The organism is Mesorhizobium sp. M6A.T.Ce.TU.002.03.1.1 (assembly GCF_003997275.1).
Classification (GTDB): Bacteria; Pseudomonadota; Alphaproteobacteria; order Rhizobiales; family Rhizobiaceae; genus Mesorhizobium; species Mesorhizobium mediterraneum.
This window is the reverse complement of the sequence record NZ_RZTI01000025.1, coordinates 1-57,671: the sequence shown is the minus strand read 5'-3', so window position 1 is coordinate 57,671 and position 57,671 is coordinate 1. Positions and strand designations below refer to the sequence as shown.

Here is a 57,671-nt window from a genome sequence, read left to right as displayed (position 1 = left end):
CCGACGTGATGGAAGCGCTCGGCATCAAGCGCGGCGACTACGTCATCAGGGTCAACAACCGCAAGGTGCTGGACGGCGTGCTGGAGGCGATCGGCCTTGGTGGCGACGAGAACATCGGACGCCGGCTGACCGTGCTGCGGGCGATCGACAAGCTGGATAAATTGGGTGTCGAAGGCGTGCGCCTACTGCTTGGCACCGGACGCAAGGACGAGAGCGGTGATTTCACCAAGGGCGCCGGGCTGGACAACGTTCAAGCTGAGGCCGTTCTTTACGCTACGGCGAAGCCTGAGCTAGGTGATTTAGGGCACCCGGATTCCACGGTGAAAGCCAGCCAGTCCTTCAACGAAGGCGTTGCCGAACTATCAATCATTGAAGACTTGGTAAGGGCAGCTGGATATGGCGAAGACCGCATAATTATGGATCGTTCCGTCGTCCGCGGCCTAGAATACTACACCGGCCCGGTTTACGAGGCCGAGCTTCTGGCTGAAATCCCCAATGAGGATGGCCAGATCGTGCGCTTCGGCTCGGTCGGCGGCGGTGGGCGCTATGACGGCCTCGTCTCGCGCTTCCGTGGTGAGCCGGTGCCGGCAACCGGCTTTTCCATCGGCGTCTCCAGGCTGATGACCGCGCTGAAGAACCTCGGCAAGCTCGACACCTCTGATGTCATCGCTCCGGTCGTCGTGCTCACCATGGACAAGGACACCGAAAGCCTCGGCCGCTACCAGAAGATGGTCGCCGAACTGCGCGCCGCCGGTATCCGCTCCGAAATGTATCTCGGCGGCGCCGGCATGAAGGCGCAGCTCAAATATGCCGACCGCCGCGGCAGCCCGGTCGCCATCATCCAGGGCGGCGACGAGCGCGCCAAGCGCGAGGTGCAGATCAAGGACCTGATCGAGGGCGCACGGATGTCGGCGGAGATTGTGGACAACGCCGAATGGCGCGCGGCGCGCCCGGCGCAGGTGACGGTGGCGGAGAGCGAGCTGGTTGGCGAGGTGAGGAAGATACTCGCGGCGCAGGCCGAGGAGCGGGCGCGTGGCAAGTAGGGCGCCGCTCCCTTCTCCCCTTGTGGGAGAAGGTGGCCGAGCGAAGCTCGGTCGGATGAGGGGTGTTGGAAGAAACTCAACGCCACCACTCCGTCCAGCACCCCTCATCCGTCTTGGCGCTGCGCGCCAATCCACCTTCTCCCACAGGGGGAGAAGGGAAGGGCGCCTGCCATGACCTCCCGCTATCCCGCCATCGCATCAGACATCGCAAAACTCTTCGCCGCGCGCAGCACGCATGCGGTCGAGGTTGCCGTGCTGCAGCCGGCCGACCCGTTCCTCGACATGGCCGGAGAGGATTTGCGCCGCCGCATTTTTCTCACCGAAAGCGAAACCGGCCAGACGCTTTGCCTGCGGCCCGAATTCACCATTCCGGTCTGCCTCGACCACATTGCCAGCCAGGCCGGCACGCCGCGCCGCTACTCCTATCTCGGCGAGGTGTTTCGCCAGCGCCGCGAGGGCGGCAATGAGTTTTTCCAGGCCGGCATCGAGGATCTCGGCGATCGTGATATGCCGCAAGCCGATGCCCGCTCGCTGGCCGATGCACATGCGCTGCTTTCCCTGGTGCTGCCGGGTCAGGTTCTGGCGGTCACGCTCGGCGACCAGACCATATTCGAAGCGGTGCTGGCAGCCCTCGGCCTGCCGCGCGGCTGGCGCATGCGGCTGGCCCGCGCCTTCGGTTCGGCGGCGATGCTGGAGGCAGCGCTTGCCGACCTCGCCAATCCGCCGCGCAACGGCCAGCTCGCCGGCGCGGTCGCTGCCCTCGTGCTCGATGGCAATCTGGAAGGGCTTTCGTCGCACATCGCCGGCGGCATGGAGCAGGCGGGCCTGTCGGCGTCGGCCGGGCGCTCGCCATCCGACATTGCGCGGCGCTTGATCGAGAAGGCCGCGTTACGCAGCGTGCGGCTGTCGAACGAGGCGTTTTCGGCGCTGAAGACTTTTTTGGCGATCGACGTGCCGCTCGACGGCGCAGCAAAAGCGCTCGAAACCTTCGCGGCCGGTTCTGGTCTCTCGCTGGGAGCGGCGCTGGACAGTTTCGCGGCCCGCGCCAAGGCGATCGAAGCGCATGGCCTGCCAGTCAAAAAAATCCGCTACGATGCCGCCTTCGGCCGCCCGCTCGACTACTACACCGGTCTGGTGTTCGAGATCGCGGCGGAAGACGGCGACCGGCCGCTGGCCGGCGGCGGCCGCTATGACCGGCTGCTGACACTGCTCGGCGCGAAAACGCCGATCCCCGGCGTCGGCTTTTCCGTCTGGCTCGACCGCATCGAAGCGTTGCGGGAGCCGGCGCAATGATCACGCTGGCGATCCCGTCGAAAGGTCGGCTGAAGGAGCAGGCGCTGGAGATGCTGGCTCAGGCCGGGCTCGCCGTCAGCCTGCCCGGTGACGAGCGCAAATACCGCGCCCGTATCGAAGGCGAGGAAGCCGTCGAGGTGGCGTTCCTGTCGGCGTCCGAAATCGCAGGCGAGATCGGCCAGGGCTCGATCGATCTTGGCATCACCGGCGAGGATTTGTTGCGCGAAAGCCTCGCCGACTGGGAGGCGCGCGCCGAAATCGTCGCCCGCCTCGGCTTCGGCAACGCCGATGTCGTGGTGGCGGTGCCCGACATCTGGCTCGATGTCGACACGATGGCCGATCTCGACGACGTCGCCGCCGATTTCCGCCAGCGCCACGGCAGGCGGCTCAGGATCGCCACCAAATACTGGCGGCTGACCCAGCAATTCTTTTCGCAAAAGCACGGCATCCAGGTCTATCGCATCGTCGAAAGCCTGGGCGCCACCGAAGGCGCGCCGGCGGCGGGATTGGCCGATGTCGTCGTCGACATCACCACGTCAGGCTCGACGCTGCGCGCCAACCATCTGAAGGTGCTGGCCGACGGCGTCATCCTGCGCTCGCAGGCCTGCCTTGTTTCATCGAGGAAGACGCGTGCGGCTGCGGATGAAGCAGTGTTGCGCGACATCGCCGCGAAGATGGCTTCGGTGGCGTAAATCTCTTCCCCTTGTGGGGAGCTGCGGCAGAGGGGTGGGAAGGATCGTCCTGGGGCAGAGCATATTTGCTCTTGCTTTGTGCCGGCACTTATGCTACCAAACTCCGCATGGTGCTGATTTGCGCCGCCACCCGCCGTCGAGGCGGGTTTTTTGTTTCCGGAGCTATCCTCACCGGACTCCGAACCGACTTGGCGGCGCGACCTGACTTCGAAGCTCCGGCCATACCATCGACGGGATTTCCACCACCCCGGCAGGCTGATAGACTCGGTCGCCTGCGGAGGAGACGGCGATGCCGATCAATCTCGACGAGTTGAAGAATGCCACCAATCTGCGCAGCCGCCGCCCGCGCAATGGCGCCTCGTTTGTCGCGCCGGTAGACGGCAGGGCGCATGTGTCGGGCGAGCGCACCGTGCCGCTGCTGCAGCAGACGATCCCGGCGTTGCTTTCTGACACCGTCAGCAAATACGGCACGCTCGATGCCGCCGTCTTCGTCGAGCAGGACAAGCGCTTCACCTGGAGCGAGCTTTCAGACACGGTGGACGCGCTGGCCGCCGGCTTCCTGGCGCTCGGCCTGGCAAAAGGCGACAGGGTCGGCATCTGGTCACCCAACCGCTGGGAATGGCTGGTGACGCAGTTCGCCACCGCGCGCATCGGCCTTATCCTGGTCAACATCAACCCAGCCTATCGGCTGGTCGAGCTGGACTATGCGCTGAACAAGGTCGGCTGCAAGGCGCTGGTCACATCAGCCGAATTCAAGAGCTCCGACTATCTCGGTATGATCGAGACACTGGCGCCGGAGATCGCGACAGCGACGCCCGGCAAGCTCGACGCGAAGAAATTGCCGGCGCTGAAGATCGTCATCCGCATGGGCGAGGAGAATTCGCCCGGCATGTTCAATTTCGCCGATGTGCTGGCGATGGCCGGGCGCGACGAGCATGACAGCCTCGACCGGATCTCCGAGGGGCTGAAGCCCGGCGACGCCATCAACATCCAGTTCACCTCGGGCACGACAGGCGCGCCCAAGGGCGCGACGCTGACCCACAACAACATCGTCAACAACGGCAATTTCGTCACCTCGGCGATCAGGCTGACCGCCGACGACCGGCTGTGCATCCCGGTGCCGCTCTATCACTGCTTCGGCATGTCGATGGGCACGGTCGGCTGCGTCACCAAGGGCGCCGCCATGGTTTTCCCAGGCGAGGGGTTCGATGCCGGCGCCACACTGAAAGCGGTGGCGGGCGAACGCTGCACCGGTCTTTACGGCGTGCCGACCATGTTTGTCGGCCTGCTCGACCATCCGGATTTCGAGGCGTTCGATCTCACCAGCCTGCGCACTGGTATCATGGCCGGCTCGCCGTGCCCGATCGAGGTGATGAAGAAGGTGGTGTCGATGATGCACATGGCGGAGGTAACCATCGCCTATGGCATGACCGAGACCAGCCCGGTCTCGTTCCAGAGCAGCGTCGACGACCCTCTGGAAAGGCGCGTCTCGACGGTCGGGCGCGTCCACCCCCATGTCGAGGTCAAGGCCATCGATGCCGACGGCGCCACCGTTGCAGTCGGCGCGCCGGGCGAACTCTGCACGCGCGGCTATTCCGTGATGAAGGGCTATTGGGACGACGACGAAAAGACCCGCGAGGCGATCGACGCCGATGGCTGGATGCACACAGGCGACCTCGCCACCATCGATGCCGAGGGCTATTGCAACATCGTCGGCCGGGTCAAGGACATGGTCATCCGCGGCGGCGAGAACGTCTATCCGCGAGAGGTCGAGGAATTCCTCTATCGCCATCCCAAGGTCAGGGAAGTGCAGGTGTTCGGAATTCCCGACCCGAAATATGGCGAGGAGCTTTGCGCCTGGATCGTGCTCAAGCCCGGCCAGATCGCCACCGAGCAGGAGATCAAGGCCTTCTGTACGGACCAGATCGCCCACTACAAGATCCCGCGCCACATCCGCTTCCGCACCGAATTGCCGATGACGGTGACCGGCAAGCCGCAGAAATTTCTCATGCGCAAGGCGATGGTCGAGGAGCTGGGGCTGGTGGCGGCGAAGACGGCGTAAAGGAGCGGGGTGCCGCGTCGCGCCACAAGCGGCCGTTACGCGCCCACGATTCCAAGGCGGGGTTCGGTCACCGCGATCTGGCCAAATCAGCAATAGAATTGCCGTCAGGATGGAGTGTCCAAAATGAAGGTCTTGTTCATTTCGAGTATGGCCATCGTTGCGCCGGATCCAGCCGAGAGCCGCAAGCTCTTCATCGACGTGCTGGGCTTGCCGCTCAAGCGCCACGAGGGCGATGAGTACTACTTCAGCGAGAGCGTCGGCGGCAGCAAGCATTTTGGCGTATGGCCGCTCTCGCAGGCTGCCGAAGCGTGCTTTGGCACACGCGAGTGGCCGGCGGATCGGCCGTTACCGCAAGCCTGTATCGAGTTCGAAGTCGAGGACTTGGACGGCGTCGCTGCCGCCGCGCAGGAGCTTCAGGAAAAAGGGTATGACCTGCTCCATGGCGTACGCACCGAACCTTGGGGCCAGACCGTCGCCCGACTCCAAACAATTGAAGGAGCGATCGTCGGCATCTCCTATGCACCCTGGATGCATGAGGTTTAGCCGGGCCTGCAGGAGCCCTCAACAACCCAAATGTAATGGGGAGTTGAGCAATATGTTGCCCGTTCTCATACGAGCACCCTCGATGCGCAATGCGATGGTCGAAGAGCTCGGACTGGCGACGGCGACGACTGCTTGCTACCGGCTGCCGGAGCGCGCCCTCGCAACCTACTTCAGAATCGCAGCGAGTTCGATCAAGTCATTTGCCATGTATTCCCAACCATCGAGCGGCTCGATGGCGGCAGCCTTCGACGGGTCGTGCGCATTTGAGCGGACGACATACGCCGTCTTCAATCCGCATCGACGCGCGGCATCCAGGTCGTAGTCGTGGGCGGCAACCAGCATCGCCCTGTCCGGCTCCACGCCCAGCAGCTCACAGGCACGAAGATACACCTGTGGCATCGGCTTATAGGCCTCGGAGATATCAGCGCCGAGGATCGTATCCCATGGCAACCTGGCATGTTTTGCCATGTCCACCAGAAGTCGGGTGTTCCCATCGGACAGCGGTGCGACGATGAAGCGTTCCTTCAATCTGGAGAGGCCCTCCACCGAATCCGGCCACGGCTTGAGGCGGTGCCAGGCCAGATTGAGGTCTTCCAGTTCGGCGCTCGGAAAAGCCGATGGCGTCAGCCCGAACCCCTTCAGGCACGCTTCCAGGTTCTCCATATTGAGCAGATCGAGCGGGACAAAGGGCCGCTGACCACACCGGACGGCTTCAACCGATGGGTCATAGCGTCCAACCCAAGCATCGGCAAAAGCACCGGCATCGATATGCAGGGCGTCATGGCGCTTAAGAAACGAACTCGCCTCCGCCGCTATGCTGCCGCGCCAATCGACAACGGTTCCCAAGACGTCGAAGAACAATACCTCAACTTTCGTCACTTTTAGCTCTCCATGCTCGTCGGTCTGGTGGTCCGTCAGTCGCGGTAAGAGGGATCGATCTTGTTGCCGCTTGAGATAGTCGAAATGCGTGAAAGCCTGATCGTTGTAAAGCAGCCAGCCGTCCGCTGTTTTCAGCGCCAGATCGTCGGACATGACCCAGATCGTCGGACATGACCCAGATCGCCGGACATGACATTGAGCGGTTGCCCGTCGGTCGGCCTCCCAGTACTGACTCGATCTATCGGCCGCTGCGAATACCTTGAGTGCGTCGGAAACATCGGCGGCGACGGCGAGGCCCTCGCTACCCTTGCTTTCGATTTCCGCTGTCAACTGGCTGAGCGCGTTTGTGGCGGGCGAGCAGAGGCGCCGGTGACCACCGCTGTCATTCCGCTTTCAATCCGACGGCGCCAGGTCGGTGTTGGCAAAGTCTAAACCGCCGGTCCTTCGAGCCCGCTTCTCTCGTGCGATTTCCACAGGAACCAGCCGAGGACGGTGCCGAAGAAGAATGTGTGGGCAACGAACTGCAGGACCGGGCTTGCTTCCAGGAACCACGGGAATGCGATCGGCGCGATCACATAGAAATTGACGAGCCACAAGGCGAGGCCAAAGACGCTGCCGAGACCAATGAAGGCGGCGGATCCTCGCAGCATTGAGGCAATCTCCCCGAACACGATACCGTAGATGATGGCCAGGATCAGATGCACGATCACGCCGGCAATGCTGGCCGTCAGGAGCGAATAGCCGGGATCGAGAGCTTCCGGTCCAAGCGCGATGGCGCCGATCATGCGCAGGGGCATGAAAAACGCTTCCGCCCCCATCATGAACGCACTCGCCGTCATCTCGAACGCCGCAAAGACGAGGCCGGCGACAATGCCCGCAACGGCCCCCTGCTGGAGTCCCCATCGGATGTCGCGCGGCGTCACTGGTGTGTGGATGTAATCACGGTAAGCCATGATACTGCTCCCTTCTGGAACGCAGACTCCTCCGGAAAACCAATGCGGGATGCGCGTCGGCGGTTCCGGCCGTTCGGCGCAATTCACGGGGATTTGATTGAAGTTGGGGTTTTCTCAGGCCGAACGGGTGCAGCGATGGGCCAGCAGACTTTCCGCCAGATAATACAGTGCGTCTCGCCTCAGGCCGCCAGCACCGCCGCATCCAGCCCGCGAACAATCTTCGCCAGCTCCACACACTCGTCGTGGCGTACCTTGTTGCGCCGCCAGGCGAGGCAGATCGTGCGCTGCGGCATTGGCTCCTGGAAAGGCACGATCTTCAAATCGGGGATAGTGCTGGCCGGTCCTGCCGCCATTTCCGGGATGAGCGTGACGCCGAGCCCGTGCGCCACCATCTGCAGCAATGTCGTCAGGCTGGTCGCGCCATAGCTTGCCATTGCCACCGGCCGCACGCTGCCGCAGACGGCAAGCGCCTGTTCGCGCAGGCAATGGCCTTCCTCCAGCAGCATCAGCCTTTCCAGCGCCGGGCTTTCCGGCGGAACCGGCGGCGAGGCGAAGGCGGGATCGCCGGCCGGCACGGCAAGGAAGAACCGGTCGGAGAAAAGCGCCTCGGTGATCAGCCCGGGCTGATCGAGGGGAAGGGCCGCGATGAAGGCGTCGAGCTTTCCCAAAGCGGTGTCCTCGACCAGCGATGCGGTCACCGCTTCGCGCAATTCGAGCTGCAAGGCCGGAAAATGCCGTCTCAGCTCCGGCAGCACATGCGGCAGGAGATAGGGCGCCACCGTCGGGATTATGCCGAGCCGGAAGCGTCCTTCCATGGCGGGACGCCCGCGCCGGGCCGTGGTCTCGATCTCGCGGATATCGGCAAGAATACGCTCGATGCGCGGCAGCATGGCCTGCGCCTCGTCGGTCATCCGAACCGATTTGCCGCCGCGCTCGAACAGCCGGCAGTTGAGCCGCAGCTCCATCTCGGCGATCTGCGAAGACAGCGCCGGCTGGCTGACGCCGGCGAGCTTCGCGGCGCGGCCGAAATGCAGCGTCTGCGCCAGCGCCTCGAAATATTGCATCTGCCGGACAGTGAGACCAATCATAAGGAAAACCTATCGCGACAAACAGGAAAGGCAATTTGTTTTTATCGGCAATGCGGCCTAGTCTGGAACCATTCCAGAATGGCGTGGCTCAAGGCCCGTCCGGAAAATCAACAAATCCCGGAAATCAACAAATCGGAGAGAACGATGGACGCAAAGACCGATGACAAGAGCGCGGGAAAATGCCCGGTCGCGCATGGATCGGCCGGCAGGACCAACCGTGACTGGTGGCCAAACCAGCTTGACCTTGCCGTTCTCCACCAGCAGTCGAGCCTCTCGGATCCGATGGGCGAGAACTTCGACTACGCCGAGGAATTCAAGAGCCTCGATCTCGATGCGGTGATCAAGGACCTGCACCAGGTGATGACCGATTCGCAAGATTGGTGGCCGGCCGATTTCGGCCATTACGGCCCGCTCTTCATCCGCATGGCCTGGCACAGCGCCGGCACCTATCGCATAGGCGATGGCCGTGGCGGCGCCGGCGCCGGCCAGCAGCGTTTCGCGCCGCTCAACAGCTGGCCGGACAACGCCAATCTCGACAAGGCACGCCGGCTGCTGTGGCCGATCAAGCAGAAATACGGCAGGAAGATCTCCTGGGCCGATCTGTTGATCCTCACCGGCAACGTCGCGCTGGAATCGATGGGCTTCAAGACGTTCGGCTTCGCCGGCGGGCGCGCCGATGTCTGGGAGCCCGAGCAGGACGTGGACTGGGGGTCGGAAACCAAGTGGCTCGGCGACGAGCGTTATTCCGGCGACCGCGAACTTCGGGGCCATCTCGGCGCCGTGCAGATGGGGCTGATCTACGTCAACCCGGAAGGGCCGAATGGCACGCCCGATCCGTTGGCCTCGGCACGCGACATCCGTGAAACCTTCGCACGCATGGCTATGAACGACGAGGAAACCGTGGCGCTCATCGCCGGCGGTCACACCTTCGGCAAGACCCACGGCGCCGGCGATGCATCGCTGGTGGGGCCGGAGCCGGAAGGCGCCGGCATCGAGGCGCAGGGCCTCGGCTGGTCGAGCAAGCACGCCACCGGCATTGCCGGCGACGCCATCACCTCGGGCCTCGAAGTGACCTGGACCACGACGCCGACCAAATGGAGCAACAACTTCTTCGATAATCTGTTCAACTACGAATGGGAACTGACCAAGAGCCCGGCTGGCGCCCATCAATGGACGCCGAAGGGCGGCGCCGGTACAGGCTCGGTGCCGGACGCGCACGATCCGTCGAAGCGCCGCGCGCCGGCGATGCTGACCACCGACCTCGCGCTGCGGGTCGACCCGGCCTATGAGAAGATCTCGCGGCGTTTCCACGAGAATCCGGATCAGTTCGCCGATGCCTTCGCCCGCGCCTGGTTCAAGCTGACCCATCGCGACATGGGGCCGGTTGTCCGCTATCTCGGCCCGCTCGTGCCGAAGGAAGAGCTGATCTGGCAGGACCCTATCCCGGCCGTCGATCACGAACTGATCAGCGAGCAGGACATCGCCTCGCTGAAGGCGAAGATACTGACCTCTGGCCTGTCCGTTTCCGAACTGGTCTCGACCGCCTGGGCCTCGGCCTCGACGTTCCGCGGTTCCGACAAGCGCGGCGGCGCCAACGGCGCACGCATCCGTCTGGCGCCGCAGAAGGACTGGGAAGTCAATCAGCCGACCGAACTGTCGAAGGTGCTTGCGCAGCTCCAAGGCGTCCAGAGCGAGTTCAACGCCGGGCAGACGGGCGACAAGAAGGTCTCGCTTGCCGACATGATCGTTCTCGGCGGCGTCGCCGCGATCGAGAAGGCCGCCAAGGACGGCGGCCATGACGTGGAGGTGCCTTTCACGCCAGGCCGCATGGACGCCTCGCAAGAGCTGACGGACGTCCAGTCCTTTGCCGCGATCGAGCCAAAAGTCGATGGCTTCCGCAATTATGTCAGGGGCAAGCAGCCGATGTCGGTCGAAGCGATGCTGGTCGATCGGGCGCAGCTGCTGACCTTGACGGCGCCCGAGATGACGGTGCTCGTCGGCGGGTTGCGGGTGCTCGGCGCCAACACCGGCAAGTCGAAGCACGGGGTGTTCACCGACAGGCCGGGCACGTTGACCAACGATTTCTTCGTCAACCTGCTCAGCATGAACACGGTCTGGGATCCGGCCGCCGGCTCCGATGAAGTCTACGAAGCGCGCGACCGCAAGACCAAGGCGGTCAAGTGGACCGGCACCCGCGCAGATCTGATCTTCGGCTCGCACGCGCAGTTGCGTGCGCTTGCCGAGGTCTACGGGTCGGCGGACGCCGGGCAGAAGTTCGTTAGGGATTTCGTCGCGGCCTGGACCAAGGTGATGAACGCCGACCGCTTCGATCTTGCCCGGGGCTGAGGCGGCAAGTGATTCTCTAATTTAACAAAAAGGCGCGGGCCTTGACCCGCGCCTTTTTGTATTGAAGCCTTCGAAAATCAGTCTTTCTCGAAGATGCGGGTCTTGGCGACCACGCCGGCGATGGCGCCGCCGATCAGCGGTGCGACAATGAACAGCCAGAGCTGGCCAATCGCGACACTTCCTGAAAACAGCGCCGGGCCGATCGAGCGGGCCGGATTGAGCGACGTGCCGGTCACCGGGATGATGGCGAAGTGCAGCCCCGCCAGCGTCAGGCCGATGACAAGGCCGGCAAAGGCTGTCGTGTGGCTGCCGCTGGTGACGCCGAGGATCACCGTCACGAAGGTGAAGGTTCCGATCAGCTCCCACAGGAACGCCGAGCTGACGCCCCATTTCGTCGCATCCCAGCCATTGGCGCCGAAGCCGCCGGTGTGTCCGCCGACCTGTCCGGAGACGATGATCCACAGCGCCAGCGACGCGATGATGGCGCCGATGATCTGCGCGATCCAATAGGGGATGACGTCCTTGGCCTGCATTCGGCCGGCAAGGAACACGCCGAGCGTCACCGCCGGGTTGAGATGCGCGCCCGAGATCGGGCCGATCGCATAGGCAGCCGCAATCAAGCCGATGCCGAATGCAAGACCGATGCCTTCCTGGCCGAGCGGCAGCGCGCCGCCGAAGCCGCCCGTCACCACCGAAGCCGTGCCGATGAACACCAGTAGAAATGTTCCTAGAACTTCCGCCAGATAAGTCTTCATTGCCCTCTCCTCGTAATTTTCCCGCCGATCCGCTTGCAGTTCTTGGCGAATCACGCAGCGAAAGAGTATCGCAACTTCAAAAGTTTGGAAGCACAAGCATTGCGCCGACTACAGCGCCGCGCGTCCTTTGGGACGCGCAAAGGACGCTGTAGCACTTTGATTTTGCGCATGATCCCTTACCGAAAAATCGATTCCGATTTTCGGGGTCGTGCGCTAGAGCTGTGGGTGCCGACATATCTGCGCTCGATCTGGTGTCCGAGGCTCTCCCCGCTTGTGTGCGCCAGTCGCGCGCTTTAGAGCAGGGCGGAAGTAATTTGCTGAATAACGGAATAAGAAGATGCGACTGGGCGGACGGCTGGCGGCGGCCATCGAAGTGCTGGAGGATATCGGCCGGCGGCACCGACCGGTCGCCGATGCGCTGAAGGACTGGGGCCTGTCGCATCGCTTCGCCGGCGGCGGCGACCGCGCTGCGATCGGCAACATCGTCTATGACGCGCTGCGCCGGAAGCGCTCAGCCGGCTTTTTGCTGGGCGAGGACACGCCGCGCGCCATCGGCTTCGGCGCGCTGCTGCTCGAATGGAACCAGACCGCGCAGTCGCTGAACGAAGCGCTCGACGGCGACAAATTCGCGCCGCCGCTGCTCAGCGCCGACGAGCTGAAGGCGGTCGCCGATAGCAGGCTTGCCGATGCGCCGCCCGCGGTGCGCGCCGACATTCCGGACTGGTGCGAACCGCTTTTCGAACGGGCCTTCGGCGCCAGCTGGGTCGATGAAGGCGCAGCGCTTGCGACGCGTCCGCCGCTCGACCTCAGGGTCAACACGCTGCGGGCCGATCGCAGCAAGGTGCTCGCCGAGCTGGCCGAGACCGATGCCAAGGCTGCAAGGATCGCGCCGCACGGCATCCGCATCCCGCCGATCGCAGGTGACGGCAGGCACCCGAACGTGCAGGCGGAACCGGCCTTCCAGAAAGGCTGGTTCGAGGTTCAGGACGAAGGCTCGCAGATCGCCGCCACGCTGGCTGGCGCCGAGGCTGGGATGCAGGTCCTCGACTTTTGCGCCGGCGCCGGCGGCAAGACGCTGGCACTGTCGGCGGCGATGGACAATCGTGGCCAGGTGTTTGCCCATGATGCCGAAAAGGCGCGGCTGGCGCCGATCTTCGACCGCATCCGCCGCTCGGAAAACCGCAACGTGCAAATCGTCACCAAGCCGACGGAGCTCAGCACCCTCTCGGGCCACATGGATATCGTCCTGGTCGACGCACCGTGCACCGGCAGCGGCACCTGGCGGCGCCGGCCCGATGCCAAATGGCGGCTGACGCAGAGACAGCTCGATGCACGCAAAGGCGAGCAATCGGCGATCCTCGACGCGGCCAACGCCTTCGTCAAACCGGGCGGGCTGCTGGTCTATATCACCTGCTCGGTGTTCGACGAGGAGAATGGAGAACAGGTCGTAGCCTTCCAGGATCGTAACAGCGACTTTATTCTAGTCGATCACCGCCAGCTCTGGGACAGCCGCTTTCCGGGCCACGAGGCGGCCGCGCGTATCGGCGCCGCAGGCGGCATTTCGCTGTCGCCGGCGCTGAGCGGTACCGATGGGTTTTATGTCTGCGCGCTGCGCAAGGGCGGCTGAACCTTGCCAGCGGACTTGATTGTTGCAGTGCAGCAATAGCGATTGCCTGCCGCTCATGCCTCTGCAATAAGCTTTTCAGACAGGAGCGCGACAAGCCATGGCTGCAAAGATCGTACCCGCCCCCGACTATGAGGATCGCGTCAGGACGTCCTTCGCGCGGCAGAACGCCATGATGACCATCGGCGCCGAGCTGACGCTGGTGACGCCCGGCATCATCGAGATCGAGATGCCCTATTCGGCGGCGCTGACCCAGCAGCATGGCTTCCTCCATGCCGGCGTCATTTCGACGGCGCTGGACTCGGCCTGCGGCTATGCGGCATTCTCGCTGATGCCGGAGAACTCCGGCGTGCTGACCATCGAGTTCAAGGTCAACCTGCTGGCGCCGGGCCGGGGCGAGCGCTTCCTGTTCCGCGGCTCGGTGACAAAGCCCGGCCGCACCATCATCGTCGCCGACGGCCAGGCCTATGCCTTCGCTGTCGACGGCGAGGCCAAGCTGATCGCCACCATGACCGGAACGATGATGACGGTGGTCGGTCGCGATGGCATCGAAGGCTGATCCGATGCGCAAGGCGGTCAGGATTGCGGGTAGGGACGTCCTCTTCGTGATGGCGGCGCAGGCCGAATACGGTCCGCATCTGCAGCGGCTTTTCACGCCTGTCATGACAGGGGTGGGGCCGGTCGAGGCGGGTGTCAGGCTGGGCGCGGAACTGTCATGGCTGAAGTCTGAAAAGGCGCTGCCGGACCTCGTCGTGTCGCTCGGTTCGGCTGGGAGCCGGACGCTGGAGCAGACGGAAATCTACCAGGCCGTTTCGGTCGCCTACCGCGACATCGACGCCTCGCCACTGGGGTTCGAGAAGGGCGCGACGCCGTTTCTCGACCTGCCGGTGACCGTGCCGCTGCCGTTCAGGATTCCTGATATAAGAGAGGCGACGCTGTCGACCGGCGCGGCGATCATTTCCGGCAGCGCCTACGATGCGATTGCGCAGGACATGGTCGACATGGAGACCTTCGCCTGCCTGCGTGCCTGCCAACTGTTCGGCGTGCCGCTCGTCGGCCTGCGCGGCATTTCCGACGGGGCTGCCGATCTCAGGCATGTCGGCGACTGGAAGGAGTATCTCCACGTCATCGACGAGAAGCTGGCGGATGCGGTCATGCGGCTGGAACAGGCGATCGGGTCCGGCGCCCTGGAATTCGGACCATCGCATGAGGACGCGAAATCGGATTGAGAGCCGCCTCTCAGCCCATTGCGCCGACTCGTTTCTTTCTCTAAACGCTCGCCATGAAGATAGCCAATCACCCCGACACCGTCCTGATTGTCGATTTCGGCAGCCAGTTCACGCAGCTCATCGCCAGGCGCATCCGCGAGGCCGGCGTGTTTTCCGAGATCGTGCCGTTCCAGTCGGCCGAAGCGGCGTTCAAGCGCATCAAGCCGAAGGCGGTGATCCTGTCCGGCGGCCCGGCCTCGACCGGCGACATCGGCAGCCCGCGCGCCCCGCAGATCGTCTTCGATGCCGGTGTGCCGGTGCTCGGCATCTGCTATGGCCAGATGGCCATGTGCGTGCAGATGGGCGGCGTCGCCGAAAGCTCCGACCATCGCGAATTCGGCCGTGCCTTCGTCGAGATCCAGAAGGACAGCCCGCTGTTTGAGGGCCTGTGGGCGCCCGGCCAGCGGCACCAGGTGTGGATGAGCCACGGCGACCGCGTCATCTCCTTGCCCAAGGGATTCGAGGTGTTCGGAAAATCAGAGGGCTCGCCCTTCGCCATCTTCGGCAATGTCGAGCGCAAGATGTACGGCATCATGTTCCACCCCGAAGTGGTGCACACGCCAGACGGCGCCCGGCTGCTCCAAAACTTCGTCCACAAGATCGCCGGCATAGAAGGTGACTGGACCATGCGCGCCTACCGCGAGCACGCGGTCGAGACGATCCGCAAGCAGGTCGGCAAGGGCAAGGTCATCTGCGCGCTATCGGGCGGCGTCGATTCCTCGGTCGCAGCACTCCTGATCCACGAGGCGGTCGGCGATCAGCTTACCTGTATCCTCGTCGACCACGGGCTGATGCGCAAGGACGAGGCTGCTGGCGTGGTGGAGATGTTTCGCCAGCACTACAATCTGCCGCTCATGCTGGTCGACGCTTCGGACCGTTTTATCGGCGCGCTCGAAGGCGAGTCGGACCCGGAAAAGAAGCGCAAGACCATCGGCCGGCTGTTCATCGAGGTGTTCGAGGAAGAGGCCGAGAAACTCGGCGGCGCCGATTTCCTGGCGCAGGGCACGCTCTATCCCGATGTCATCGAAAGCGTCTCCTTCACCGGCGGCCCGTCGGTGACGATCAAGTCGCACCACAATGTCGGCGGCCTGCCTGAGCGCATGAACATGCAGCTCGTCGAGCCGCTGCGCGAACTGTTCAAGGACGAGGTGAGGGCGCTCGGCAAGGAACTCGGCCTGCCCGACAGCTTCATCGGCCGGCACCCGTTTCCCGGTCCTGGTCTCGCCATCCGCTGCCCGGGCGGCATCTCTCGCGAAAAGCTGGAGATACTGCGCGAGGCCGACGCCATCTATCTCGACGAGATCCGCAAGGCCGGCCTCTACGACGCCATCTGGCAGGCTTTCGTCGTGCTGCTGCCGGTGCAGACCGTCGGTGTGATGGGCGATGGCCGCACCTATGAATTCGTCTGCGCGCTGCGCGCCGTCACTTCGGTCGACGGCATGACCGCGGATTTCTACCACTACGACATGGCGTTCCTGGGCGCCGCCGCCACCCGCATCATCAACGAGGTGCGCGGCATCAACCGCGTCGTCTACGACGTGACCAGCAAGCCGCCCGGCACAATCGAGTGGGAGTGAGGGATAAAAACGGCGGCAATAGCGTAGTTTCGGCGGTGCTTTTCGCCTCCGCTTAATTGCCGCTCCCATCCGTCTTTCACTTCCATTGAATTCGCCTACTCCATTTCTTTCCTACAGGATCGATCTGCGCCCGCTTCGGGATGGTGTAAAGCCGCTTCCATTGGCGGGAGTGCTCTGGCGTAGAATAGCGTGCACAAAGGCGGGTCTGCTTCGAGCCCCGTTGTTGTCGTCGGTCAGGAGTGTGCACGGCGATCCCGAAACCGGCCGTTCCGCATGCGGCCTGAGAAGCGGTACACTCACGTTTTCAGCTTGGACTTTGCAGCCATTCCCGCTTGCACCGTTGTACGTCGGTTTGCGACAGAAGCCGACGTTCCCGCATTTACCCCCATTCTCCCCCTAAACGAGCAAGACCCGGCAAGCGTCGCCGCGATCTACTGCGCGTCAGTCGCGCGATATGGACAGCCCCGCTAAAAGTGGGGCGTAGGCGGCGAGTCTGCGGGATACGAACTCGGTGAAGAGCCGCACGCGCTTCGTCTTGCGTGTCTCCCCCTGAGTGAGAACCCAGATCGGTCCATACAGGTGTAGGTTGGTACCTGGCACCCTCTCCAATAAGGGATCGGCATCTCCGACGAAACACGGGAGCGTCGTGATGCCTATACCTTGCCGGACCGCCGCGATCTGCGCTTCGAAATCCATAGTCCGGAACGGAGTCCCAGTCGTGCGAAGTTCTCCCTGGCGGGTCCAGTCCGGTACTCCATGACCACTTATGGCGATCCACCTGGGATCCGGCCCGCCCGCCTGCCACTCGGCCAGTCGATCGCCGGACATGTAGAAGCCGCCGTACAGCTCCGGTCCCTTCAGACCGTGAAGATTGAGCGGCAAGGCTTCGCGGTCATAGACGACACGGATCGCCACGTCGGCCTCTCGGTTGGTCAGATTTGCCAGCTCGCCGGACGACAGGATTTCCATCTCGATGTCCGGATGCAGGCGTACGAAATCCGCGAAGTTCGGCATTAGCAGGTGTGCTGCGAGGGGCGCCGGCAGCGTCACCCGCAGAAGCCCGCGCACGCTTTGATCGCGCCCCAAGACGCGCGTTTCCAGCTGGTGCGACGACGCTTGCATCTGGTCCGCGAACTCGAGGACCTCCTCGCCCGCAGCTGTTAAGCGGTAGCCCGAAGGCAGCTTTTCGAACATCTGCGCCCCGAGGCGGTCCTCGAGCTGGGCGATGCGTCGCAGCACGGTCGCGTGGTTCACTCCGAGACGTTTGGCGGCGGCCCGCACTGAGCCTCCTTGCGCGGCGGCGAGAAAGTAGCGAACGTCATCCCAGTCGATCATGGTGCATTCCCGCGCCGCGCAGTGAGGCTTCCGAAGCTCACTCTAACATACAGAGTCGGATTTTGCGCGAACATCGCGGCGTCTGGTTATCGGTATGGATCGTTTTCGCACCACCGATGTGTGCGATTGCTCACTGCCTGGCTGACTTCGGCAGGGCCATGTTGAGCCTCTCGGAAAGACCTCCCGTACAGCCAAAGTCCCGAGATGGCGAAACGAAGGATACACGATATGACCAGATTGAAAGGAAAGACCGCCGTCATCACCGGTGGCGCCACCGGCATCGGCCTCGCCGCTGCAAAGCGCTTCATCGAGGAGGGCGCTTTCGTCTTCATCTTCGGCCGTCGGCAGGATGCGCTCGACGCCGCCCTCGTCGAGCTCGGGTCCAATGCCCGCGCGGTGCAGGGCTCGGTCTCCGATGAGGCCGATCTCGACAAGCTTTACGCGGCGGTGAAGACCGAGCGTGGAACCCTCGACATCGTCTTTGCGAACGCCGGGGTAGGAAGCCAGCTTAAGCTCGGCGAGATCACCGCCGAGCACATCGACGAAACCTTCGACGTCAATGTGAAGGGTACGATCTTCACCATCCAGAAGGCGCTGCCGCTGATGGGCGAAGGCGGCTCAATCATCCTGACCGGATCGAGCGCAGGCACCACGGGCGCCCCGGCATTCACTGCCTACAGCGCGAGCAAGGCGGCAGTGCGCAACCTCGCGCGGACCTGGGCGGAGGATCTGAAGGGCACCGGCATCCGCGTAAACGTGCTGTCGCCCGGGGCGATAGCGACCGAACTCGCGACCGAAGCGTTGGGCGAGGAGGGCCTGAAGGCCTACGGCTCGATGACTGCATTCCAGCGCATGGGCAATCCGACGGAGCTCGGGGCGGCTGCTGCCTTCCTCGCCTCATCGGACAGCAGCTTCATGACCGCCAGCGAGGTAGCCGTTGACGGCGGCCTAGCGCAACTCTGACGCGCTACACCTGGACGGGTTCCGTCGATACTCGGAGCCCGACCGGCGTGGGAAAATAAAGGAGAATAAATATGAGCTACGCAATTGTCGGCTTCGGCAATATCGGCAAGGCCCTAGCCAAGGCATTTGCCCGCAAGGGCATCGAAGTATCCGTCGCAACCACGCGCGACCCGGAAAGCTTTGCATCCGATGCGGCCGCGATCGGGCCTACGATCGTTCCCAAAAAGCTGGCGGAAGCGGTCAAGGCAGACATCATCTTTTTGGCCGTGCGTTTCGACTCGCACCCGGACGTCGCGAAGGCACTTCCCACCTGGCAGGGGAAGACCATCGTCGATGTGACCAATGCCTATGGCGTGCCCCCTGAGCAACTGGGCGGACAGCCTTCTTCCAAGTTCATTGCGCAGGCGTTCTCTGGTGGAAGACTGGTCAAGGGCTTCAACCATTTGGTCGCCGCGGTCCTTGACCAGGATCCGGCCGTAAAGGGTGGCAGGAGAGTCATATTCCTCGCGAGCGATGATGAAGGCGCTGCAGTGGAGATTGGTACACTCGCGGAAAATCTCGGCTTCGCGCCGATCAAACTAGGCGGGCTTTCGGAAGGCGGACTGCTCGTGCAGGCGCGCGGGAACAGCTGGGGCCGGCTGATCTTCAAGGACCTGGTCAAGTTCGACTGATGAACATGACGTCCCCACCGGCAGGGACACGATGCACGCATCGGATCGTGCTCGATCCGATGCGTGCGGCCGAGGTGACGCCTGGAAGCAAAGGATGAAGTGCTCCGCCTCTCGTCAGCAGTATGATGGATACTCAGTTTTGACGGTCGAGCGCAGCAGAAGCCGATCCGGTCGACGGGTTCGCCAGAATGGCGCCCGTAATGATGCGAAAGAGATGATCGGCCCGCGGCGCGAATGAGGGTTGGTCGACCGCCCAGCCGAGAGCCGTCATCAGGGCGAACAGGTCATCCCCATTCATGTCGGGCCGCGCCGCGCCTTCGGCCTGTGCACGGAGCAGCAGTCGCGCGCTCGCCGAGTGCACCGCAGCGCATGAAGCATAAAGAGCGGAGTCCGGGTTCGTGTGGGCGGCGGCCATCATGGCGACGACGCCCCTATAGCTTTGGGCGAACACCAACCATTCCTGGAACCAGGAGATGAGCGCTTCGTCAGGTGAGTTCGACGTTTCGAGTTCATCTGCCCTCTTAGTCAGTGCGTCCAGATTCGTACACAGCAACGCTTCGAACAAGGCTTCTCGCGTCGGGAAATGACGCAGCAGCGTGGCCAACCCGACGTCGGCCCGGCGGGCGATATCGCGCATGGACGCATTGATACCGTGCTCGGTGACGACGTCACGCGCGACCGCGAGGATATGGTTGTAATTTTTTTTTGCGTCGGCTCGCATGAGATGCCTTGATAACCGGATCGGTGATCCGTATATGTGGATCGGTGATCCGATTGTTAAGCGGATCGGTGAACCACTAAATAGAGTGCGTCTGCACAAATGGCAACAAAGGCGCTGCCCGCCCCGCGAGGAAAATGAACATGAGCACCATCAGCATCATCGGCTCAGGCGGTATGGCCGCAGCGATCGGCGGCCTTGCCGCCAAAGCCGGACACAGCGTCGAGGTGATGAGTCGCGACGCCGCCAAGGCGCGGGCGCTGGCCGAGCAGGTTGGAGCCGGCGCGACGACCGGAACGTTTGGCGCCGCTCCGGTCGGGGACATCGTCATCTTGGCGGTGCCTTTTTCGGCCGTTCTCGACGTGGTGAAGCAGTACGGCGAGAAGCTGGCAGGCAAGCTCCTCGTCGACATCACCAACCCCATCAAATCCGACTTCAGGGTTTTCTTGACTCCTGAAGACAGTTTCGGCGCGCAGGAGATCGCCAAGGTTGCTCCTGCCAATGCCACTATCGTCAAGGCGTTCAACACCCAGAACGCCCAGGTCCTGGCTGTCGGTCCAATCGGGGGCCATCCATTGGACGTGTTCATCGCCGGGGACGACTCTCAGGCGAAGGCGCGCGTCTCGGCGTTCATCGACAGCCTCGGACTACGTCCGATGGATACCGGGCGGCTGATTATGGCGCGGACGTTAGAGCACGCCTGCATGCTGTGGCTGGGCCTCATGACCCACTCCATCAAACACACCAACTTCTCAATCCGCGTCAGCCTCCTCGGCTGAGCCCACGGCACCACGTCTCGCATCACATTACCCAAGGAGCAGCAGTATGCGCGTTTTAGTTACTGGCGGGACCGGCCATATCGGTTCGTATATCATCCCCGAGCTCATCGCGGCCGGACATGAGGTCATTGGCCTGGCCCGATCGGACACATCCGCGACTGCGGTGTCGGCGCTCGGCGCCAAGGTACGTCGCGGGGATATCACCGACCTCGACGGGCTCAAGGCCGCGGCGGCGGAGTCCGACGGCGTCATCCACGTCGCGCACCGGCAAGACCTGCTGCCCTCTGGCGGGATCGACGCCGTGGCCGCCGCGGAACTCCAGATCATGCTCGCCTACGGCGAGGCGCTGGCGGGGACCGGAAAGCCGCTCGTCGTCTCGGGGAGCATCGGCTCGCCGGGGTGGGAAAACCTGGGCCGGCCAGCCACCGAGGAAGATCCGGCTCTTCCCGGCGGCGATGCATACAAGGGCACCCTGCGGGTTCGTAACGCCGTGGAACTCGCCGTGATCGGCTTAGCGGGACGGGGCGTGCGGTCTTCGGTCGTCCGAATTCCTCCCATCGCGCACAGCACGACCGATGCCGGCTTCCTCCAGCTGCTGATCGGTCTCGCGAAGGAGAAGGGCGTTATCGGTTACCCCGGAGACGGCGCGAACCTCTGGCCGGCTGTGCATGCCCGCGACTTGGCCTCCCTGTTCCGCCTGGCGCTGGAGAAGGGGCCGGCTGGCAAATATTGGCACGGGATTGAGCGCGACGGCATCCGGTTCCGCGAGATCGCTGAGGCCATTGGCAGCCGTATGGGCGTACCCGCTGTGCCCATCCCTGCGGACGTACTGATGTTGCCTGGCTTCTTCGGCTTTCTCGCGAATTTGGTCACGCTGAACCTTCCGGCGTCCAACGCCATCACCCGCCAGACTCTCGGCTGGGATCCAGTTCAGCCGGGCCTGATCGAGGACCTCGACAACGGCCATTACTTCCCGGCGGGCCGTATCGCGATCCCGTAATTCGTCAAACCAATAAACGGGATCCCCCGTCTAGAGACCACCAGCAATAACCCCATCTCAATAGGAGACTGCACATGAGCATTATCAGCATCATTGGCTCTGGAACTATGGCCACGGCGATTGCCGGCCGTGTCGCCAAGGCTGGACACACTGTCGAGGTGGTCGGCCGCGACCCCGCCAAGGCGCGGGCGCTCGCCGACCAACTTGGAGCCGGAGCGACCACTGGGACATACGGAGCCGCCCCCGCGGGCGACATCGTCATCCTCGCCGTGCCGTACAGCGGTGCAGCGGCGGCGGTGGCCGACTTTGGGAAAGCGCTCGATGGCAAGGTGATCGTCGACATCGCCAACCCGGTTGCCCCCGACCTCTCGGGCCTCGTCACGCCCCACGGCAGCTCTGGCGCGCAGGAGACCGCAAAGGGCCTCCCCGCCGGCGCGCATGTTGTGAAGGCGTTCAACACGATCTTTGGTCACGTGCTTGCGAAGGGTGGACGCCTCGACGCGTTCATCGCAGCCGACGATGCGGAGGCGAAAGCGCGCGTCTCGACGTTCCTCGAAAGTCTCGGGCTGCGTCCGCTCGACGTGGGCGGCTTGCACATGGCCCAGACGCTGGAGGCGCTCGGTTTGATGATGATTGGCCTCGCCAAAAACGGCGCTGGCACCTGGGACTTCGCCATGAACGTCGATATCGGCTGAATCACCGACATCAGCCCTCACCGGCAGATCCGCAACACCACTGGAAGCAAGTCATCCGATGGCTGTCGTCACCCGATGAGTCGGGCGTGCTGTCGGGTGCCATGTGGTTCGCATGGTCAATGCGGCTCGGAAACACATAGTCGGCAATAGCACCGCCCCGACGTTCGAGCCATGCTAATAGGCTGAAGCGCACATCGGAGGTCAATTCGAATTAGACCGGTCGGCCGGTCTTCTGCTGCACTACAGCCAAGGAATCGATCATGATCACTCCCTTCCAGATTCCCTATGATGCGGACCAGACCGCTGACCTTCGTAGCCGCCTCGCACGGACGCGTTGGGCCGACGCGGTAACTGACGACTGGACCATGGGAACCGAGCGCGGCGTCCTCAACCGGTTCATCGATTTCTGGCGTGACGGCTATGACTGGGCGCAGCGGCGAGACCGGCTTAACCAGCTTCCCCATTTCTGGACGACGGTCGACGGCCATGGCATACACTTTCTGCATTTTCGCAGCGGACAAAGTGGATCTATCCCGCTACTGCTGATGAACGGGTGGCCGTCCAGCTTCGTGGAGTTTCAGCGTATAGCGCCGCTGCTTACCCAGGGAACGCCGGCATTCGATGTCGTGATCCCCACCATGCCCGGCTTCGGCTACTCGGACAGGCCAACCCGGCCCTACGAGGCGGAGCCCAGTGACCTTTATCCGAAGCTAATGACGATGCTAGGCTATGGGCGGTTCGTCGTGGCCGGGACTGACATCGGCTCCGGCCTTGCCACCCGGATAGCCCTTCGGCATGCGGCGCGTTTGCTGGCTCTGCATGTCTCGGCGGTCGCGCTGAAGCCGATTCCAGAAGATGCGTCGCCCCTGTCGAAAGCCGAGATCGACTATGACGAGCGCCTCCAACTGTGGAGCCGGGAGGAAGGGGGCTATCAGGCGATCCAGAGCTCGAGGCCACAAACTCTCGCCTTTGGGCTTGCCGACAGTCCTGTTGGCCTCGCCTCGTGGATTGTCGAGAAATTCCGGGCCTGGACGGACTGCGATGGCGACATCCTCTCTGTCTGGCCACTCGAAGCCTTGACTGACACTCTGACGATCTACTGGATGACCAACACGATCGGGTCGTCTGTCCGCTACTATTACGACGCCGCCCGGCTGCGGCCGCCGCTGCGGGCAGATGACTTCGTGCATGTCCCCACCGCCGTCGCTATGTGGCCACATGATCTGACGCTCGCGCCGCGCGAGCGGGCGGAGCGGCTCTACAATGTGCGGAGCTACACCGTCTTTCCGCGTGGCGGGCATTTTCCGGCCTGGGAAACGCCGGAACTCTACGCCGACGATTTGCGAAAGATCGCGCTCGCCGCGATCTGAACGAACAAGCGTGTTCCGCTTCACTCACGAGCGGGCACGGCTCGTGGAGATTGCCCGCCAGCGGTGTGCCGAGCAGGCGCGGCTGGCCAAGCTCGAAGAACAGCGGGTAGAATATCTCGATCGCAAGCTCGCGCAGGCAGAGCCGCGTGATCGACTACGGACGTTTCTGACGACGCTTCCCGCTGACCCCGTCTCCGAGGAAGCGTCTGCCTTTCATGCTTTCATCGAATGGGCCCGACCGCGGCTGAAGAAGATGGACGCCCAACTGCAACTCGCGACGATAGCCGCTGAGGCGGCGGAAATGGAAGCCTTCGCACCAACTGACGATGCCAACGGTCTGCAACGATAAGCCATCGCATCCATGGGATGCGATGGCTTCAGTGTTAGTCCGATGACCTATCAGTCTGTTTGACCGGCCGGGCTTTGCGCTGATGGACATCCGGCCCGGGCGCGATCTTCGCTCGGCCCTCAAGACAGGTCTGGCGGCGCTGCTCCAGCCACGCTTCGACCTCCTCCAGGTCCCACACGATGCATCGCGGCGTGAGATTGAAGCGGCGAGGGAATTCCTCGCGTTTTTCCATTTCATAGATCGTGCTGTCGGCGAGCGGTACGATGAGCCGGAGCTCATTCCGTCGGATGTTTCGTGGTAGCCCGGTCAGCACGGTGGCGGGACCGGAATATCCCACCGGGTCTTTGTCGTCGTAATCCTGATACGGTATCGTCAGGATGCGAACGCGATCTGGCTTCTTGGTCATGTTTATCCTCCGTGGTTGAAGGATGTTTGATGCCGCTGCGGCTTTGCCTGGTCGCGTAGCTATCGTTGGTCGGGAACCTGACGGTACTTTTGGGTGTGCTCACGTTTCGAATGTCAGGCCTGGAAAGGCAGGCCGAGAGCCAATAGTAGTCGATAGATCGCTCGTGGGGGTTGGCCAAAATTCGCCAACTAAATCAGAACGGTAGGATCCTGACGGGTCCTAGGCCGGTAGTATTTGGACCGAAAAAATATTTTCTTGGGAAAATTCAATTAGTTAGCATAGGGCCGAACGATCGAGTGGGAGTGAAGTACCGTGGAGTAGATTGGAGTACTGTCGGATACATTCGGAAATTGTTGGTCCCCGATAGTGGGCGATAGTTCGCGGGCGATTCTGCAAGAACGAGCAGCAGTTTTGCAGATCGGCGATAGACCTTGCGATTGTGTGTCGAGATGTTCAAGGGGATCGATACACCGCGCCGTTCACGGCACATGCTTCGGATTGGGATTGGAGCGCCGATAAAAATCCTCGGACAATAGACCTCATGTTCCGGGGATTTGTATCAGGGTCTAAGCCCGGTCGAGACCAACGAGACGAGCACAAGGCCGCCGAGCACAGCGAAAAGGGCGCCATAGCTGAATACGCTCTCGTGCCCCCGTAGTTCCAGAGTGCTCCCGCAATGAGGCTGGCGACGAGCTGCATGACGCCGACCGTCGTGCTGTACCAGCCAATGCCGCTTGCCCGCAGATGCTGGCACAAAATCCGCGGCGAACGTTGAAGTCGGCAACCGCGGCATCAGGCCTTAAAGAAGGCCAGCAGGTCCGCCTTGATGATGTCTGCGTGGGGCGTGGGCTGCCGTGCGGCAGATCCTTGTAGACCTTCGGCGTGCCGTTCTTCAGCAGCTTGGCCGACGGCGGACCTAAGTCGGCGAGCGGAACAATTTTGGCGTCCTGCTACGCGACGAAACGGACCACGCCGCCATCCACCCGTAAAGCCGCGCCGGTTGTCGCCGAAGCCTGCTCCGAGCATGCGTAGATGATCATGTTGGCTACCTCGTCGGTGGTCGCGAAGCGTTGGATGAGGGTGGTCGGACGCATCGCCTTCAGGAAGCCCTGCTCGGCTTCCTGAAGCGTGATCCCGTTTGCGTCAGCCCGCTTCGCCATGAAGTCGCCCAGGATCTCAGAGCGGGTGGGTCCCGGCAGGACGGCGTTGACGGTGACGCCCGTGCCCGCGACCGCCTCGGCAAGCCCGCGCGAGACCGCGAGTTGAGCTGTCTTAGTCATGCCGTAGTCAAGCATTTCCTTGGGGATGTTGACTGCGGACTCGCTACTTACAAACACGACGCGGCCCCAGCCTTTCGCCACCATCCGCGGCAGATAATGACGGGTCACGCGCACGCCACTCATTACATTCAACTGGAAGAGACCAAGCCAGTCCTCGTCCGGGATCTTCGCGATGTCCTCGACGCCACTGTAGCCCCGGATGTGAGCCGTGCCCACGTTGTTCACAAGGATATCGGCGTCCGGCGCCTGCGCGATCAAGGCTTCGGCACCCTCCGTTGTCGCAAGATCGGCGGCGATACCCGAGATGTCGCTTCCGGGAAAGGCCTGTCGCATCTGCCGTACCGCCTCGTCAATCCGGACGTATCCACGGCCGTTGATGACGACCGATGCGCCGGCACGGGCTAGTCCCTCCGCGGTAGCACGGCCGATGCCTGCCGTTGACCCCGTAACGATCGCCTTGCGGCCCTTCAGTTCGATATTCATGTTATTTCATCTCCAAATTATAGGTGAACAAGGCGATCGATCCACTGATCCAGGCTGGAAGCGCAGATTGTCGCCCGTCGAGTACGGGCAACATCCGGACGAAGGCAGCGTTGGGAAGCGTGGATAGCGCCAGGACAGGGGCGTCAGCTCGCTTTCTTTGCTGCTTCAGCCTCCGCTGCGCGGGCGAGGCTTTCGACCCACTCCTGGTGATAGCGGTAGAGCGCGCCGGGATGCTTGTGCCCGAGAAGGTCCAGAAACCAGGCTCCCTGTTGCGTCTCCTCGGTCAGGACATGGCAACCATCGTTAGTCGGCGTGATAACCCAGCCGTGATATGCGCTCGAGCCGGTCTCATCGCCTTCGACTGTCGTCGCCCAAGCGAGCCGGCGCAAGGGCTCGAACTCGGTCACGACAAGGCTCATCGGGAATCCGACGGTGACTCGACTGTACGTGGTTCCGAGCGCCAGTTCCGCCTCACCTGTCAGGATCTTGACCTGGTCTTCGGCAGGAAAGTAGCTCAGCCAATTCTCGGCATCGACGAGCAGCTTCCAGACCACTTCAGGCGGCGCCTTAACGTCGATGTCGTTCAGCGCATAGATGGCCGACGTTCTGGGGTCATACCGCTCCGGCCAGATTACATGGTCGTACATGGTTCATTTGTCCTTTTTGAACAGGTCCTGGAAGATCAATGGCGCCCAGCTCTTGTCCCGCGCCTGCACTAGCTGACCGCCTTCCGCGATCTTGCCGAGGCTAACCGGCCCATACGCCGTCAGGCCCAGCCCAACCTTCGCGACTTTGTGGCGTTCAAATATTCGGTCGCGCGCTGCTCGAAGAAATTGGCGCGCGCGACCAGTTCTCGGCGCCGATCGCACGGTCGTAGATTGATTACTGCTCCTTCTTGAACAAATCCTGGAAGATGAGCTGGCCCCAAGTGCGGCCGCGTGCGTGCACCAGCGCGCCACCCTCGTTGAGCTTTCCCAGCTTGACGGGTGCGAACCCGAGTTGTTTGGCCAAGGTCGCCACGGGAGCGATCGCGTCCTCGTCGTCGCTCGTCAGAAAGACGACCCGGTGGCCGCCCTCGACGAGCGGATCGGCAGCCAGGGTGGCCGCAATCAGGTGATTGAAACCTTTCACGAGCTTGGCGCCGGTGAACGCTTTCGCGATGACGGCGGAGGACGGGAGGCCGTCCAGCTCTTCAGGGACTGGAAACATGTTCGTCGCGTCGATGACTGTCTTGCCTTCCCAGCTCGGCAGGGCCTTCGCAACCTCGCGATGCTCCCCGAACGGGACCGCCAAGATGATTGTGTCGGCCTCAAGCGCATCCCGCAGCGACTTGGCGACGACCGTGGGTCCGATCGCCCGAGCTTGCGGCGCCAACGCCTCGGGCGGACGGCGGCTCGCGACGGTCACCTTGATGTTTTTACGGGCAAAGGCGTGGGCGAGGGCCTGGCCTACCTTACCGAATCCTACAATTGCGTAGCTCATAATACTTCTCCGATCCGTGTTGGTATTGATTCCCCGGCCTTCAACGGCGCTGGGTTATCCGTTCTGCTGTGTGGCGACCTTTGCGTAGACGTCGCGTCGTGAACCATGGACACGCTAGTTCCCGCCGGTCAGCCGCCTCCCGCGATCCGGCGCGATTTCAGATAGCCGAGAAGCCGCCGTCGACAGACAACTCCACCCCATTCACGAAGCTCGAATCGTCTGAAGCAAGAAACAGCGCGACCGCCGCAATTTCCTCAGGACGACCCATCTTTCCCCGCGGGATCAGGGATTCGAACATCTGCTTCGCCTCCTCGGTGAGAACTTGGTCCTGCATCAGTGTGGCGATCGGCCCCGGGTGCAGCACGTTCACCCGAATATTCCTGCCCTTCAGCTCGTTGAGCCACCCGCGCGCGAATGCGTGCAGCGCCGCCTTGCTCGCCGCATACACGCTGTAACCAGGAAAACCTTTGATCGAAGCAACTGACCCGGTCATGAAGATCGATCCGCCATCGTTGAACAGCGGCAACGCCTTCTGAACCGTAAACAGCGTGCCACGCGTATTCAGGCCGAAGGTCGCATCGAAATGCTGCTCGGTAATCTCGCCCAGTGGGACGGCTTCGCCCGTGCCGGCGCTCGCGTACAGGACGTCGATCTTGCCCTTTTCCCGCTTGACTGTATCGAACAGGCGGTCGAGGTCGTCGAGATTGGACGCGTCGCCGCGCACGCCGGTCACGTTCCGGCCGATCAGCTTGACGGCCTCGTCCAGCGCCTCCTGCCTCCGGCCCGTGATGAAAACATAGGCGCCTTCTTCAACGAACCGCTTGGCGCTCGCCAGCGCCAAGCCGCTCGATCCACCCGTGATGACTGCAACCTTACCGCCAAGCTTTCCCATGACTTCTCCTGTCGTGGTGTCGGGACAGCATCTGCCTCCGAGACCCTCGAAATGGGTCCGCCGGCGTCAGTTGTTGAGTGCGGAAGCGCGCACATCGGTGGTGCAAAATCGATCCGGCTGGACGACCGACGCCAGCCGCGACGATCGGTGTCCGCTTTTCGCAATTGGGCCGCGCTCGTCGACATAGGCTATGATGACCGCCTGTATTGCTGTTCGATGTGTTAGATACAGACTTTGGAAGGCGCACCGCGCGGTGCCGGATTGCACCATGATCGACTGGGATGACATTCGCTACTTTCTTGCCGTCGCGCGCGGAGGCTCAGTGCGGGCTGCCGCCGAGCGCCTCGGGGTGTATCACTCGACCGTGCTGCGACGCATCGCTCAGCTCGAGGAACGCCTCGGGGCGCAGATGTTCGAAAAGCTGCCTTCGGGCTACCGCCTGACGGCTGCGGGCGAGGAGGTCCTCGAGCTCGCGAACCAGATGGAAGCGTCGTCGCACCAGTTGGAGACGCGCGTCTTCGGTCGCGACCAGAGCGTGCGCGGGCTTCTGCGGGTGACGTTGGCTCCGACCCTTGCGACACATCTGCTCATGCCGGATCTCGCCGATTTCGCGCGTCTGCATCCGGACATCGAGATGGAAATCCTGTCGTCCGGCGAGCTGGCAAATCTGACCAACCGAGAGGCCGACGTGGCGATCCGCGTCGTCTACGACCGCAAAACCCTGCCGCTCAATCTTCACGGACTGAAGGGACCGGAGGTGCTCGGCGGCGTCTACATGTCCCGGGATAGACTAGCCGCATGGCGTGCGGGCGCGCTTGATCCCATCCGGTGGATCGTCATAAGCATGCATGGAATTCCGGATTGGGCCAGCGAGGGTGAGGTTCGCACCACGGAGGTTCCGTTCAGGACTACGGGCGCCGACGCGCAGATCGTTGCTGTACGGCAGGGCCTCGGGATCACGACACTGCCGTGCTTCGTCGGAGATGCCGACCCCCTGCTGGTGAGGGTGCCGGGCACAGACCTGCACATGTACGGAACGCTCTGGCTTCTCACACAGGGGGAAACACGCAAGACGAAGCGCGTGCGGCTCTTCACGGAGTTCGTATCCCGCAGGCTCGCCGCGTACGCTCCGCTTCTCACGGGGCTGTCCATATCGCGCGACTGACGCCCGGCAGGTCGCCGGCGACGCTTGCCGTAATCCGGTCGGAAGCCGAGCTGCGATCGCTTGGAGCGGCGGCGTTCAATCCGCGAATGGTGCGCCGTATCGCAACCAGCGCGAGGGCCACACTACCGACGGACGACGGACTTCACCATCGCTGATGGTCTTTTTGGCAGGCTGGAGACGCCGCTTTTGCGGAGAACTCCGAGGAAAATAGACCAACCGATATCGATAGTCTTTGAAACCGAGCGGATCGCCGAAATTCTCCTTTGAATTCAAGAGCGAGAATTTCTGACGGATCCGGGATACGGTTCTTCATCGTCAGCGGAAAGATTTTCCTCGATGGATCAATGCGTTCTGATGCTTCAGAACAATCGAGTGGGAGTAGGGGGAATCGGCGGCGATAGTGTAGGTTCGGCGGACTTTAAGCTCCGTTCCGTCCGCATCTCGGCTGTTCTTAGCGTTCTTGTTTTTCGGAGCTGCTGAAAGCTGATGCCGATGGATCGAGCAAGCTGCGCTCCAGGGTCGGCACTGCCAAGCGGCAAATCAGGCCGGGAGCCGCCACATTCGCACACGACCTGTACCACGCAATTCCGTTTCCGCGAGTGGATCGCAGGCAAAATTTGGTCCAAGCAGTTTGTGAGTCGCATCCGAAATACGGATTTCATCGGGCTCCGCGGACGTTTGAATACGTGCGGCGAGATTAACGGTCTCGCCCCACAGGTCGTAGGCAAACCGCCTTTTGCCTATGACGCCCGCGACGATTGGTCCTGAGTGAATTCCAATTCTGAGTCTTAGCGGTTCTCCTGCGAAGCGCTCGAGCTTAACCGCCTTCCGCAGTTCAAGTGCATAGTGCGCAAGGGCTTCCGCATGATCGGATCGCGCGACGGGGAGGCCAGCGACCACCATCACACAATCGCCGATTGTCTTGATCTTTTCGCAGCCGTATCGTTCCGAGAGCAGATCCGCCGCCTTGAAGAAGTAATTTAAAATAGCGAGCGTCGTCTCGGCTCCGACGCTCCGCGCTCTTTCCGTAAAGCCGACGATGTCGGCAAAAAGCACACTCACCTCTGCGTGGTTGTCTGCAATTTGTTCGTCCGCTTTTAACCGCTCCGCGATCGACGCTGGAAGAATGTTGAGGAGTAGGCTTTCGGCGCGCTGGTATTCACGCGACAATCCCTCTTGGCTCTGCCTCAACGCCTCGTTCGTCAATTGTAATTTTTCGTTGAGTTGACGCTCCCTCTCTTGCAGGAGTGTCATTTCATAAGCCTTCTGTTGAAGCCGCTGCCTATTGTCGCGTTCGGCGGTGGCGTCAAGAAAGAGCAGCCACACGCAGGCATTGTCAGCAAAAAGATGAAGGTCCGCGACACGCCCGCTGGGCAGTTCGACCATGGCCATATGATATGGCAGCTCCGGGCAAGGCAGCAAGCCTTCCATGAATTCAAGTTGCTCGGCAACAGGCCTACCAATGCGAAGTGATGAGAGTCCGTAATGTTCAACACTACCGCCCTTCGCAGCGATGCAAAGCTGGGCGTCAATTTTCAGGTATGCGACAGAGTGCTCGTTGTAGAAGAAATCGTAAATCCAGCTTCTGACTTCTCTTGGCAATCCATGCATGGTCTATTTGGTGACCATCGAAGCAAGCTGACGAAATGCATCATCAACATGTTCACCCGAAAGCGCGCTTGTTAGATAGATTTGCCATCCAAGTTGCCTCAGTTCGTTAATCTCACTATCCGTTATTGCCCACCGATCGGCCAGATCGGATTTGTTGAACAGCAATACAAACGGCATAGCGCCGAATTCGGCCTCGGCCCGCTCGCGCAGCGTGAGCGCCACGGCAAGTGTAGCGGCGCGGGTTCCATCGACGACAAGCACGAGCCCGCTCGCACCTCGCACATAGCTGACGCGAAATGAGCCGATATCGTCTTCGCCGGCCAAATCCCACAGAATCAGATCCACGGTTTTGTCTGGGAATGCGACGCTCTTCTTGTCGATTTTCACTCCCACCGTGGTCAAGTAGGTTTCTGAAAAGATGCTTTGCACAAACCTGCGAACCAGACTCGTCTTTCCGACAGCGAACCCGCCCAACATGCAGATCTTCTTTTGCAATATCCTGGGCTCCGCCTAGTGGAAGTTTACCGTAACCGAAACTCTGCGATTGGCGGAGCTCCCGGTTCGGCTATTCTCAGTCTCCGCCGGCTCAAAGGTGCCCGCGCCGCGAACCAAAAGCGATTCCGGAGCGACGCCGCGCTTCTTGAGAAGCGCACGAACTGTCTCGGCGCGGGCGGCGCTGATTGACGCGTTGGTCGTCTCACGGCCCACGGCGTCCGAATGGCCAGTCAACATGAACTGTGCTGTTACGCCCGCCTTGCGGGCGTCCTTGGCCAATTCCTTCAACTGATTCGCCAATTTGTCGAGAACTGGCAGTTGCTCTGGTCCCGGTACAGCCTTGCCAGAATCGAAGAAAATGTCGACCGCTTGGATAGCCTCCCTCAAACGAGTGAGTTCCTGAGGGGTCAACTCGCGCAGCTCGGAAATTTCTAGAGAGAGTCCGTCCGCGGCCAGTTGTTGGGCGGCGACCCGCGCCCGATCTATCCAGGCGGCAGGAGCCTCACCCACGAGAACGATGCGATCCTTGATGATCGAAAATCGTACTGAATCCGGCGGGGCCAGCGATGCCATCAGCCGCTTCACCACGAACTTCGGATCAAGGCTCTGATAGAATTGCCACTGCGAATGAACGCGAGCCGGATCAACCCCTGTTCCGGACAGCAGAGCCTGCGGGTCGGCGGCCTGCGGGTCTCTCAGGCCGGCAATATAGAATTGGCCATCGCGCACCTTTTGTTCGGCAACGATGATGCCCGGCTGGGTACTCAGCCGCGACACATAGGCCTGCCAGTGCTCCGCCGCGCGTGCTTCGGGGCTCACATCACGAACCTTGGAGATGTCGAATTCCGGTCCGCCTGCCGAAAGCTGTCGGGCCGCTGCGCGTGCCCGATCTATCCAGGTGTCGGGAGCCTCACCCTCGGCAATGATGCGATCATTGACGATCGAAAGTCGTACTGAATCCAGCGGAGCCAGCGACGCCGTCAGCCGCTTCAGCACGAACTCCGGCTCAAGGCTCTGATAGAATTGCCAGTGTGAATGAACGCGGGCGGGATCGACCTGCGTTCCGGACAACAGTGACTGCGGGTCGGCGGCAAGCGGGTCTCTCAGGCCGGCAATATAGAATTGGCCATCGCGCATTTTTTGTTCGGCAACGATGATGCCCGGCTGGGTACTCAGCCGCGACACATAGGCCTGCCAGCGCTGCCCGGATTGCCAGGAAAGAAAGAACCAACCGCCTGCCGGAATCAAAACCAGCAGGACTGCAGCCACCACCAGCCACGGAAATCCCTGGTTTGAGTCCTCCTGCTTCAGTTCAACGCAGGTCTGCAACTGCATCTCTACGCCGGCCAGCTGCGAACTGTCGCCGTCAAACTGCTCTAAAGCCTGTGAGCATTCATCATGGATGCGAAGCAACACATCGCGAATTATTTCATGTAATTCCTCTGGCGGATTTCCCCGGATCACCGCAACCAACGTCGCAAACGGTCCAACTTCTGACCAGAGACGAAGCTCCCCAAAACGGATAGTGTCCAGGCCGCTCTGTTCTTTCTCGTTAAATGAATCTTTCACAAAATCTTGAATTGCACTAAGCATCGAAGAAATGAGTTGAGGATCTTCGCTAGTTGCATTATCGGCAGTTACATGCGCTATCAAAAGCCCGGAATTGCGGTTAATGAGAAAGACATGTTCTACACGGTAGACAAGTGAATGCTTAAGAACAACTTCTGAGAAGCTTGCTCCAGTTCTCCAAGCTTCAAATCTCCACTTGAGCCCATGCCAGGTAAATATATGTCTTAAAGTTTCATTCAGCGACTGAAAGGTCTGATCGATCTTTTCCCCGATCGACTTGCGAATTGCCGGCAGAAACACCGGGTATAATATATCCGTAAGCGTGCGCGGGCTCTTCTGGATGGACCGTTGCACGGCCCTCTCGACAGCTGGCGCAAGGGCCTCGCCGAGTTGCGCATAAGGCGCGCGTGCGGCTGCACTGGGGAGAACACCCCCAACTGCAGACGCAAGCTGCTCAGGTTCGTCGAGCAGGTGCGTAACTCGTGAAAGCTCCGAAATTTCACGGCCGACCAGCAACTGGCGCAGCGTTTCCATGCGAGGATCGGCGGTTGGAACTCCGTCGAAACGCGCACGATAGTCCGGATCAACGTTCCGGGCAATTTCGACCAACAGACTAGCCAGAGCCTCGCGATCAATCTCTGTATCGTTCGAAGCCGCTTGAGGAAGGCTGATTGGGTCGACGGTCGACGTCAAGTTCCGATCAACTCACTTTCCAGCTACGTTCCGAGTTGCTCTTGCTGCCGACGGGATCCTGATTTAGACATTTTGCAACCTCGACAAACAGGCCAGCCAAAAGATTTCGGTCGGTCTTGACGTTGCTGAGATCGGAAAACATTTTCTCCATTACCATCTGAATGGTTTCATTCTTTTGCTTGATTTCCTCACGCAGCGATTGATCGCTTCGATTTATCCGGTCCGCAACTTCGCGCTCAAGCTCGCTCAATTGATCCGACAACGCGCGCACCTGCTTTTCAAGCGCCTGATTTTGCTCGCGAAGATTCCGGTCAATCTCCTTGTCGGCCTCGGCTCGTGCATTTTTTTCGTTCCGCAATTGCCCCGCAAGCGATTCGACCTGCTTCTTTGCATTTGACTCGTACATTTCCAGATTGCGCTTTGCCTCGGATTCGACATCCTTGAAGCGCTGCAAGAACCGTTCTTCAAGCTTGGAAAAACGGCGGTCATAGTCCTGCATCTGGTTGCCGAACAGCAGATCACGTATCTTGTCGACACCTACAGCGTCGCCGGGGCCTCCGCTCTCGCGAGCCTGGGCCGCCATGAAGGCCAGCCCGTTTCCGTCTGCATTACCTATTAGATTTACGTCCGCTTTATTTGCTGGAGAAGCGCTATTCGAAGATTCCTTGGCCATCCTTGTGCCCCTTCTTTTGAACAACTGCCACAGTGCGAAACTCAGAAACGGACAAGAATGTCAGCAAAATACCCGGCTCGCAAGCCGGAATCTTCTTGACCTAAGCCAATTCGTGCGTCCCTTTTACATCTCTTGGACTAGCAGCAAATAAACGAGCTCCGAATGGTGTAGCTTTCTCATCTCTTGTTATAGATGCCATAATCAGCTAATCTAATCGACAATTGGATGAGATCTACTATCGAATTGAGCAATACAATATTAGGCTATATCTAATGGAGCGCAATTAAGTAGCGCTGACTCATTAGAAATATCTAAATTAGATGATATGGCGGTGCACATACTGCCTCGCATCCGGCTGTATACTGCGACGATCGGCTTCCGATGCGGGCCCAACCGTAGAAGGAAGGTGTTCTTTCGCACGGAGAATGGCTGTTCGAGAGTGCACCTCGGTGTCGAGGCATTTCGGTCGATAGGAGGGGAACAGTAGTCCCGACAACTGCAGTCATTCACACCAAGCTTCCGTGGGCTTGCTTGGTTGCGCCCCGATTGCAAAGGACGTCAGTTTGCCATAGCTATTTCACTCGTACGGCGCCAGGGACCGCAGCTTATGGTCATGGCGCCGATTCCGGGGATCGACATGAGTATGCGGCGTGCTTGCTTTGACGTGCATCTGCGACAGCTGGCGCCCAAGCTCGGCGGCACGGATGCGAATGCTGCGCCAGGCTTCCAGCATCGGTACCACGACAGGAGCAAGCTCCCTTTGCAGCCCAATAGTGGCGTCGCGGCGGCTCGGAAGAATTCGCAGAACACTGTTTGGACACAGCGTCCCTAAGGACCGTTTCCTTTGCCAGGAATTCGCGGGCTATGTTCCGGGAGCCTTGTTCTACCTTCGAACCAGGCGCGGGTAAGACGGCGTGGCGCATAATCCCTTGGTTTCAATCGTGGTTCCTGCGCACAACGCGGAGGCAACGCTGGCGCGCGCACTCGATTGCCTTCTCGATCAGGAAATAGTGGATTGGGAGGCGATCATCATCGACGACGCCTCCACTGACCGCACCTCCGCGATCATCGCCGGTTATGTGGAGCGCGATGCCCGATTTCGGACATTGAACTCTTGCGCGTATAGCGCCGCCGGCGCGCGCAATAGCGGGATTTCGACAGCGCGCGGCCATTGGCTGATGTTTCTGGATGCGGACGATTGGGTGGATGCCAGCTTCCTTGCGAAAATGCTGGCCGCGGTGAAAACAGCTCCCGATGCAGTGGCGGCCTATTGCGGTTCTCGGCGCGTGATGCCCGATGGCGAACTCACCCCGCCGAGCATCTCGACGGAGGTTGCGACCCAGCCCTTCGAAACAATCGCCCGCCGGTGTGCCATCCGCACTCACGCGCTGCTAGTCGACCGGGAGACAATTGTCGAGTTGGGCGGTTTCGATGTGTCGCTGCGCACCTGCGAGGACTGGGATCTGTGGCAGCGCCTCGCGCGTCTAGGCAAAAATTGGGTGATGGTCGACGAGCCGCTCGCTTTCTATCGAGCCAGCCCCAACTCGCTCAGCCGCAATTCGGCGCAGATGCTGGTAGATGCGGAAATCGTGATCACCCGCGGCTTTTCTCCTGATCCCAGGGTCAAACACCCAGCATCAGCACACGCCAATGGAGCGATCGAGGCGAGCGGCCACACCGCTTCCGAGGCACTCGCGTGGTTCGCGTTGTGGAACGCCGCGTCGGATTGCGGCTGCGGCTCACGCTCGATCAACCCGCAGTCGCTGCGCGCGCTCCCGGCAGGACGTAAGTGGGCGCGTGAGATCGCCAAGGTGGCCTTTGATGGCCTTATGGTAGGAAGCTTATCGGTGCCAGCGCAATTGGCTGCCAGGTGGGACAGGTTCGGCGGCTCCTTCACCGAGTTGATCATCGAACTCGGCAAGCTCTGGGACAACCCCGTCGCGGGTCGCCGCGTCCAGTATCACCTTGAGCAAATGCTTCTCGACGTCGACGATCTTGCCGCGCCGCGCAGGCTGGCGCGGACACTTGGAATTCGCGTCGACGGTCGAAATCCGGCCTCGACCGAAATTCCGCAAGGAATCGATCAAATCTATGCCTATCTGATGATGGATGGCCAGATCGAGGCTGTCGTGCAATTCGGCGTGCTCGGGACAGTGACAAGGCGTCATTGGATTGAATTGCTCCTGAATGTCGGGCCCCCTGAGCGGCTTGAACGCCGGTCCGATCCGGACAGTCACTTCGGCAGACTCGCCCAATTGGCCGAGGAAGCGCGGGAGCTGGTTAGGTCGAGCGCCGAACCTGCGGAGCCTCCCGCGGCGCCGCGCCGCGCACGGGTCAGGCACGACAAGGATCGCACGTCGTTCTGGAATGGCTATTTCGCGACCGAGGATCCCTGGAACTACGGTTCGCCCTATGAGCAGGAAAAATATCAGCGGCAACTCGAAATTCTGCCTGCCGGTCCCATCGAACGGGCGCTTGAGCTGGCCTGCGCGGAGGGCCATTTCACGCGGCAGCTGGCGCCGCGAGTGGGCCATTTGACCGCAACCGACATCTCCGCCATAGCCATCGAACGGGCCCGCGCGCGATGCGGCGATCAGCCGAATATTGAATTCGGCGTACTGGATTTCTCTGCCGACACGCTGCCGGGTGAGATGGATCTGATCTTCTGTTCGGAAGTGCTTTACTATCTGGATGATCTGGCCGAGTTGCGGCGCATCGCCAAAAAATTCGCAGAGGCGTTGGCGCCTGGCGGCAGTTTCATCAGCGCACACGCATTCGTGCTGCGTGACAATGTTGAAAGGACGGGCTTCGACTGGAACACATTCGGTGCACAAGCGATCTCGGAGACGCTGGCAGCGACTGAAGGCCTCGTCTTGGAGCAATCGATCCAGACCGAGCTCTATCGCATAGACCGCTTCCGCCGCCTGTCACCCGACGACGTGGCTACGGAACCGATGATAGATCATGTGCCAATCCGCGCGCGCATCGAAATCGGGGTCGCGCGAAATATCGTCTGGGGCGGCGCGCGGGCCTTGCGCCGCGACGTTGCGCGTAGCGAGCGGCGGCAGCGTATTCCTGTCCTCATGTATCACAGCGTCTCCGATGATGGTCCGGCCGCTCTCGCCCGTTTTCGGCTCACGCCCGCCGCATTCGCCAGCCAGATGGCATGGCTGCGCTCCAATGGCTTTCACGCGATTGGGTCTGAGCAGTTGGAAGAGTTCATCGCCAACCGTCGCCCTTTCGTTGGTCGCCCAGTGCTCGTCACCTTCGATGACGGCTTCCAGAACTTTGCCGACCACGCCTGGCCGACCTTGCGCGCGAACGACCTGACCGCGGAAGTGTTCCTGGTGACGGACTTGGTGGGTGAAAGTGCACAGTGGGACGCCTATACCGGTCCGCCGACGCAGCTTATGGACGCCGGGACGGTGCGGCGCCTCTCCGCCGAAGGTGCGTTCTTCGGAAGCCATCTGGCGACGCATCGCGCAATCGATGGTCTGTCGAGTTCTGACTTGGCCGCTGAGCTCCTGCGCTCTCGTATGTTTATCGAACGGTGGACCGGTCGGCCAACCACGGCGTTCGCGGCACCCTTCTCTGTCGCCGACCGACGGCTTGGCAGGCTGGCCAAGGAGTGCGGCTATCGAATCGGCTTCGGCGGCAGACACGGGTCGGCGGGCCTCGACTGCGATCCCATCGACCTTCCGCGCATCGAGATTCGCGGAGACCGCTCACTCGATGACTTTGTTGCCATTGTCGAGGCTGTGCTCGAAGAGCGGTGAACTTGTCAGTGTCATTTCAGTGTCCCGCTCGTTTACCTCGTTCGCAAATCTATTGGGCGACTTGGGACACGGCTGACATCAGCTCCTGCGGGTTTGGCGCCCCAAACATGTATCGCCCACCCTCTGGAACCTCCGTGAAGCTCCAGCGGACGATCCCCTGCCGGTCCAGCAGGAACTGACCGACCAGTTGTCCGTGTCCCGTTGCCATCATCTGCTCGTCGGCTTCGGTCATTTCGTAATTGTCCTTCTTGTCGAGGATTTCGCCGGCCGCAAGAGGATCCATAGGACCGGGCAACTCGCTTGGTATGTCGACCCGCATATCCATTACCGCTGCCATCGAGACCTTGTACGGCCATTTCGTCTCGTTTTGGGTGAATTCGAGATTGGGCAGTCCAAAAGCACGATGTGAAGCGCGTTCAGGGTCGGAGGCCGCGAGCAGATTCGGTATCGGGTGGTAGCGGAAATAGAGACGCGCCCGTTCGATCGGCGTGTTGACCACCGTCAGGCTCTCCACGCCCTTTTCGCGCAGTTCCGGATCAAGCCGCGCCTGGGCGGCGATATGGCGCCGGCAAAACGCACAATGCAGACCTCGAAACAGGCCGACCAGCACCGGTTTTTGTCCGCGAAAGTCGTCAAGCGCAATCTTGCCTTCCTGGGTAATGGCGTCGAGAACCAAGTTCGGCGCACGGTCGCCCGGTTGAAGCGGTACCAAGTCAGCACGCGCGGACATTTCCAACCTCCAACCCGGCTAGTCGAGAAAAGGCAGCACCACAAGCGCTTCCGGGTCGAGCCCGTGCTGGGCGCATATTCCCTGCGCCAGGGAAAAGTAGCGTTCGGCCTCGGCCAGATTGTCGAGGTCGAGGTTAAGCGTTGCGAGCCCATCATAGCACGGAAACAGCAGTTGGGGCTCGCCCGTTTCGCGGGCTACGTCGAGTGCTTCGTGGAACAAGCCAATCGCCAGTTCCGGACGGCCGTTGCACTGGTGGATCTGCCCAAGCACGATCAACGGCACCGGCAGGTGCTCGCGCTGGTCGAGCGCCCGGTCGATCTCGATGGCCTTCTCGGCAGCAGGCACGCCCTCCCTTGGACAGCGATCCGTGAAAGTACAACAAGCGACCGCCAGATTGGCGAGGAGGCGCGCCTGGAAACCCAAATCACCAATATGGCGCGCCACTTCAAGACCGCGCCTACAGACCTCCATCGCCTGTGCCGGATCGATGGTCGTGTAAAGCACGCCGAGATTGGTGTAGCCGCGGCACGCCGCGCCCAGTAGACCGGCGGCTTCGGCCAATTCAATGCTACGCTCAACCTGACGCACGGCTTCACGGTTTTGCCCAAGGCGAGCCAGCGCAACAGCCTTGGTATTAAGTGCCTCGGCGGTCACGAGAGTGGCATCACACCCTACCTCGGAGACATGCTCCGTTGTCAGAGAGCGTACGCAATCCAGCGCCGCGTCTGCCCATTTTGCCGCGCGAGCGTGATCTCCGCTACGGAACGCCTGTCGGCCACGTTCTTGCCAGAGATGCGCCTGCTCGATCGGGGCATCCGCTCCATCGAGGAGCGCTGCCGCTTCAGCATAGCGGGATTCTGCGTTGTCCCGCTTGCCGACGTCCCAGAGCAGCCGACCGATCTTGCGTAAAACGCGCGCCGAAGCGACACGATCGGCTGACTCGCGGTATGCCTGCAACACCGTCTCGTAGTGGTGGTGCGCGATCTCGCGGCGGCCTACCGGGCCGCTCAAATCGGCAATGCGCTCTGCAATTGCCAGTTTGAGCGGTGTTTGCCCGATCGCGCCCAACGCAGCCAGTGCTCGCTCGTAGAAACGAAGGGCGTCGTCGTTGGCGTATATCATGCGAGCGCGATCGCCCGCCGCCTGCAGGTAATGCGCGCCCCTCTCCCGCTCGGCGCTCTGTGCGAAATGATGACCGAGCACAGTCAAATCCTCGAGCCGTTCCGGCTTGTCGCCGCACAGTTGCTCCAAGGCAGCACCGACCCGCCCATGGATGTCGGTCCGGCGTTGCAGGAGCAGATTCTGGTAGATCACGTCCTGCAGCAATGTTTGCGTAAAGCGGTAGCTTTGCGACGAGACCGAGCCTGATCCGGCAACTTCCTCGATGATTTCCGCATCGCAAAGCAGTTCGCAGCCGGCTTCTAGCCGACCGGGGTCGGCTGTCACGGCTTTCAGAAGTGTGGCATCGAAGCGCGGGCCGATTACCGCGGCTTCCTGGGCCAACCGGCGCACTTCTTGGGGCAGCCGGTCGACGCGAGCAAGCAACATTGCCTGGATAGTGGCGGGAATGCCGGTTGCGACTTCGCCTGCCACAGTCCGCCATCGCTGGCCCTCGCGCATCAGTACACCGCGATCGATAAGGCCGCGAACGATCTCCTCTACAAAAAGGGGGTTGCCGCCCGCGCGCTCGAGGATCTGGTCGAGAAGCCCTCCTGCGGAGTTTACCCAGCTCTCGCCGAAAAGCGCCGCCAGCAGGCTGCGTCCGTCATCATTGTTGAGCGGCGAAAGCCTGAGCGCTGTGTGACTGACCCGACTAGAGTCGAGCTGGCCGTTGTCCGGCGCCGGACGATGCGTGACCAGCAACATCAACCGCGTGCGTTCCAACCTGTCCATCACGAAACGTAGTGCCTCGAGCGACACGGCGTCGGCCCAGTGCAGGTCTTCGACGACAATTAACAGCGGCGACAACGCAAGCCGCCGTTCGATGATTGTGCGGACTGCGTAGAGAATTTGCCGCCGCAACTGCTCTGGCTCGACATGCTGCAAGGTGGCGTCCGGGTCGCCAAGGCCGAGCACATGGTAGAGCAAAGGCATCAGCCGCTTCGCCTCCTCGCCCTGTAGGCCGAGATCGGTAAGCAAGCCTGCGAGCTTCCCCCGCACTTCGTCCCCACTGTCATTTTGCATCATCCCGGCAGCGCTGCGCACCACTGCGCCCAAGGCGCCAAATGATTGTTCGCCCAGCGGTGAACAGGTGGCCAGCCGCACGGCGACGTTGCGAAAACGATCGTCGTCGCCGACACGGGCGACGAACTCCTTCACCAGCCGCGATTTCCCGATACCGGCTTCTCCGACGAGGCGGACAAGTTGGGCCGAGCCGCTGCACGCCTGGTCAAGGCTCGCCAGCATTCTATTGAGCTCCGCACCTCGACCTATTATTGGCGCACTGAGGCCGAGCGCCTCGAGCCCACGTGCTGCACGCGGCGCCGCAAGCGGTGCATCCAGTCGATGGACGAGCACACTGCCAGCCTTGCCGCGAAACACGACATCACCCAGCGGCTCGTAAGAGAAGGCATGCCGGGTTAGCCTATAAGTGAGCTCGCCTACCAGCACCTCACCCGGTGCGGCCAGCGATTGCAGGCGTTGCGCCGTATTCACTGTGTCGCCGGTCACCGAATAGGATTTGGCGGTGCCGATGCCCAATCCACCAGTAACGACGGGACCAGTGTTTATGCCGATGTGGAGTAACAGAGGCGAGCCGGAGTGGGGGGTGCTTTCGCCGAGCCGCGCCGTCCGGGCGATCATGTCGAGAGCGGCGCGAAGCGCACGTTCCGGATCGTCCTCATGCGCAACCGGCGCACCGAACAAGGCGAGCAGTGCATCGCCGATGAATTTGTCGACGAAACCACCAAAGTTTCGCACGGCCGCCGTCCATTCCTTGAACAGTTCGTTCTGCAGCGCTTGCATGACCTCGGGGTCGAGCTGCTCGCTGAGTGTCGTGAAGCCGCAAAGGTCGGCGAACAGGACTGTTACCGTCCGGCGATCGGCGTCAGAGACGGGATGCAGCCCATCTTCGCTTTCGATGTTCGGAAGCAGCGACGGAGTTCGAGAAGGCGGCACAACGGTCCGGCTTGGTGTGGGAGCAGGCCGTTCGACGGTTTTTGCGGGCGCACCGACGCTTGCCCCGCATTTCGGACAGAACTCGAAATCAGGTGCGCAGGGGTAGCCGCAACTGGCGCATGGCACGGGCTGGCGCCTGCCACACCTCGGACAGAAAGCGTAACCGCCCTCAACCTCGAAACCGCAGCCCGAGCAGTCCATAGGACGAGACCTCACTAGGGGCCGTGCCGGCGTGATCTCACTACGCACTTCACGGCCAGGGTATTTCACAAGGATGAACCGATAACCGTCGACCAGCAAGCGGCAGCGCAAATGGGCATCGAACGGTCAGTGTGGGTCCGGTGGCAGAGCGCTGCCGATCAAGGCGGAAGCCGTCGTCGAAATCCCGAAAGGCATCAGCGTCAAGGAAGCGGCCGGATCAGACACCAGAGGCTCACCCATAGATCGCCGTCGCTTGGGGTTGCGGACCAGAAAATCAACCTGAAGCGAGGCTCAGCTCGCCTTGATCTCTGCCTGGCCGATCTTGCGCCATCGGGCGTTTTCGCGAACCAGTTTCAGGTCGTCGGTCGTCTCGGCAAGTGTCCGCAAACGGTATTGCCGGAGCAGGTCCGGGAAGAGCGCCCCTTCCGGTAGGCCGGCAAGCTGCTCGCGGACCGAGATCTTTTCATCGATGACCCGCAGGCCCCAGGCATTTTCCCGAACCTGCAGCTCCGCAGCCAGATCGCGCTCTTCCGGCGAGTTTTCATCTAGCGCAGCCAGCAGGATAGAGTGGAAAAGCGCTACATAACCAATCTGTCTCAGGCCGCCCACAACCCGCACGCGCGGCAATATGGCAAGGACGAGGAACATCAGGAACAAGTTCGGCAGCAGCACGCCGTCCAGCAGCGCCTGCCTGAGATGCGGCCGCTCGAACGGGATGGAAAGACCATTCGGCCTGTCAGGCTCGATCAGGTGCCCGTTCTCGAGGACGAGCTTGCGCACGCGCTCCTCGCGGATGCCCCAGAAATAGGCCGTGGCATTGGGCAGGAATCTGCCAAATGGGCTCGATGCGGCCGCTTGCAAGGCACATTCCAGACGCTGGCGCCTTGCGGGCTCAATGAGCAGCCCGGAAAGAAGGCTGCCATCATGTTCTAGATGCCGCGCCACGGCAGCCGCGGCGAGCCGATCATCGATGAAAACCGGTAGGGCCATGCCGGAACGATCCCAATCGGCGACCAGATCCTCGTTGAGGGCTGTCAGCGCATCGGCGGCGGTTCCAAACACCTTGTCCTGGCTGGCAAGCAGTGTGCCCAGCCAGCGGCTGGCATCCGTTTCGTCGCCCACCGCTTCGAGCGCGCGCTTGTTGAGGGTGACGGGACCGGCCACGCAGGCGCTTTTGCGGCACAGTTTGTGGCGCCCCATGCCAAACAGGTTGACCTTGTCGTCACCGACATCGAGCCATCCCGGCCCCTCCCGGCCAATTGTCTCCATGGTCATCGTCGTTCCCATGAAGCTGAAGAAGGCCGAGAGCCCGTTTTCGACCGCGCCGAGCCAGGCAAGCAGGAGGGCATCGAAGGTGATCCGGTCCATCAGAAGCAGGCAGTGCAGGCCGGACTGAATCACCGGTCTGTGCTCGAACTCTTCGAGGGCCTTGCCGATCTCTTCAGGCTGCATGATCACCCCAAGGCGCTGACGCAGGACTTCGCGCAGGATCGAGCGGGCAGCGATCGCCGGGCCCGAAGCAGGCCTTGCCACCGGCCGCCACAGATGGCGGGCATAATCGGAAACCGGTGCATTCCAGTTCTGCTCTATGTCACGCACAACTTCCGGGCAGAGCAGCGACAGCACTGCCAGAATTTCCACCGGAGGCGTAGGGGTTGGGTCAAAGACAGCGGTCATTGGTCCCGTCTAGCCACTTGCGGCGCAAACGCCAAGGGAGACCAGACGTGCTGGATGCAGCCGGCCCACACGTAGACTGTCAACTCGATCAAAATGGTGTGAGACGAAATTGACCGTATCCTACGGAGCTCTCCATGAGCAATCACCTGTTCGCCGGCACGAATTGTTAGATTGGCCAAACAGTTAAGGCCAAGCAGCGGATCTCAGAACCGCAGCCGGGCCATGCTCAGCAGGTCGTGGTACTGCCCGTCGGTAAAACCGGCCTTCACATGCCGGCCTTCGACCTCGAAGCCGTGGCTTGTGTAGAGACGGACGGCCGGTTCGTTGTCGGCATAGACCGTCAATTCGACCCGCTTCAGGGCGCGCCAGTTGTCGGCCACGTCAAGCAGCGCGCCAAGTATGGCAGAGCCGATGCCCTTGCCGACAAAGGCATCGTCAAGGCCGATATTGATTTCGCCGATATGCGAACGGCGCGGCGAACCCTGCACGACTAGGCTGCCATGGCCGACGACCTTGCCGTCCAACTCCGCAACGATCCAGGTGGTTTCCTGGCCGGACTTGGCGATGCGCCGCTCCACCTGCTCCACCATCTCGAAGGGCATCCTGAGCGTGCCCCAGCGGAAGCCCGGCATGTTGAAGATAGCGCAAAGCGCCTCCGCATCGCTTAGCCGGACGGACCGGAGCTGCGGCTGGATTTTCTCGGAAGATGGCGAGGTCGTGCTGGTCATGGCGCTCCCGGCAAAGCAATCGGCCCGGCACGATGCACCGGACGTCACCTAAAAATCCAGCCGTCTCCGCAACCTATGCCGATTGCGAGCTAAAAACCGGGAGGCGGCGTAGAGTTTGAAGACGCCGCTGATGCCGATCCAGCCGAAAAGGGCGAGCCAGCGCAATGTCCCGGTCGCCGTCCAGTCGATCCGGTGCACCGCAGCGTCGGTGATGACGAGGCCAAGGATGGCAAGCAGGCCAACCAGAAACTGCGCCAAGCCGAGCACCAGCAGTTCCTCGCGCGGCGCGCTTCTCCAGACGAGATACACACCGCCCGCACCGGCGAGGAAGATAGCGCTGTAGACCTGAGCGTGGAAGGCATCGATCGGCCATGGCCAGAAGCCGCTGAATGTCAGGGGAAACAGCAACAGGCCGACTCCATAGAGCCCAAGGATCGCCGATTCCACCGGCATGTAGCCGCGCCATGCGGGGTTTAAGATCACGCCTTTTGCAGAAGGACGGGCCCTGGTCCGCCACAGGAACAGCCCGGATACCGCGACCGAAGCAAGATAGACCAAAAACCAGAGCCAGGGCGCTTTGCGCTCGAAGTTGAAATAGCCGAGATTGATGAACGAAGCCACCGACACGATGACGGTGAAGATGAAGGCCATGACGAGCACGAGCCTGCCGGGCGACCAACGGTTCCAGACCAGCAACGCCACCATCATGACCATTTCGGCGGTGTAGAAGCCGCCGAGGAAGCGGGCATTGAACGGCGTGACGGCCCAAGGCCAGCGCGGCTTGACCAGCACAGGCGCAAAAAACAGGCCGGCGCCTACGATCAGGACGATGATGACCACCACCGAGAAAAGGCGCAGAGCCGCGGGAAATGGCGGGTTGTCGGATGTCGGCATGGGAGAAAGTCCCAAAGATGAATGCCTCATGGACCCATCATAGTGCCGCTTGCGGCCGGTGAAAATCCGCCCGAATGGAAATTGAGCTGTCACCGGCTTATCCATTCGAATGGCCGTACGGTCCGTTTCGAAGTAAGATGGAGCGCTCGGACCGAAAACCGGTCCGGCCAACACGCCTCTAGGGTGCATTTCCCGGAGCCTGCACGATGAACGAAGCTCAGGATCTGTTCTCGCTTCTGCGGCAATCGACCGATGTCGATCTACTGGCAATCGACGCGATCAAGCGAACCATCGAGGAGGGCAACGACCGCGAGCTTTGTCGCATCAATGTGCCAGCCTTCGCCAGCAAGCATGGCCTCGACGAGGAGCGCGCCATAAGCGCCTTTCTCCATGCGGCACGGGTGGGCATCTTCGACATTTCCTGGAATGTTCTATGCCCCGGCTGTGGCGGCGTGCTCGACACCAACGCCACGCTGAAAACCTTGCAGAAGGACGAATACACCTGCGCGCTATGCTCCGAGGGCTATTCGCCGACCCTCGACGAGATGGTCGAGGTGACATTCACCGTCAGCCCCCGCGTGCGCAGGATTGCCGCTCACAATCCACACGAATTGCCGTTGATGGAATATTTTCGCCAGATCTACTGGGCGTCCGGCGTCGATCTGCCGGAAGAGGATTTCGCGAAGAAGATGGAAGCATTCTCGCTGGAGGATATCGAGCTTGCCCCTGGTGAAAAGGCGGTTCTGCCCATACAGCTTCCGTCTGAATTCGTCATCGTCTTCGAGCCGGTCACCCATTCAGTGCAGTTCATCGACGGGAAGGGCGAACCAACAAAAGAGCGCCGAAGCCTCTCTTTGGTGTTCGACCGCGACCATGTCCAGAACCAGACGCTGGAGATGCAACCCGGCCCGTTGCGAATTTCGCTGGAGAACAGGACCGATGCCCGCGTGCTGCCGACGGTCTTCATCGCCGGCCAGGAATTGCATGATTTCCTGGGCAAACGCCGGCCCTTCCTGACCGCCAAGCGCCTGCTCACCAACCAGACTTTTCGCGATCTCTATCGCACGGATACGCTCGACATCAACCAGCGCCTGAAAATCACCAGCCTGACCTTCCTGTTCACCGACCTGCGCGGATCGACCGAGCTTTACGAGCGGGTGGGCGATCTTTCAGCCTTCGATCTCGTGCGCGAGCATTTCCAGGTTCTGCATGAGATCGTCGCGGCGGAGGCAGGCGCGGTGGTGAAGACGATCGGTGATGCGGTGATGGCGACCTTCGCGACGCCTGATCGTGCGATTGCCGCGGCCCTCAGGATGCGCGATGCCATGCGTGAGCTCAACGACAAGAGCGGGCGCGAGGATCTGCTGCTCAAGATCGGAGTCCATGCCGGCCCCTGCATCGCCGTGTCCATGAACGAGCGACAGGACTATTTCGGCCAGACGGTCAACATTGCTTCACGGGTTCAGAACCTTGCCAACGCACAGGCGATCTTCGCCACTCGTGCGGTGGTCGACGACAATCTCACCGCCGATCTGTTGCACAGGAACGCGCTGACGCCCGTGCCCCACGAGGTCTCGCTGCGCGGCATTGAGCGGGAGATAGCAGTCTATACGATCCCCTGAAGACTTGGCCCCTGAAGACTTGGCCCCTGAAGATTTGGCCCCTGAAGATTTGGGTCGTCTCGGCCCCTCAGACGCGCCTGCAGAGGAAATAACGATCGGCGGGCTCCGAAGTCGGCGGCGGGAGGCGTTGCAGCAGCGGGTGATCGAGCGGCGTGCCACTGACCGCGAAGCCGCCGACGCGAAGCAGGCGCGCAATCAGATCGGGAAGCCAGGTAGCGGTCACTGCATCGCGATCGTCATAGCCGGTGCCGATGTCGGCATGAACAAGAGCGGCGTCGATGCCAATGAACTTGCGGGCCGTCTCGCGTATTTCGCCGAGCACGAGGTTTTCAGCTTCGGGAATTGAGCTGGCGTGTGCGCCAACTTCGCGGTCGAACACCACGATCCGGCGCCCGGGCAGGCGCTCGCGCAGATGGTGGAACGTCCGGCCATTGCCGAGGCCGAGCTCGAGCACAAGCCCCTCCATCTTCGCCACCTCGGGGCAGATTTGATTGAGAATGTCGCGCTGTGCGGTCATCCTGCTGATGAAATTATCAAGGCGACTCATATGCGATTTATGTCCTGAACCAGCAGCCCCGATCGAGGCTTGCCGCATATAGAGGCGAACGACAAACCCTGCAATAAGCCAACCGGCCGCCGACAAGCGTCATACCGGGTGGAGTCGGCGGCAGGGCCGCGCGGCGGAACAGCGATCTCACTTGTAGGGGTCTGCGGCGTCCCGCAAGCCGTCGCCGAGGAAGTTGAACGCCATGATGACGAGAATGACGGGGAGCATCGGCAAAAGCAGCCATGGATAGAAAGCGATGACGCTGACGCTGCGCGCCTCGGTGAGCAGGATGCCCCAGCTGGTTATCGGGGCCCTCAGGCCGAGCCCGAGGAAGCTCAGCGCCGTCTCGCCCAGGATCATGCCGGGGATGGAGATCGTCGCCGTCGCGATCAGATGCGACATGAAGCCGGGAATGAGATGCCGCCCGATGATGCGGCTGCTTCTGGCGCCCATCAATTGCGCGGCCAGAACATAATCCTCCTCGCGCAAGGCTAGAAGCTTTGAACGCACGGCCCGCGCCAGTCCGGTCCAGTCGAGCAGCCCGAGGATGACGGTGATGCCGAAATAGATCAGGATCGGACTCCAGGTTATCGGCATGATCGCCGCCAGAGCCAGCCACAGCGGAATGCTGGGGATCGATTGCAGAACTTCGATTATCCGTTGAACGATCAGGTCGAAGATACCGCCGTGATAGCCGGCCAGTCCGCCGATGACAATGCCGAGCAGGAAGCTGAAACTGATGCCGACGAGGCCGATTGTCAGTGAAATGCGTGCGCCATAGATCATGCGCGAGAGCACATCGCGCCCCAGCCTGTCAGTGCCGGCTAGAAAGAGCTGGCCGTTTTCGGCAGGGCAGACAAAATGCCTGTCACCTTCGATCAAGCCCCAGAACTGATAACTGTCGCCCTTGCAGAAGAAACGGATCCGCTGAACATCATCCTTTTTCTCGATGTAGTTCCGCTTGAGCGTGTCCATATCCAGCGTCATCTGGCGGCCATAGACGAACGGACCGACGAACTGGCCGTCGTGGAACAGGTGCACCCGCTGCGGCGGCGAATAGATGTAGTCCATGTTGCGCGTGTGCAGATTGTAGGGCGCCAGGAACTCGCAGATCAGTATCCCGAAATAAAGCGCCGCCAGGAATATGCCTGATATGACGGCAAGCCGGTGCTTCCGGAATTTCCACCACATCAGCCGCAACTGCGACGCCTGAAAGACTTTCGACTGCTCCGGAGTCATCGCCTCGACCGACTGCAGGTCAAAGGGCGCGGTGGAAACATAGTGCTGCAGTGGAGCACCCGGAGCGGGCAGGGGCGAATGCGTGTTCATTTGGTGCTGCCGCCCTGCAAACGAATTCGTGGATCAAGCAGCGCCAGCGCTAGGTCGGAAATCAGGACACCGATGACCGTCAGGAAGGCGAGGAACATGAGGAACGACCCTGCCAGATACATGTCCTGGCTTTGCAGCGCCTTGATCAGCATCGGCCCGGTCGTTTCCAAAGACAGCACTATCGCGGTGATTTCGGCGCCGGAGATGATGGCCGGCAGGATAGAGCCGATGTCGGAAATGAAGAAATTGAGCGCCATGCGCAGCGGATATTTGACCAGCGCCTTGAACGGATGAAGTCCTTTGGCGCGCGCGGTCACGACATATTGCTTGTGTAGCTCGTCGAGAAGATTGGCGCGCAGCCGCCGGATCATGCTTGCCGTGCCTCCGGTGCCGATGATCAACACCGGAATCCAGAGATGGGCGAGGATCGACTTCGCCTTGGCCCAGCTCATCGGCTCGCCGAGATATTGCTGGTCCATGAGATGGCCGATGGATGTGCCGAACCAGATGTTGGCGAAATACATCAGGATCAGCGCCAGCATGAAGTTCGGAATCGCAAGGCCGAGAAGGCCGAAGAAAGTCAGGCCGTAGTCGCCCCAGCTGTATTGATGCGTGGCGGAGTACATGCCGATCGGAAAGGCGATGAGCCAGGTGAAGATGATCGTGACGAAGGAAACCAGCACCGTGAGCCACATTCGGTCCCCGACGACATCGCGAACCGGCAGCTCATATTCGAAGGAATAGCCGAAATCGCCGTGTAGCATCCCGCCGACCCAGTAGAAGTAGCGAATGAGCGGTGGCTGGTCGAAACCATATTCCTCGCGCATCATCTCGATGCGGTCGGAATCCACCGCTTCGCCCTGAGCCCGAAGCTCGGCAACATAGCTGTCGAAATAGTCGCCTGGTGGAAGTTCGATGATCGTGAACACCAGTGCCGATATGACCAGCAGCGTTGGAACCATCACGGCAATGCGCCAGACAAGATATCGAAGCACGCTCAGGAGTCTCCAAGCCAGAATGTATCCGGCATGTAGACACCGAAATAGGCGGTCGGGTCGTAGCCGTAGAGAGCCTTCTCAGGCAGATTGCGCAGCCGCGAGGACGCCAGAACCGGCTGATGCGTTCCGTTCACGGTGCCGATGGAAAACACCTGATCGGTGTAGATCGACAGCATCGAGTTCCAGATTTCGGCGCGCTCCGTGGCTTCGGTAGATGCGTTCCAGCGCTTGAGTAAAGCCATCAACTCGACCACAGGCGGAAGATCGGGCGCCTCACCGACCTTGCCATGAGACAAGTAGTGGGCACCCCAGAGCGGCCATTGCAGCTGGTCGTCGATGGTGGGGGCCAGCTGGTACGGGTTCATGTCGGCGGTCGGCACGCCATTGTCGATGCCCGACCACATCGACATCATGACCTGGCCGCCAAGCGCGCGGCTGCGGAAGATATCGCGCTGCGAAGTCCGGATGAACAGGGCGATGCCGATCTTGCGCCAGTGATCGGTGATGAGTTCGAGCGCGTCGGTTTCCAGCGTGCTTTCGCCGGCCGTTTCCACTATGATCTGCGCAGGGCGTCCATCGGGAAGTATCCGCAGGCCGTCATCGTCACGCGTCTGAAGCCCGACCTCGTCGAGCAGGGCGTTGGCCTGGTCTGGATCATGGGCGACCCAGGCTTTCGCGAATTCCGGCCGGTAGAGCGGGCTCTCCGGCAGGACCGTATCGGCACTTTCCTGTGCCAATCCGTAGAACACAGCCATATTGATCTCGCGCCTGTCCACAGCGAGCGAAAGGGCACGGCGCACGCGCACGTCACGAAAAAGGCCACGCCACACCTGGTCGGAACAATTCAGATTGGGCAGCAGCGCCAGCCGCGAACCCTGTGTGCGTTTCCAGAGATGCATCTTCACCGGGTAGCGCTTCTCCGCGTCCTTCAGGAAGGAGTAATCGCTGAAGTCAATTCCCATGCATTGCAGGTCGCTCTCGCCCGCACCGGTCTTGGCCGAGATGATCGCCGACGAGCTGACATTCATGACGATCCGGTCAACATAGGGCAGTTGCCGGCCATTCTCGTCCATTCGATGAAAGAACGGGTTGCGCTCGAAGACGAATTGCTCGGCCGGCGGTTTGGTCCGGTTCTGCCAGGGATCGAGCGTCGGCAGTTCCGGGTTCTCCGGGCGATACTGCCGCGACATGCGGATATGCAGGAGCGTCCATTTCTTGGCCCGGTTCTCCTTCATCAGGCCGGCGAGCCGGAATGGATCCTGGTATTTCTTGTGGAACTGCTTGAGATAGGCGGCCGGCAGAACAAGCGATAGCGGCGAAGCAGCAGCGAGCTTGGGCAGGAAGTCGGGATTGGGCGCATTCCAACTATAGCGGACCGTCAACGGATCGACGATCTCGAAGCGTGGCGGCCTGCCGTCCGCCAGCAGGGTCGGGGCAAGCCCGCCCTGCGAAAGCTCATCATTCAGCCAGACATCTTCCCAGCAATAGCGAAAATCCTCCGGCGTCAGCAGGCTACCGTCAGACCATTTATGCCCTTCCCGAATCTTGAAAGTGAAGACGCGATCATCCGCTACGTCGAAACTTTCGAGAATGTCGGGTTGCAAGTTAAGCTTTTCGTCATAGCCGACCAGGCGAGCATATCCGTAGATCGTCATCATCCGGATATCTTTCTGGCTGCCGATGATCGTGCGCAGCGTGCCGCCATACTGGCCGGGCTGCCGGCCCATCGCGGCGAGGTTCAACGCGCGCGGGCTCTTGGGCAAGCGTTCGGCGAGTGCCGGCAGCGCCCTGGCCTTCAGCCGCGGCTGAAGAAATTCCGGCTCCAGATCGCCGGCGCGCGACGTGCCCGGCAGAAATGCCGAAGCCATGAGTCCAAGGACGGTGCGCCGGCTGATCAATGGCGTAACTCGCTGACATCGGCCGTACGCCGGGCCAGCACGAGGTGGCCGCCGCCAAGGTCGAGCGGCGACAGCATACCCTCGTCGCCTTCGTCGCGGAATTGCGGTCCCCATGCGCTGGTGTCGGAAGCGCCGCCGAGCTGCAGCGTCTTGAAATCCATCGGCCTGTCGAGATCGGGGAAAGGTACTGCAGCTACTAGTGAGCGCGTGTAGGGGTGGACCGGTTTCCTAAGCAGAATTTCGCGCGGCGCGAGCTCGACGATACGCCCGCCGCACATCACCGCGATGCGGTCTGCCATGTAGTCCACCACCGCCAGGTTATGGGATATGAACAGGTAGGTCAGGCCCAGTTCCGTCTGCAGGTCCTTCAGAAGGTTCAGGATTTGCGCCTGGACAGAGACATCGAGTGCCGAAACCGGCTCGTCGCAGATCAGGAGTTCAGGCCCCAGCGCCAACGCGCGCGCGATGCCGATACGCTGACGCTGCCCGCCGGAGAAACTGTGCGGATAACGCTTGATGAAGCGCGGATCGAGCCCGATTGCCTGCATCAGGCTCTTGACCGTGGCGAGTCGGGACGCGGCATTGCCACGTTGATGGATTTCCAGCGGCTCGCTCAAGATGTTCTCCACCGTCATGCGAGGTGAAAGCGACGAAACCGGATCCTGGAAGACCATCTGGATTTTCGCGCGCAGCATGCGCAGGGCGTCTCCCTCGGCTTCCAAGACGTCGATCGGACCATCGCGGCCGTTGAAGATCACAGAGCCGCCGCTAGGGGTGACAGCCCGCATGAGGATCTTGCTGACGGTGGTTTTGCCGCAGCCGCTTTCGCCGACAAGACCCAGGCACTCACCCCGCCTGATATCGAAGCTCACGCCGTCCACGGCGCGAACAGAGGCTTGATGATCTTCGCCGAACCATCCGGACTTGCGGATGGTGAAGGTCTTTGTCAGATCCCTGACCGACAGCAGGATGTCGTCCGGCCCCTTCGATGCCGGCGCCGTCTGCTTGCCGAGCAGGTTCCCGACATTCACCGGCACCTCGCGGAGCGCCTTTAGCCTTTCGCCAGGCTTCAGGTCGAAATGCGGAACGGCTGCCATCAGGCCCTTCAGGTAAGGGTGGCCTGGCCGGCGGAATATCGCCTCCACAGGTCCCGCTTCCATGATCTCGCCCTGGTACATGACTACCACCTCATCGGCGACATTGGCGACCACGCCAAGGTCGTGCGTGATCAGCAGCATCGCCATGTTCAGCTTCGTCTGAAGCTCGCGCAGCAATTGCAGGATTTGCGCCTGGATGGTGACGTCCAACGCCGTCGTCGGCTCGTCGGCGATCAACAGGGCGGGCCGGCAGATAAGCGCCATGGCGATCATGGCGCGTTGACGCAATCCTCCCGAAAGTTCAAAGGGATACATGTCATAGGCGCGCTTGGGGTTGGGAAAGCCGACAAGGCCGAGCATTTTCTCGGTCCGCGCCTTGCGCTCCACCCGAGCCATGGGCGTATGAATCTGCAGGGATTCGCTGACCTGATTGCCGATCGTGTGCAGCGGCGACAGTGATGTCATCGGCTCCTGAAAGATCTTGCCGATGCGGCTGCCTCTCAACGCCCGGATTTCGGGTCCGTCACGCGGCATCTGCAGGATATCCTGCGTCGTGCCGGGCTTTTCAGGATCGGAAAACAGGATACGGCCGCGAACATGGGCTGTGTTCGGCAAAATGCCCATCACTGCCTGGCTGAGAACCGATTTTCCGGAACCGGACTCGCCCACAAGCGCGGTAACCTTGCCGGGCAGGACGCGAAGATTTGCACGCCTGACGGCATGCAAGGGTCCCCCGATAATGGCAAAAGAGATGCCAACATCCTCGATCCGCAGCAGATCAACACCCGAATTCATTCTCACACCAGCCCCACTCTGGCGGCCTGCCAGGCGGCAGGCCCAAAAAGCGAGACTAGCGTATTGCCAGCCTAGAGCAACTTGGATTCGAAACGGTCGCCAGTTCCCTGGCGGAACCGGCGACCGGACTGCATACCAAGGCGTTCGGATCAGATCGTGGCGGTTACTGGAGCTTCCTCGGGTCGGCCGCCGACAGCCGCGCGGCATCGCGATGAAGCAGCATGACCTGCTCGGCGTCCGATATTCGGTCGTAAATCGGCTCCAGCGCACCGTCTTCATCGAGCGCGAGAGCACCCGACAAATCGGGTGAAAGCACCGTCAGCTTCTGCTTGATGCCCGCCAGTTCCTCCTTGCCGAGCGTCAGCCAGCTGTTGGCGCCGCAATAGCTGGCGAAGTCTTTGCTGGCGAGAACGCTGTGCGGATGTTTCTTGGTCAGGGTCTGGAGGCGCTGGACCTCGTTTACAGCCGAGCCGAAGACAGAGAATGTGAGCCGGTCTGTAAGCCCGACGTTGCCGAACATCACATTGCCGACATGCAGGCCGATACCAAACTTTATGTCGCCTAACCCCTGCTCCTTTCTGCGCAGATTGAGATCCATTATGCGCGCGCTGGCCTTGTGCGCTGCCGCAAGAGCAGCCTGGCAAGCGATCTCGGACTGCGAGCGATGCCTTTCGCAAGGGTAGACGGCAATGAAGCCATCACCTATGAAACTCATGATCTGCCCGCCGCTGCGATTGAAAGGTGCGGCAACGGCGTCGAAAAACTGGTTCAGCGTATCGATATAGATTTCGCGGCCGGAGGTTTCGGCAAGCCTTGACGACCCGCGCATATCGGCCATGACCAGTGCGGCCCGGATGGTATCGCCCTCGCCGCGCTTGATCTGGCCGTCCAGCACGCGCCTGCCGGCGTCGCCGCCGAGATAAGTGGTCATCATGTTGTCGGCGAGCTTGGTGAGCACCGCCATCTTGGTTGCGATGGCGAGATGGTTCTGGATGCGCAGCAGCGCCGAAATCATGCTGTCGCTGAAGCCTGCAGCACTGTCGGTGGACCAAGACCCCAGCATGCCCTGACTGGTATTGCCGCTGAAGGGATGCACGAAAGCCATGTAATCGGTGACGCCCATAAGCCTGAGGTCATCGAAAACAGGAAATTCCGACGACACTGACGGGTCGAGCCGGCGCCGCAGATGGTCGAGCTTGTTGCTGAGCAGATGATAGTATGGGCTGGTCAGGAATCTGTCAGAATGAACGCCGTCCTCCTTGCGGAAGCCTTCCACTTCCAGGCCCTGGCCGCGGAGCCAGGTGAAGCCAAGCGCGTCATAAAGCGGATGAAGCATCGAAAAGCTCAAATGCACCCGCTTCAAAGGCAGGCCGGCAGCAGCCAGCCGTTCACAAAAGCCCTTTACCAATGTTTCCAGGTCGTCGCCCGCCAGCGCCGACTGGGTCAGCCAATCGGCAACCTTATCCATGAGAATGGCAGAAATTTCTGCTTGCGCTGTGCTCATGCTATCTCCGAACTCTTGGGCCTCATGTGGCGAGGCTGCCGGCGGGATGCAATCACGATCCTGACAGCGGGCAAAAAATTCGCCGGCTCGGACGCCATCAGGCCTTCACCACCGTCTCTCGGGCTAGCCCGAGACGGCCAAAAACATTGCGTGTGTCGATGATCAGAGGAGCGTGATCAGCGATCGCCTGATAGTCGATCGCGTCGTGGTCGGTTGCAACGACGACAGCGTCGAAATCCTTCAAGGCCACCTCGGTCAAGTCGACCGAGCGACGCCCCTTGATCGCCATATGCTCCCGTGTGGTCGGGATTTCGGTAACATGCGGATCGTGGAATTCCGCCTTGCCGCCCCATTCCTCGATGAGTTCAATGAGCCGCAATGAGGGGCTTTCGCGGATGTCGGGCACATTCTTCTTATAGGCGAGCCCGATGATGAGAATGCGCGAGCGGCTGAGCGCCTTGCCGTGGCGCCGGTCCAGCGCCTTCGCCAGTTCATCGACCACATGACGCGGCATAGCCGTGTTGATCTCTGCCGCCAGCTCGATGAAGCGGGTCGGCAGTTCGTATTCGCGCGCCTTCCACGTCAGGTAGAAGGGATCGATCGGAACGCAGTGCCCGCCAAGTCCAGGGCCAGGATAGAAAGGCATGTAGCCGAAGGGCTTGGTCTTTGCCGCCTCGATCACCTCCCAGATGTCGATGCCCATCGCACCGAGCACGACCTTCAACTCGTTGACGAGGGCTATGTTGACCGATCGGAAGATGTTTTCCGTCAGCTTGACCGCCTCGGCGGTCGCCGTGGTGGAAACCGGAACGACGGTCTTGACCACGCCCTGGTAGAAAGCCTGCACGAGCGTCGCCGCTTCAATGCCGTCACCTGCCACGACCTTGGGGATCGTCGCGACTTCAAAGCTGCGGTTGCCGGGATCCTCGCGCTCGGGCGAGAAGCCGAGGAAGAAGTCTATCTTCGACTGCAAGCCGGTCTTTTCCAGTATGGGCTTGATCACGTCGTCGGTGGTGCCAGGATAGGTGGTCGATTCCAGCACGATCAGCTGGCCGAGACGTAAATGCTTCGCGATGGTGCCTGCCGTGTTTCTGACAAAGGAGAGGTCCGGCTCTCGGTGTTTCGTCAGCGGTGTCGGAACGCAGATGATGATGACATCGCAGACGGCCAGTTCGGCAAAATCCGTAGTGGCGCGGAACCGTCCGATCGCCACCTCGCTGGCAAGGGCTGTGGACGTCACCGCCTCAATATAGGACTGGCCGTTGTTCAGGCTCTCGACCTTCTGGGCTTCGACGTCGAAGCCGGAAACCGGGAAGCCGGCGCGTGCGATCGCAACCGCCAGCGGCAACCCGACATAGCCCAGTCCGATCACGCCGACTTGCGCGGCACGCGTCGAAATCCGGTTCAGAAGACGGTCATATGTCGATCGTGAGGCGTCCAAAAATCTGCTTCCCGTCAATTCGGACAGGCTGTCCGCGCCCATGGCGAGGCGCACCATGGTCCCAAGAACCATTGCCGAGGCATATTGCGGAAAATCGGTTTCCGCAAGCCGTCATCAGACCGGCACCTTCGCCTTCAGGCTTGCGGCAGCAATCGCATAGCCGCCGGCGGCGCCATCGATGAAATGAACGTGATCGCGCTGCAGCGGCGATGCGACGAGGCATGTCATCAAGGCCGATTTCTGGCGGTGCAGGCCATAGTTGCAGATGCCCGCCTCTTCCGCCTGTTTCAGCCGGTTCTCGATCCGTTGCATCACATCCGCGTCAACGTCGATGGTCATCTTCAAGCCGTCGTCGAACTTCCGGAAATCCGAATTGCTGGCCACGTCGCGTTTGTAGATCTTCGGATCGAAACTGCCGATCGTCCAGCCATATCTATCCGTAACAGCCGTAAGCGTCATCAGGAACACTACCCACAGCTTCGATAGCCACCGCCATCCTGCGGGTGCCATGGCCCGGGCCTCGATATCGAGGCCGGCGGGCAGAAAACTGTAGCTCGGCCCGTTC

General features: G+C 61.4%; 48 protein-coding genes and 1 pseudogene (1 of these 49 running past the window's edge). 20 read left to right on the top strand and 29 right to left on the bottom strand.

What is annotated here, in order from left to right; genetic code table 11:
- The 5 genes from hisS to EOC93_RS10890 form a co-directional block, all read left to right on the top strand.
- Nucleotides 1–1,043, top strand: the 3' portion of a protein-coding gene (hisS, locus tag EOC93_RS10910) for a histidine--tRNA ligase (RefSeq protein WP_127204604.1). The gene continues 457 nt to the left of window position 1, outside the view; the window shows 1,043 of its 1,500 coding nt (coding positions 458–1,500); the start codon falls outside the window, past its left edge; it ends in the stop codon at nucleotides 1,041–1,043.
- A 171-nt stretch (nucleotides 1,044–1,214) separates the two neighbouring features.
- Nucleotides 1,215–2,336: an ATP phosphoribosyltransferase regulatory subunit gene (locus EOC93_RS10905; RefSeq protein ID WP_127204603.1), complete on the top strand. Its 1,122-nt coding sequence runs from the start codon at nucleotides 1,215–1,217 to the stop codon at nucleotides 2,334–2,336.
- The gene (hisG, locus tag EOC93_RS10900) at nucleotides 2,333–3,028 is read left to right on the top strand and encodes an ATP phosphoribosyltransferase (protein WP_127204602.1); all 696 of its coding nucleotides are present in this window, start codon (nucleotides 2,333–2,335) and stop codon (nucleotides 3,026–3,028) included. Before EOC93_RS10905 ends, hisG begins: the two co-directional genes overlap by 4 nt.
- 289 nt (nucleotides 3,029–3,317) lie before the next feature.
- Nucleotides 3,318–5,090, top strand: coding sequence for an AMP-binding protein (locus tag EOC93_RS10895; protein WP_095483583.1), 1,773 nt, complete (start codon nucleotides 3,318–3,320; stop codon nucleotides 5,088–5,090).
- Between the two features lie 123 nt (nucleotides 5,091–5,213).
- On the top strand, nucleotides 5,214–5,633 hold the full coding sequence (locus tag EOC93_RS10890) for a VOC family protein (RefSeq protein ID WP_095483584.1): 420 nt from the start codon (nucleotides 5,214–5,216) through the stop codon (nucleotides 5,631–5,633).
- A 165-nt stretch (nucleotides 5,634–5,798) separates the two neighbouring features.
- On the opposite strand, the gene EOC93_RS10885 is transcribed toward EOC93_RS10890, so the two are convergent.
- The 3 genes from EOC93_RS10885 to EOC93_RS10875 form a co-directional block, all read right to left on the bottom strand.
- The gene (locus EOC93_RS10885; protein WP_127204601.1) at nucleotides 5,799–6,665 is read right to left on the bottom strand and encodes a haloacid dehalogenase type II; all 867 of its coding nucleotides are present in this window, start codon (nucleotides 6,663–6,665) and stop codon (nucleotides 5,799–5,801) included.
- Between the two features lie 275 nt (nucleotides 6,666–6,940).
- Entirely contained in the window at nucleotides 6,941–7,465 is a 525-nt protein-coding gene (locus EOC93_RS10880) for a hypothetical protein (RefSeq protein ID WP_095483586.1), read from the bottom strand.
- Nucleotides 7,466–7,644: 179 nt separating this feature from the next.
- On the bottom strand, nucleotides 7,645–8,553 hold the full coding sequence (locus EOC93_RS10875) for a hydrogen peroxide-inducible genes activator (RefSeq protein ID WP_095483587.1): 909 nt from the start codon (nucleotides 8,551–8,553) through the stop codon (nucleotides 7,645–7,647).
- A gap of 144 nt (nucleotides 8,554–8,697) precedes the next feature.
- Here EOC93_RS10875 and katG point away from each other — a divergent pair, with 144 nt between their 5' ends.
- Nucleotides 8,698–10,899, top strand: coding sequence for a catalase/peroxidase HPI (gene katG / locus EOC93_RS10870; protein ID WP_095483985.1), 2,202 nt, complete (start codon nucleotides 8,698–8,700; stop codon nucleotides 10,897–10,899).
- A gap of 77 nt (nucleotides 10,900–10,976) precedes the next feature.
- On the opposite strand, the gene EOC93_RS10865 is transcribed toward katG, so the two are convergent.
- Entirely contained in the window at nucleotides 10,977–11,654 is a 678-nt protein-coding gene (locus tag EOC93_RS10865; protein ID WP_095483588.1) for an aquaporin, read from the bottom strand.
- A gap of 337 nt (nucleotides 11,655–11,991) precedes the next feature.
- Here EOC93_RS10865 and EOC93_RS10860 point away from each other — a divergent pair, with 337 nt between their 5' ends.
- The 4 genes from EOC93_RS10860 to guaA all read left to right on the top strand — a co-directional run bounded on the left by EOC93_RS10860 (nucleotide 11,992) and on the right by guaA (nucleotide 16,123).
- Entirely contained in the window at nucleotides 11,992–13,281 is a 1,290-nt protein-coding gene (locus EOC93_RS10860; protein ID WP_127204600.1) for an RsmB/NOP family class I SAM-dependent RNA methyltransferase, read from the top strand.
- Nucleotides 13,282–13,378: 97 nt separating this feature from the next.
- Complete coding sequence (locus EOC93_RS10855) at nucleotides 13,379–13,837, top strand: PaaI family thioesterase (RefSeq protein ID WP_126103611.1); 459 nt, start codon at nucleotides 13,379–13,381, stop codon at nucleotides 13,835–13,837.
- 4 nt (nucleotides 13,838–13,841) lie between these two features.
- Complete coding sequence (locus tag EOC93_RS10850) at nucleotides 13,842–14,507, top strand: 5'-methylthioadenosine/S-adenosylhomocysteine nucleosidase (RefSeq protein WP_126107241.1); 666 nt, start codon at nucleotides 13,842–13,844, stop codon at nucleotides 14,505–14,507.
- Between the two features lie 53 nt (nucleotides 14,508–14,560).
- Nucleotides 14,561–16,123, top strand: a complete 1,563-nt coding sequence (guaA, locus tag EOC93_RS10845; protein ID WP_127204599.1) for a glutamine-hydrolyzing GMP synthase — start codon at nucleotides 14,561–14,563, stop codon at nucleotides 16,121–16,123.
- Nucleotides 16,124–16,564: 441 nt separating this feature from the next.
- On the opposite strand, the gene EOC93_RS10840 is transcribed toward guaA, so the two are convergent.
- Nucleotides 16,565–17,458, bottom strand: a complete 894-nt coding sequence (locus tag EOC93_RS10840) for a LysR family transcriptional regulator (RefSeq protein ID WP_095483592.1) — start codon at nucleotides 17,456–17,458, stop codon at nucleotides 16,565–16,567.
- A 228-nt stretch (nucleotides 17,459–17,686) separates the two neighbouring features.
- Here EOC93_RS10840 and EOC93_RS10835 point away from each other — a divergent pair, with 228 nt between their 5' ends.
- Both EOC93_RS10835 and EOC93_RS10830 read left to right on the top strand, forming a co-directional pair.
- The gene (locus EOC93_RS10835) at nucleotides 17,687–18,421 is read left to right on the top strand and encodes an SDR family oxidoreductase (protein ID WP_127204598.1); all 735 of its coding nucleotides are present in this window, start codon (nucleotides 17,687–17,689) and stop codon (nucleotides 18,419–18,421) included.
- 71 nt (nucleotides 18,422–18,492) lie between these two features.
- Nucleotides 18,493–19,092 (top strand): NADPH-dependent F420 reductase, encoded by a 600-nt coding sequence (locus EOC93_RS10830; RefSeq protein ID WP_127204597.1) that lies wholly within the window; start codon nucleotides 18,493–18,495, stop codon nucleotides 19,090–19,092.
- Nucleotides 19,093–19,225: 133 nt separating this feature from the next.
- On the opposite strand, the gene EOC93_RS10825 is transcribed toward EOC93_RS10830, so the two are convergent.
- The gene (locus EOC93_RS10825) at nucleotides 19,226–19,813 is read right to left on the bottom strand and encodes a TetR/AcrR family transcriptional regulator (protein WP_126103609.1); all 588 of its coding nucleotides are present in this window, start codon (nucleotides 19,811–19,813) and stop codon (nucleotides 19,226–19,228) included.
- Between the two features lie 134 nt (nucleotides 19,814–19,947).
- Between EOC93_RS10825 and EOC93_RS10820 the strand changes: the two genes are divergently transcribed.
- The 5 genes from EOC93_RS10820 to EOC93_RS10795 all read left to right on the top strand — a co-directional run bounded on the left by EOC93_RS10820 (nucleotide 19,948) and on the right by EOC93_RS10795 (nucleotide 24,003).
- Nucleotides 19,948–20,589: an NADPH-dependent F420 reductase gene (locus EOC93_RS10820; RefSeq protein WP_348627362.1), complete on the top strand. Its 642-nt coding sequence runs from the start codon at nucleotides 19,948–19,950 to the stop codon at nucleotides 20,587–20,589.
- Nucleotides 20,590–20,635: 46 nt separating this feature from the next.
- Entirely contained in the window at nucleotides 20,636–21,589 is a 954-nt protein-coding gene (locus EOC93_RS10815; RefSeq protein WP_127204596.1) for an SDR family oxidoreductase, read from the top strand.
- Nucleotides 21,590–21,663: 74 nt separating this feature from the next.
- The gene (locus tag EOC93_RS10810; protein ID WP_027152442.1) at nucleotides 21,664–22,284 is read left to right on the top strand and encodes an NAD(P)-binding domain-containing protein; all 621 of its coding nucleotides are present in this window, start codon (nucleotides 21,664–21,666) and stop codon (nucleotides 22,282–22,284) included.
- Nucleotides 22,285–22,544: 260 nt separating this feature from the next.
- Nucleotides 22,545–23,654, top strand: coding sequence for an epoxide hydrolase family protein (locus EOC93_RS10800; protein WP_127204595.1), 1,110 nt, complete (start codon nucleotides 22,545–22,547; stop codon nucleotides 23,652–23,654).
- Between the two features lie 10 nt (nucleotides 23,655–23,664).
- The gene (locus EOC93_RS10795) at nucleotides 23,665–24,003 is read left to right on the top strand and encodes a hypothetical protein (RefSeq protein ID WP_095483598.1); all 339 of its coding nucleotides are present in this window, start codon (nucleotides 23,665–23,667) and stop codon (nucleotides 24,001–24,003) included.
- Nucleotides 24,004–24,037: 34 nt separating this feature from the next.
- Here the strand turns inward: EOC93_RS10795 and EOC93_RS10790 are convergent, their stop codons facing one another.
- The 6 genes and pseudogenes from EOC93_RS10790 to EOC93_RS10760 form a co-directional block, all read right to left on the bottom strand.
- Complete coding sequence (locus EOC93_RS10790; protein ID WP_126103606.1) at nucleotides 24,038–24,409, bottom strand: AlpA family phage regulatory protein; 372 nt, start codon at nucleotides 24,407–24,409, stop codon at nucleotides 24,038–24,040.
- Between the two features lie 792 nt (nucleotides 24,410–25,201).
- A pseudogene (locus tag EOC93_RS34735) lies at nucleotides 25,202–25,356 on the bottom strand (alpha/beta hydrolase); the annotation flags it as partial.
- A gap of 3 nt (nucleotides 25,357–25,359) precedes the next feature.
- Nucleotides 25,360–26,172, bottom strand: coding sequence for an SDR family NAD(P)-dependent oxidoreductase (locus EOC93_RS10780; protein ID WP_095483600.1), 813 nt, complete (start codon nucleotides 26,170–26,172; stop codon nucleotides 25,360–25,362).
- 143 nt (nucleotides 26,173–26,315) lie between these two features.
- Nucleotides 26,316–26,819, bottom strand: coding sequence for an SRPBCC domain-containing protein (locus EOC93_RS10775; protein WP_127204594.1), 504 nt, complete (start codon nucleotides 26,817–26,819; stop codon nucleotides 26,316–26,318).
- A 235-nt stretch (nucleotides 26,820–27,054) separates the two neighbouring features.
- Nucleotides 27,055–27,684, bottom strand: a complete 630-nt coding sequence (locus tag EOC93_RS10765; RefSeq protein WP_281033132.1) for an NADPH-dependent F420 reductase — start codon at nucleotides 27,682–27,684, stop codon at nucleotides 27,055–27,057.
- Nucleotides 27,685–27,811: 127 nt separating this feature from the next.
- Nucleotides 27,812–28,546 (bottom strand): SDR family oxidoreductase, encoded by a 735-nt coding sequence (locus EOC93_RS10760; protein ID WP_127204592.1) that lies wholly within the window; start codon nucleotides 28,544–28,546, stop codon nucleotides 27,812–27,814.
- A gap of 268 nt (nucleotides 28,547–28,814) precedes the next feature.
- Between EOC93_RS10760 and EOC93_RS10755 the strand changes: the two genes are divergently transcribed.
- Entirely contained in the window at nucleotides 28,815–29,711 is an 897-nt protein-coding gene (locus EOC93_RS10755; protein ID WP_127204591.1) for a LysR family transcriptional regulator, read from the top strand.
- Between the two features lie 540 nt (nucleotides 29,712–30,251).
- Here EOC93_RS10755 and EOC93_RS10750 read toward each other — a convergent pair.
- The 4 genes from EOC93_RS10750 to EOC93_RS10735 are packed head-to-tail and all read right to left on the bottom strand — an operon-like array spanning nucleotide 30,252 to nucleotide 34,752.
- Complete coding sequence (locus EOC93_RS10750; RefSeq protein WP_127204590.1) at nucleotides 30,252–31,322, bottom strand: adenylate/guanylate cyclase domain-containing protein; 1,071 nt, start codon at nucleotides 31,320–31,322, stop codon at nucleotides 30,252–30,254.
- A 3-nt stretch (nucleotides 31,323–31,325) separates the two neighbouring features.
- Complete coding sequence (locus EOC93_RS10745; protein ID WP_245458105.1) at nucleotides 31,326–31,817, bottom strand: Rab family GTPase; 492 nt, start codon at nucleotides 31,815–31,817, stop codon at nucleotides 31,326–31,328.
- Between the two features lie 15 nt (nucleotides 31,818–31,832).
- Nucleotides 31,833–34,079 (bottom strand): OmpA family protein, encoded by a 2,247-nt coding sequence (locus tag EOC93_RS10740; protein WP_127204589.1) that lies wholly within the window; start codon nucleotides 34,077–34,079, stop codon nucleotides 31,833–31,835.
- A 7-nt stretch (nucleotides 34,080–34,086) separates the two neighbouring features.
- Nucleotides 34,087–34,752, bottom strand: a complete 666-nt coding sequence (locus tag EOC93_RS10735; RefSeq protein ID WP_127204588.1) for a hypothetical protein — start codon at nucleotides 34,750–34,752, stop codon at nucleotides 34,087–34,089.
- A 914-nt stretch (nucleotides 34,753–35,666) separates the two neighbouring features.
- Between EOC93_RS10735 and EOC93_RS10725 the strand changes: the two genes are divergently transcribed.
- A complete protein-coding gene (locus EOC93_RS10725; protein WP_127204587.1) occupies nucleotides 35,667–38,528 on the top strand; it encodes a trifunctional glycosyltransferase/class I SAM-dependent methyltransferase/polysaccharide deacetylase in 2,862 nt (953 codons plus the stop codon).
- A 49-nt stretch (nucleotides 38,529–38,577) separates the two neighbouring features.
- Here the strand turns inward: EOC93_RS10725 and EOC93_RS10720 are convergent, their stop codons facing one another.
- The 5 genes from EOC93_RS10720 to EOC93_RS10700 all read right to left on the bottom strand — a co-directional run bounded on the left by EOC93_RS10720 (nucleotide 38,578) and on the right by EOC93_RS10700 (nucleotide 45,875).
- Complete coding sequence (locus EOC93_RS10720; protein WP_095483609.1) at nucleotides 38,578–39,258, bottom strand: redoxin domain-containing protein; 681 nt, start codon at nucleotides 39,256–39,258, stop codon at nucleotides 38,578–38,580.
- Between the two features lie 18 nt (nucleotides 39,259–39,276).
- The gene (locus EOC93_RS10715; protein WP_127204586.1) at nucleotides 39,277–42,576 is read right to left on the bottom strand and encodes an adenylate/guanylate cyclase domain-containing protein; all 3,300 of its coding nucleotides are present in this window, start codon (nucleotides 42,574–42,576) and stop codon (nucleotides 39,277–39,279) included.
- A 291-nt stretch (nucleotides 42,577–42,867) separates the two neighbouring features.
- Nucleotides 42,868–44,253: a hypothetical protein gene (locus EOC93_RS10710; RefSeq protein WP_095483611.1), complete on the bottom strand. Its 1,386-nt coding sequence runs from the start codon at nucleotides 44,251–44,253 to the stop codon at nucleotides 42,868–42,870.
- 203 nt (nucleotides 44,254–44,456) lie between these two features.
- On the bottom strand, nucleotides 44,457–44,981 hold the full coding sequence (locus EOC93_RS10705) for a GNAT family N-acetyltransferase (RefSeq protein ID WP_095483612.1): 525 nt from the start codon (nucleotides 44,979–44,981) through the stop codon (nucleotides 44,457–44,459).
- Nucleotides 44,982–45,029: 48 nt separating this feature from the next.
- Complete coding sequence (locus EOC93_RS10700) at nucleotides 45,030–45,875, bottom strand: hypothetical protein (protein WP_095483613.1); 846 nt, start codon at nucleotides 45,873–45,875, stop codon at nucleotides 45,030–45,032.
- Between the two features lie 206 nt (nucleotides 45,876–46,081).
- On the opposite strand from EOC93_RS10700, the gene EOC93_RS10695 reads away from it, so the two are divergent.
- The gene (locus EOC93_RS10695; RefSeq protein ID WP_095483614.1) at nucleotides 46,082–47,497 is read left to right on the top strand and encodes an adenylate/guanylate cyclase domain-containing protein; all 1,416 of its coding nucleotides are present in this window, start codon (nucleotides 46,082–46,084) and stop codon (nucleotides 47,495–47,497) included.
- Between the two features lie 67 nt (nucleotides 47,498–47,564).
- Here the strand turns inward: EOC93_RS10695 and EOC93_RS10690 are convergent, their stop codons facing one another.
- From EOC93_RS10690 to EOC93_RS10655, 8 genes are all read right to left on the bottom strand, one after another.
- Nucleotides 47,565–48,044, bottom strand: coding sequence for a class I SAM-dependent methyltransferase (locus EOC93_RS10690; protein WP_095483615.1), 480 nt, complete (start codon nucleotides 48,042–48,044; stop codon nucleotides 47,565–47,567).
- Between the two features lie 147 nt (nucleotides 48,045–48,191).
- Complete coding sequence (locus tag EOC93_RS10685) at nucleotides 48,192–49,373, bottom strand: ABC transporter permease (protein WP_095483616.1); 1,182 nt, start codon at nucleotides 49,371–49,373, stop codon at nucleotides 48,192–48,194.
- Nucleotides 49,370–50,368 carry an ABC transporter permease gene (locus tag EOC93_RS10680; RefSeq protein ID WP_095483617.1) on the bottom strand — a complete coding sequence of 333 codons (999 nt, stop codon included), beginning with the start codon at nucleotides 50,366–50,368 and terminating at the stop codon, nucleotides 49,370–49,372. The genes EOC93_RS10685 and EOC93_RS10680 overlap by 4 nt, the downstream gene beginning before the upstream one ends.
- A gap of 2 nt (nucleotides 50,369–50,370) precedes the next feature.
- Entirely contained in the window at nucleotides 50,371–52,269 is a 1,899-nt protein-coding gene (locus EOC93_RS10675; protein WP_095483618.1) for an ABC transporter substrate-binding protein, read from the bottom strand.
- On the bottom strand, nucleotides 52,266–54,161 hold the full coding sequence (locus tag EOC93_RS10670; RefSeq protein WP_095483619.1) for an ABC transporter ATP-binding protein: 1,896 nt from the start codon (nucleotides 54,159–54,161) through the stop codon (nucleotides 52,266–52,268). Before EOC93_RS10670 ends, EOC93_RS10675 begins: the two co-directional genes overlap by 4 nt.
- Nucleotides 54,162–54,324: 163 nt before the next feature.
- The gene (locus EOC93_RS10665) at nucleotides 54,325–55,665 is read right to left on the bottom strand and encodes an adenylate/guanylate cyclase domain-containing protein (protein ID WP_095483620.1); all 1,341 of its coding nucleotides are present in this window, start codon (nucleotides 55,663–55,665) and stop codon (nucleotides 54,325–54,327) included.
- A 97-nt stretch (nucleotides 55,666–55,762) separates the two neighbouring features.
- Complete coding sequence (locus tag EOC93_RS10660; RefSeq protein ID WP_127204585.1) at nucleotides 55,763–57,106, bottom strand: nucleotide sugar dehydrogenase; 1,344 nt, start codon at nucleotides 57,104–57,106, stop codon at nucleotides 55,763–55,765.
- Nucleotides 57,107–57,220: 114 nt separating this feature from the next.
- Nucleotides 57,221–57,671 (bottom strand): DUF3095 family protein (locus EOC93_RS10655; protein WP_127204584.1); only part of this gene is annotated, 451 nt, incomplete at its 5' end.

Bases quoted from the DNA above. Each gene is read 5' to 3' on its own strand.
- EOC93_RS10760 (WP_127204592.1), bottom strand. From the start codon at position 28,546: ATGGGAAAGCTTGGCGGTAAGGTTGCAGTCATCACGGGTGGATCGAGC.
- EOC93_RS10830 (WP_127204597.1), top strand. From the start codon at position 18,493: ATGAGCTACGCAATTGTCGGCTTCGGCAATATCGGCAAGGCCCTAGCC.
- katG (WP_095483985.1), top strand. From the start codon at position 8,698: ATGGACGCAAAGACCGATGACAAGAGCGCGGGAAAATGCCCGGTCGCG.
- EOC93_RS10665 (WP_095483620.1), bottom strand. From the start codon at position 55,665: ATGAGCACAGCGCAAGCAGAAATTTCTGCCATTCTCATGGATAAGGTT.
- EOC93_RS10800 (WP_127204595.1), top strand. From the start codon at position 22,545: ATGATCACTCCCTTCCAGATTCCCTATGATGCGGACCAGACCGCTGAC.
- EOC93_RS10750 (WP_127204590.1), bottom strand. From the start codon at position 31,322: ATGCATGGATTGCCAAGAGAAGTCAGAAGCTGGATTTACGATTTCTTC.
- EOC93_RS10700 (WP_095483613.1), bottom strand. From the start codon at position 45,875: ATGCCGACATCCGACAACCCGCCATTTCCCGCGGCTCTGCGCCTTTTC.
- EOC93_RS10885 (WP_127204601.1), bottom strand. From the start codon at position 6,665: ATGTCCGACGATCTGGCGCTGAAAACAGCGGACGGCTGGCTGCTTTAC.
- EOC93_RS10685 (WP_095483616.1), bottom strand. From the start codon at position 49,373: ATGAACACGCATTCGCCCCTGCCCGCTCCGGGTGCTCCACTGCAGCAC.
- EOC93_RS10735 (WP_127204588.1), bottom strand. From the start codon at position 34,752: ATGGCCAAGGAATCTTCGAATAGCGCTTCTCCAGCAAATAAAGCGGAC.
- hisG (WP_127204602.1), top strand. From the start codon at position 2,333: ATGATCACGCTGGCGATCCCGTCGAAAGGTCGGCTGAAGGAGCAGGCG.
- EOC93_RS10715 (WP_127204586.1), bottom strand. From the start codon at position 42,576: ATGGACTGCTCGGGCTGCGGTTTCGAGGTTGAGGGCGGTTACGCTTTC.
- EOC93_RS10835 (WP_127204598.1), top strand. From the start codon at position 17,687: ATGACCAGATTGAAAGGAAAGACCGCCGTCATCACCGGTGGCGCCACC.
- guaA (WP_127204599.1), top strand. From the start codon at position 14,561: ATGAAGATAGCCAATCACCCCGACACCGTCCTGATTGTCGATTTCGGC.
- EOC93_RS10875 (WP_095483587.1), bottom strand. From the start codon at position 8,553: ATGATTGGTCTCACTGTCCGGCAGATGCAATATTTCGAGGCGCTGGCG.
- EOC93_RS10905 (WP_127204603.1), top strand. From the start codon at position 1,215: ATGACCTCCCGCTATCCCGCCATCGCATCAGACATCGCAAAACTCTTC.
- EOC93_RS10670 (WP_095483619.1), bottom strand. From the start codon at position 54,161: ATGAATTCGGGTGTTGATCTGCTGCGGATCGAGGATGTTGGCATCTCT.
- EOC93_RS10860 (WP_127204600.1), top strand. From the start codon at position 11,992: ATGCGACTGGGCGGACGGCTGGCGGCGGCCATCGAAGTGCTGGAGGAT.
- EOC93_RS10790 (WP_126103606.1), bottom strand. From the start codon at position 24,409: ATGACCAAGAAGCCAGATCGCGTTCGCATCCTGACGATACCGTATCAG.
- EOC93_RS10855 (WP_126103611.1), top strand. From the start codon at position 13,379: ATGGCTGCAAAGATCGTACCCGCCCCCGACTATGAGGATCGCGTCAGG.
- EOC93_RS10780 (WP_095483600.1), bottom strand. From the start codon at position 26,172: ATGAATATCGAACTGAAGGGCCGCAAGGCGATCGTTACGGGGTCAACG.
- EOC93_RS10755 (WP_127204591.1), top strand. From the start codon at position 28,815: ATGATCGACTGGGATGACATTCGCTACTTTCTTGCCGTCGCGCGCGGA.
- EOC93_RS10895 (WP_095483583.1), top strand. From the start codon at position 3,318: ATGCCGATCAATCTCGACGAGTTGAAGAATGCCACCAATCTGCGCAGC.
- EOC93_RS10705 (WP_095483612.1), bottom strand. From the start codon at position 44,981: ATGACCAGCACGACCTCGCCATCTTCCGAGAAAATCCAGCCGCAGCTC.
- EOC93_RS10710 (WP_095483611.1), bottom strand. From the start codon at position 44,253: ATGACCGCTGTCTTTGACCCAACCCCTACGCCTCCGGTGGAAATTCTG.
- EOC93_RS10815 (WP_127204596.1), top strand. From the start codon at position 20,636: ATGCGCGTTTTAGTTACTGGCGGGACCGGCCATATCGGTTCGTATATC.
- EOC93_RS10690 (WP_095483615.1), bottom strand. From the start codon at position 48,044: ATGAGTCGCCTTGATAATTTCATCAGCAGGATGACCGCACAGCGCGAC.
- EOC93_RS10720 (WP_095483609.1), bottom strand. From the start codon at position 39,258: ATGTCCGCGCGTGCTGACTTGGTACCGCTTCAACCGGGCGACCGTGCG.
- EOC93_RS10695 (WP_095483614.1), top strand. From the start codon at position 46,082: ATGAACGAAGCTCAGGATCTGTTCTCGCTTCTGCGGCAATCGACCGAT.
- EOC93_RS10820 (WP_348627362.1), top strand. From the start codon at position 19,948: ATGAACATGAGCACCATCAGCATCATCGGCTCAGGCGGTATGGCCGCA.
- EOC93_RS10825 (WP_126103609.1), bottom strand. From the start codon at position 19,813: ATGCGAGCCGACGCAAAAAAAAATTACAACCATATCCTCGCGGTCGCG.
- EOC93_RS10890 (WP_095483584.1), top strand. From the start codon at position 5,214: ATGAAGGTCTTGTTCATTTCGAGTATGGCCATCGTTGCGCCGGATCCA.
- EOC93_RS10810 (WP_027152442.1), top strand. From the start codon at position 21,664: ATGAGCATTATCAGCATCATTGGCTCTGGAACTATGGCCACGGCGATT.
- EOC93_RS10880 (WP_095483586.1), bottom strand. From the start codon at position 7,465: ATGGCTTACCGTGATTACATCCACACACCAGTGACGCCGCGCGACATC.
- EOC93_RS10775 (WP_127204594.1), bottom strand. From the start codon at position 26,819: ATGTACGACCATGTAATCTGGCCGGAGCGGTATGACCCCAGAACGTCG.
- EOC93_RS10865 (WP_095483588.1), bottom strand. From the start codon at position 11,654: ATGAAGACTTATCTGGCGGAAGTTCTAGGAACATTTCTACTGGTGTTC.
- EOC93_RS10850 (WP_126107241.1), top strand. From the start codon at position 13,842: ATGCGCAAGGCGGTCAGGATTGCGGGTAGGGACGTCCTCTTCGTGATG.
- EOC93_RS10840 (WP_095483592.1), bottom strand. From the start codon at position 17,458: ATGATCGACTGGGATGACGTTCGCTACTTTCTCGCCGCCGCGCAAGGA.